This is a genomic window from Arthrobacter sp. AFG20 (assembly GCF_002892795.1).
Lineage (GTDB): Bacteria > Actinomycetota > Actinomycetes > Actinomycetales > Micrococcaceae > Arthrobacter.
In genome coordinates, this window is the sequence record NZ_PJMC01000025.1 from 1 (window position 1) to 51184 (window position 51184).

At 67.4% G+C, this 51184-nt stretch carries 51 protein-coding genes; 28 read left to right on the forward strand and 23 right to left on the reverse strand.

The annotated features are described in order from the left end of the window. Positions 1–219, forward strand: a 219-nt coding sequence (locus CXZ05_RS23290; protein ID WP_219726576.1) for a hypothetical protein, incomplete at its 5' end; no start/stop codon positions are given. A gap of 244 nt (positions 220–463) precedes the next feature. On the opposite strand, the gene rpsN is transcribed toward CXZ05_RS23290, so the two are convergent. From rpsN to rpmB, 3 genes are read right to left on the reverse strand one after another with little or no spacing between them, the layout of a single operon-like run. Continuing rightward, positions 464–769 carry a 30S ribosomal protein S14 gene (gene rpsN / locus CXZ05_RS20800; RefSeq protein WP_003798555.1) on the reverse strand — a complete coding sequence of 102 codons (306 nt, stop codon included), beginning with the start codon at positions 767–769 and terminating at the stop codon, positions 464–466. Between the two features lie 4 nt (positions 770–773). Beyond that, complete coding sequence (gene rpmG / locus CXZ05_RS20805) at positions 774–941, reverse strand: 50S ribosomal protein L33 (RefSeq protein ID WP_003798558.1); 168 nt, start codon at positions 939–941, stop codon at positions 774–776. Next, positions 941–1177: a 50S ribosomal protein L28 gene (gene rpmB, locus CXZ05_RS20810; protein ID WP_050687447.1), complete on the reverse strand. Its 237-nt coding sequence runs from the start codon at positions 1175–1177 to the stop codon at positions 941–943. Before rpmB ends, rpmG begins: the two co-directional genes overlap by 1 nt. Before the next feature lie 508 nt (positions 1178–1685). Between rpmB and CXZ05_RS20815 the strand changes: the two genes are divergently transcribed. From CXZ05_RS20815 to CXZ05_RS20825, 3 genes are read left to right on the forward strand one after another with little or no spacing between them, the layout of a single operon-like run. Beyond that, positions 1686–3152: a ferric reductase-like transmembrane domain-containing protein gene (locus tag CXZ05_RS20815; protein WP_102974362.1), complete on the forward strand. Its 1467-nt coding sequence runs from the start codon at positions 1686–1688 to the stop codon at positions 3150–3152. After that, positions 3149–3694: an FMN-binding protein gene (locus CXZ05_RS20820; protein WP_180987481.1), complete on the forward strand. Its 546-nt coding sequence runs from the start codon at positions 3149–3151 to the stop codon at positions 3692–3694. Before CXZ05_RS20815 ends, CXZ05_RS20820 begins: the two co-directional genes overlap by 4 nt. Continuing rightward, positions 3678–4553 (forward strand): FAD:protein FMN transferase, encoded by an 876-nt coding sequence (locus tag CXZ05_RS20825; protein WP_258006673.1) that lies wholly within the window; start codon positions 3678–3680, stop codon positions 4551–4553. Before CXZ05_RS20820 ends, CXZ05_RS20825 begins: the two co-directional genes overlap by 17 nt. A 56-nt stretch (positions 4554–4609) precedes the next feature. Here CXZ05_RS20825 and CXZ05_RS20830 read toward each other — a convergent pair whose 3' ends face one another. Both CXZ05_RS20830 and CXZ05_RS20835 read right to left on the reverse strand, forming a co-directional pair. Continuing rightward, positions 4610–5371 carry an SGNH/GDSL hydrolase family protein gene (locus CXZ05_RS20830; RefSeq protein WP_102974364.1) on the reverse strand — a complete coding sequence of 254 codons (762 nt, stop codon included), beginning with the start codon at positions 5369–5371 and terminating at the stop codon, positions 4610–4612. An 84-nt stretch (positions 5372–5455) separates the two neighbouring features. Further along, entirely contained in the window at positions 5456–5941 is a 486-nt protein-coding gene (locus tag CXZ05_RS20835) for a MarR family winged helix-turn-helix transcriptional regulator (RefSeq protein WP_102974365.1), read from the reverse strand. 98 nt (positions 5942–6039) lie between these two features. On the opposite strand from CXZ05_RS20835, the gene CXZ05_RS20840 reads away from it, so the two are divergent. After that, on the forward strand, positions 6040–6324 hold the full coding sequence (locus tag CXZ05_RS20840; protein ID WP_102974366.1) for a YciI family protein: 285 nt from the start codon (positions 6040–6042) through the stop codon (positions 6322–6324). Here the strand turns inward: CXZ05_RS20840 and CXZ05_RS20845 are convergent. The 6 genes from CXZ05_RS20845 to CXZ05_RS20870 all read right to left on the reverse strand — a co-directional run bounded on the left by CXZ05_RS20845 (position 6321) and on the right by CXZ05_RS20870 (position 12655). Continuing rightward, positions 6321–7166, reverse strand: coding sequence for an SGNH/GDSL hydrolase family protein (locus tag CXZ05_RS20845; protein WP_258006674.1), 846 nt, complete (start codon positions 7164–7166; stop codon positions 6321–6323). The genes CXZ05_RS20840 and CXZ05_RS20845 overlap by 4 nt on opposite strands. 201 nt (positions 7167–7367) lie before the next feature. Beyond that, the gene (locus tag CXZ05_RS20850; RefSeq protein ID WP_374754681.1) at positions 7368–8441 is read right to left on the reverse strand and encodes a siderophore-interacting protein; all 1074 of its coding nucleotides are present in this window, start codon (positions 8439–8441) and stop codon (positions 7368–7370) included. Next, positions 8438–9265 (reverse strand): ABC transporter ATP-binding protein, encoded by an 828-nt coding sequence (locus CXZ05_RS20855; protein WP_102974368.1) that lies wholly within the window; start codon positions 9263–9265, stop codon positions 8438–8440. Before CXZ05_RS20855 ends, CXZ05_RS20850 begins: the two co-directional genes overlap by 4 nt. Next, positions 9265–10389 carry a FecCD family ABC transporter permease gene (locus CXZ05_RS20860; RefSeq protein ID WP_374754682.1) on the reverse strand — a complete coding sequence of 375 codons (1125 nt, stop codon included), beginning with the start codon at positions 10387–10389 and terminating at the stop codon, positions 9265–9267. Before CXZ05_RS20860 ends, CXZ05_RS20855 begins: the two co-directional genes overlap by 1 nt. Before the next feature lie 20 nt (positions 10390–10409). After that, positions 10410–11519 (reverse strand): iron ABC transporter permease, encoded by a 1110-nt coding sequence (locus CXZ05_RS20865; protein WP_102974369.1) that lies wholly within the window; start codon positions 11517–11519, stop codon positions 10410–10412. Positions 11520–11533: 14 nt separating this feature from the next. After that, positions 11534–12655: an iron-siderophore ABC transporter substrate-binding protein gene (locus tag CXZ05_RS20870; RefSeq protein WP_102974370.1), complete on the reverse strand. Its 1122-nt coding sequence runs from the start codon at positions 12653–12655 to the stop codon at positions 11534–11536. Positions 12656–12863: 208 nt separating this feature from the next. Between CXZ05_RS20870 and CXZ05_RS20875 the strand changes: the two genes are divergently transcribed. Both CXZ05_RS20875 and CXZ05_RS20880 read left to right on the forward strand, forming a co-directional pair. Further along, positions 12864–14855 (forward strand): MFS transporter, encoded by a 1992-nt coding sequence (locus CXZ05_RS20875; RefSeq protein ID WP_102974371.1) that lies wholly within the window; start codon positions 12864–12866, stop codon positions 14853–14855. Continuing rightward, a complete protein-coding gene (locus tag CXZ05_RS20880) occupies positions 14852–15400 on the forward strand; it encodes a TetR/AcrR family transcriptional regulator (RefSeq protein WP_102974372.1) in 549 nt (182 codons plus the stop codon). The genes CXZ05_RS20875 and CXZ05_RS20880 overlap by 4 nt, the downstream gene beginning before the upstream one ends. 54 nt (positions 15401–15454) lie before the next feature. Here the strand turns inward: CXZ05_RS20880 and CXZ05_RS20885 are convergent, their stop codons facing one another. The 4 genes from CXZ05_RS20885 to CXZ05_RS20900 all read right to left on the reverse strand — a co-directional run bounded on the left by CXZ05_RS20885 (position 15455) and on the right by CXZ05_RS20900 (position 22119). Next, a complete protein-coding gene (locus CXZ05_RS20885; RefSeq protein WP_258006675.1) occupies positions 15455–16246 on the reverse strand; it encodes a hypothetical protein in 792 nt (263 codons plus the stop codon). Positions 16247–16370: 124 nt separating this feature from the next. Further along, a complete protein-coding gene (locus CXZ05_RS20890; RefSeq protein WP_102974373.1) occupies positions 16371–19835 on the reverse strand; it encodes an ATP-binding protein in 3465 nt (1154 codons plus the stop codon). Next, entirely contained in the window at positions 19832–20668 is an 837-nt protein-coding gene (locus CXZ05_RS20895; RefSeq protein ID WP_102974374.1) for a DUF4194 domain-containing protein, read from the reverse strand. The genes CXZ05_RS20890 and CXZ05_RS20895 overlap by 4 nt, the downstream gene beginning before the upstream one ends. 2 nt (positions 20669–20670) lie before the next feature. Next, the gene (locus CXZ05_RS20900) at positions 20671–22119 is read right to left on the reverse strand and encodes a DUF3375 family protein (protein ID WP_102974375.1); all 1449 of its coding nucleotides are present in this window, start codon (positions 22117–22119) and stop codon (positions 20671–20673) included. Between the two features lie 320 nt (positions 22120–22439). On the opposite strand from CXZ05_RS20900, the gene CXZ05_RS20905 reads away from it, so the two are divergent. From CXZ05_RS20905 to CXZ05_RS20915, 3 genes are all read left to right on the forward strand, one after another. After that, on the forward strand, positions 22440–22742 hold the full coding sequence (locus CXZ05_RS20905) for a hypothetical protein (protein ID WP_102974376.1): 303 nt from the start codon (positions 22440–22442) through the stop codon (positions 22740–22742). Positions 22743–22920: 178 nt separating this feature from the next. Beyond that, on the forward strand, positions 22921–24894 hold the full coding sequence (locus CXZ05_RS20910) for an acyl-CoA dehydrogenase family protein (protein ID WP_102974405.1): 1974 nt from the start codon (positions 22921–22923) through the stop codon (positions 24892–24894). Between the two features lie 195 nt (positions 24895–25089). Then, the gene (locus CXZ05_RS20915; RefSeq protein ID WP_102974377.1) at positions 25090–26046 is read left to right on the forward strand and encodes a YrzE family protein; all 957 of its coding nucleotides are present in this window, start codon (positions 25090–25092) and stop codon (positions 26044–26046) included. 44 nt (positions 26047–26090) lie between these two features. On the opposite strand, the gene CXZ05_RS20920 is transcribed toward CXZ05_RS20915, so the two are convergent. Then, the gene (locus CXZ05_RS20920; RefSeq protein WP_102974378.1) at positions 26091–26495 is read right to left on the reverse strand and encodes a YchJ family protein; all 405 of its coding nucleotides are present in this window, start codon (positions 26493–26495) and stop codon (positions 26091–26093) included. 217 nt (positions 26496–26712) lie between these two features. Here CXZ05_RS20920 and CXZ05_RS20925 point away from each other — a divergent pair, with 217 nt between their 5' ends. From CXZ05_RS20925 to CXZ05_RS20940, 4 genes are all read left to right on the forward strand, one after another. Next, positions 26713–27504, forward strand: coding sequence for a hypothetical protein (locus CXZ05_RS20925; RefSeq protein WP_102974379.1), 792 nt, complete (start codon positions 26713–26715; stop codon positions 27502–27504). 61 nt (positions 27505–27565) lie between these two features. Continuing rightward, positions 27566–28570 carry an aldo/keto reductase family protein gene (locus CXZ05_RS20930; RefSeq protein ID WP_102974380.1) on the forward strand — a complete coding sequence of 335 codons (1005 nt, stop codon included), beginning with the start codon at positions 27566–27568 and terminating at the stop codon, positions 28568–28570. Between the two features lie 8 nt (positions 28571–28578). Beyond that, a complete protein-coding gene (locus CXZ05_RS20935; RefSeq protein ID WP_102974381.1) occupies positions 28579–29430 on the forward strand; it encodes an SDR family oxidoreductase in 852 nt (283 codons plus the stop codon). Positions 29431–29587: 157 nt separating this feature from the next. Beyond that, positions 29588–30712 carry a sulfite oxidase gene (locus CXZ05_RS20940; RefSeq protein ID WP_102974382.1) on the forward strand — a complete coding sequence of 375 codons (1125 nt, stop codon included), beginning with the start codon at positions 29588–29590 and terminating at the stop codon, positions 30710–30712. 73 nt (positions 30713–30785) lie between these two features. Here CXZ05_RS20940 and CXZ05_RS20945 read toward each other — a convergent pair whose 3' ends face one another. Beyond that, on the reverse strand, positions 30786–31559 hold the full coding sequence (locus CXZ05_RS20945; protein WP_102974383.1) for an SDR family NAD(P)-dependent oxidoreductase: 774 nt from the start codon (positions 31557–31559) through the stop codon (positions 30786–30788). 30 nt (positions 31560–31589) lie between these two features. Beyond that, on the reverse strand, positions 31590–32414 hold the full coding sequence (locus CXZ05_RS20950) for a sugar phosphate isomerase/epimerase (RefSeq protein ID WP_102974384.1): 825 nt from the start codon (positions 32412–32414) through the stop codon (positions 31590–31592). Between the two features lie 190 nt (positions 32415–32604). On the opposite strand from CXZ05_RS20950, the gene CXZ05_RS20955 reads away from it, so the two are divergent. The 7 genes from CXZ05_RS20955 (at position 32605) to CXZ05_RS20985 (ending at position 38429) form a co-directional block, all read left to right on the forward strand. After that, positions 32605–33942: an MFS transporter gene (locus tag CXZ05_RS20955; protein WP_102974385.1), complete on the forward strand. Its 1338-nt coding sequence runs from the start codon at positions 32605–32607 to the stop codon at positions 33940–33942. Positions 33943–34007: 65 nt separating this feature from the next. Beyond that, on the forward strand, positions 34008–34874 hold the full coding sequence (locus tag CXZ05_RS20960; RefSeq protein WP_102974406.1) for a transketolase: 867 nt from the start codon (positions 34008–34010) through the stop codon (positions 34872–34874). Continuing rightward, entirely contained in the window at positions 34871–35890 is a 1020-nt protein-coding gene (locus CXZ05_RS20965) for a transketolase family protein (RefSeq protein WP_102974386.1), read from the forward strand. The genes CXZ05_RS20960 and CXZ05_RS20965 overlap by 4 nt, the downstream gene beginning before the upstream one ends. 133 nt (positions 35891–36023) lie before the next feature. Further along, positions 36024–36680: a GntR family transcriptional regulator gene (locus CXZ05_RS20970; RefSeq protein WP_102974387.1), complete on the forward strand. Its 657-nt coding sequence runs from the start codon at positions 36024–36026 to the stop codon at positions 36678–36680. Positions 36681–36903: 223 nt separating this feature from the next. Continuing rightward, positions 36904–37800 (forward strand): glycosyltransferase family 2 protein, encoded by an 897-nt coding sequence (locus CXZ05_RS20975; RefSeq protein ID WP_102974407.1) that lies wholly within the window; start codon positions 36904–36906, stop codon positions 37798–37800. 1 nt (position 37801) lies between these two features. After that, the gene (locus tag CXZ05_RS20980; RefSeq protein WP_102974388.1) at positions 37802–37996 is read left to right on the forward strand and encodes a DUF2795 domain-containing protein; all 195 of its coding nucleotides are present in this window, start codon (positions 37802–37804) and stop codon (positions 37994–37996) included. 34 nt (positions 37997–38030) lie between these two features. Then, on the forward strand, positions 38031–38429 hold the full coding sequence (locus CXZ05_RS20985; protein WP_102974389.1) for an RNA-binding S4 domain-containing protein: 399 nt from the start codon (positions 38031–38033) through the stop codon (positions 38427–38429). Between the two features lie 87 nt (positions 38430–38516). Here the strand turns inward: CXZ05_RS20985 and CXZ05_RS20990 are convergent, their stop codons facing one another. The 3 genes from CXZ05_RS20990 to CXZ05_RS21000 are packed head-to-tail and all read right to left on the reverse strand — an operon-like array spanning position 38517 to position 41304. Next, a complete protein-coding gene (locus CXZ05_RS20990) occupies positions 38517–39167 on the reverse strand; it encodes a dihydrofolate reductase family protein (protein ID WP_102974390.1) in 651 nt (216 codons plus the stop codon). Next, positions 39164–40816 carry a DUF4389 domain-containing protein gene (locus CXZ05_RS20995; RefSeq protein WP_102974391.1) on the reverse strand — a complete coding sequence of 551 codons (1653 nt, stop codon included), beginning with the start codon at positions 40814–40816 and terminating at the stop codon, positions 39164–39166. The genes CXZ05_RS20990 and CXZ05_RS20995 overlap by 4 nt, the downstream gene beginning before the upstream one ends. Continuing rightward, on the reverse strand, positions 40813–41304 hold the full coding sequence (locus CXZ05_RS21000) for a hypothetical protein (RefSeq protein ID WP_102974392.1): 492 nt from the start codon (positions 41302–41304) through the stop codon (positions 40813–40815). The genes CXZ05_RS20995 and CXZ05_RS21000 overlap by 4 nt, the downstream gene beginning before the upstream one ends. A gap of 229 nt (positions 41305–41533) precedes the next feature. On the opposite strand from CXZ05_RS21000, the gene CXZ05_RS21005 reads away from it, so the two are divergent. The 3 genes from CXZ05_RS21005 to CXZ05_RS21015 all read left to right on the forward strand — a co-directional run bounded on the left by CXZ05_RS21005 (position 41534) and on the right by CXZ05_RS21015 (position 44805). Further along, on the forward strand, positions 41534–43081 hold the full coding sequence (locus CXZ05_RS21005; protein WP_102974393.1) for an amidohydrolase: 1548 nt from the start codon (positions 41534–41536) through the stop codon (positions 43079–43081). Positions 43082–43188: 107 nt separating this feature from the next. Next, positions 43189–43806 carry a uracil-DNA glycosylase gene (locus tag CXZ05_RS21010; RefSeq protein ID WP_102974394.1) on the forward strand — a complete coding sequence of 206 codons (618 nt, stop codon included), beginning with the start codon at positions 43189–43191 and terminating at the stop codon, positions 43804–43806. Between the two features lie 27 nt (positions 43807–43833). After that, positions 43834–44805 (forward strand): hypothetical protein, encoded by a 972-nt coding sequence (locus CXZ05_RS21015; protein WP_102974395.1) that lies wholly within the window; start codon positions 43834–43836, stop codon positions 44803–44805. Here the strand turns inward: CXZ05_RS21015 and CXZ05_RS21020 are convergent. Both CXZ05_RS21020 and CXZ05_RS21025 read right to left on the reverse strand, forming a co-directional pair. Then, complete coding sequence (locus tag CXZ05_RS21020) at positions 44774–46069, reverse strand: type II toxin-antitoxin system HipA family toxin (RefSeq protein ID WP_102974396.1); 1296 nt, start codon at positions 46067–46069, stop codon at positions 44774–44776. The genes CXZ05_RS21015 and CXZ05_RS21020 overlap by 32 nt on opposite strands. Next, positions 46066–46395, reverse strand: a complete 330-nt coding sequence (locus CXZ05_RS21025) for a type II toxin-antitoxin system Y4mF family antitoxin (protein WP_102974397.1) — start codon at positions 46393–46395, stop codon at positions 46066–46068. Before CXZ05_RS21025 ends, CXZ05_RS21020 begins: the two co-directional genes overlap by 4 nt. Positions 46396–46600: 205 nt before the next feature. Here CXZ05_RS21025 and CXZ05_RS21030 point away from each other — a divergent pair, with 205 nt between their 5' ends. The 4 genes from CXZ05_RS21030 to CXZ05_RS21045 form a co-directional block, all read left to right on the forward strand. Next, complete coding sequence (locus CXZ05_RS21030) at positions 46601–47317, forward strand: FadR/GntR family transcriptional regulator (RefSeq protein WP_102974408.1); 717 nt, start codon at positions 46601–46603, stop codon at positions 47315–47317. 68 nt (positions 47318–47385) lie between these two features. Continuing rightward, positions 47386–48447, forward strand: a complete 1062-nt coding sequence (locus CXZ05_RS21035; RefSeq protein WP_102974398.1) for an asparaginase — start codon at positions 47386–47388, stop codon at positions 48445–48447. Between the two features lie 9 nt (positions 48448–48456). Continuing rightward, on the forward strand, positions 48457–49890 hold the full coding sequence (locus CXZ05_RS21040) for an aspartate ammonia-lyase (RefSeq protein WP_102974399.1): 1434 nt from the start codon (positions 48457–48459) through the stop codon (positions 49888–49890). A gap of 46 nt (positions 49891–49936) precedes the next feature. Further along, positions 49937–51184, forward strand: a 1248-nt coding sequence (locus CXZ05_RS21045) for an amino acid permease (RefSeq protein WP_102974400.1), incomplete at its 3' end; no start/stop codon positions are given.

Sequence of the window (51184 nt, forward strand, 5' to 3'; positions counted from 1 at the left end):
ACCACCCAAACCAACGTTCAGGATCGCTCCGGAGCAACTTTTCAAACTTACCCGGCTTCACTCCCCGATGCAAATCCGTGTTTCAGGATCCTCACCGGCAGGAAAACCAGCCCCACCACACTCAAGCGACCTCAAAAGTCACCAGATCATGGTCTTGATTTCGGGGATTTGGCCGCCCGCGGTTACCAGCTCTTCGCTGTCTCCCTCGCGGCGACTTAGAAAACAATACACCCGCTGCCGCCGCACCGCAAACCGCCCTCCCAAGAGCATGGGATCCCCGCGTTTCCGCGGCGGAATGGTGCGCGAGGGCACCTTGGTGAGCCTCCGGCGTCGTCATTCCGTTCTGTGTGGTGCGTCACCCACACCCAGCTATTGCCGTAAACGAGCCCGGTTAACGCAAAAGAGGGCCGGCAACCATGTGGTTGCCGGCCCTCCTCAAGCAGCTGGAATCAGCGGTGCTGAATTACCAGGAAGACTTGGTGATGCCCGGGAGCTCACCGCGGTGAGCCATGTCGCGGAAGCGAACACGGGAGATACCGAACTTCTGGAAGGTACCGCGCGGACGGCCGTCGATGATGTCGCGGTTACGCAGACGGATCGGGGAGGCGTTGCGGGGCAGCTTCTGCAGGCCGAGGCGTGCAGCTTCGCGTGCTTCGTCAGTCGCGTTCGGATCAACCAGGGTCTTCTTCAGCTCGAGGCGCTTTGCAGCGTAACGCTCAACGATGACCTTGCGCTGCTCGTTGCGAGCAATCTTGGACTTCTTAGCCATGTGTTTAGCGCTCCTCTCGGAATTCGACGTGCTGGCGGATCTTGGGGTCGTACTTCTTCAGGACCAAACGGTCCGGATCGTTACGACGGTTCTTACGGGTTACGTAGGTGTAACCCGTGCCCGCGGTCGACTTGAGCTTGATGATCGGACGTACGTCCTTGTCCTTTGCCACTAGAGCTTCACTCCTCGTGCCAGGATGGCGGCGACGACAACGTCGATGCCGCGTACGTCGATGGTCTTAATGCCCTTTGCAGAGACCTGCAGAGTGACATTACGGCGCAGGGACGGAACCCAGTAGCGCTTCTTCTGGATGTTCGGGTCGAACCGGCGCTTGTTGCGGCGGTGCGAGTGCGAAATGCTGTGTCCAAAGCCCGGCTCGGCTCCGGTCACCTGGCAGTGTGCTGCCATGACGACTCTCCTCTGAAAATGAATGAAACGGCTGGCAGAGTTCTGCTTCACCGTGCGGCAGGCGGCGTCCGCATCCAGCCTCACGCGCCCGCACGTTTCAACACCGGCGAACCGGGTTTACTGCGGCGGAATACGATGAACCACGAACACCTGGCAATGGAAGCCACTGCGAAGTGCCGGGATACTGGGCGAATACAGGAATGCACGCAACTTGAGCCCCTAACTACCGGCCTCCAGGACTGTGAATACTGCCAACAGCCACCGCAAGCCGGAGCAATTGCACACGCTCCGCGCCACCTAGCGCCAACCAAGTCTACGAGACACCCGAATTAAAGACCAATCCGGGGGAAACGGTGCTATAAGGCAGCCCCGGGCCTCCGGGACCGGCGGCCCTCCGACCGCCCGTCGTCGCCAGGGCCGCCCCGCCGTCGAGGGCCTTCTTCCAAGACATATCCGGAAAGAAGGCTCTTCACAGCAAAGTCAAAGGGTCGCGGCGGAATCTTGAGCCATGAACACACAACTCCTGCCCTCCCCCGGGACCGGCACCCCGATGCGCCCGGCCCACGGGCCTGCTCCGGTTCGGGAGGCCGGCCGTTTCGCCAGCCAGCACCGGCGCAGGCTCCTCCGCGCCGATGTCCTGACGGTGACGGCCTGGTCCTCGTTGGCCGCTGCGGTCGCTCTCTGGCTTGCCGACGGGGGCCTGACGGCGGCGTCTTCGCCGGCGGGCATGATCACGGCGCTGGGCATTGTCGCGGGCCTTGCCGGCATGGACCTGGTACTGCTCATGCTGCTGCTGGCCGCCAGGATTCCCTTCATTGACGGCGCGGTAGGGCATGACCGGGCGCTGGAGTTTCACCGGAAGCTAGGGAAACCCTCGCTGTACCTGCTGCTGGCCCACGGACTCCTCATCGCGGTGGGCTACGGCATGGCAGAAGGGCTCGACCCGGTCAGTGAAGCCGTGGCGCTCTGGGTGCTGATTCCCGACATGTGGCTCGCCTTCATCTCCCTGGCCCTCTTCATCGCGGTTGTGGTCACCTCCCTGGTGGCGGTCCGCAGGCGGTTCCCGTATGAATTCTGGTACGCCGTGCATCTGCTCACCTATGGTGCCGTGCTCACCTCGCTGCCGCACCAGTTCAGCGTGGGCGGTCTGTTCGCCGTCGGAACCTGGCAGCGCTGGTACTGGCTCGGCATCTGCATCGCCACCGGGGCCGCCCTGCTTTACTACCGGGTCATCCAGCCTGTGCGGGCAACCTTCAGGCACCAGCTCACGGTTGAGCGCGTCACCTCTGTGGCCCCCGGGGTGGTCAACATCGAAATGAGCGGCCTGCAGGTCGGCTCGCTGGCCGGCAACGGCGGGCGGTTCTTCATCTGGCGCTTCCTCGCCCCCGGGCTGTGGTGGCATACGCACCCCTTCAGCCTGTCAGCAGAGCCGGTGCGGAAAGGACCTGATGGGCACGGGCGGCTGCGGATCACGGTTCGTGATCTCGGCCGGGGCTCCGCGCAACTGCTAAGGCTGCGACGCGGAACGAAGGTGGCCGTCGAGGGGCCCTACGGACTTTTCAGCTCCGCAGCTCGCAGCAGGGACCGCGTGGTCATGATCGGCGCCGGAATCGGCATTACGCCATTCCGGGCCCTCCTGGAGACCACCCCTTTCGCCCCAGGCCAGGCCACGGTCCTGCTCCGCGGGCACAGCAACCAGGAGCTCTACCTGGGCGAGGAAATCCTCGAACTGTGCCGGCAGCGCGGCGCCACCCTGTTCCACCTGACCGGCGGACGCGATCCCGCCTCACCCGACAGCTGGCTTCCGGCCTCCGAGCACCGGGCCGGGTACGCGCTGGCGGACTACGTTCCGGAAATCGCCCACGCCGACGTCTATGTATGCGGGCCCTCCCGGTGGGCAGGCAACGTCCTGAACGCCGCCCGCGCCTCCGGCGTCAAGGAAGGTCAACTCCATCACGAAAGGTTCGACTGGTGAGAATCAGAGCAGCAGTTTCAGCAGCCCTGGCTTCGGCCGGCATCCTCCTGGTCGGCTGGCAATCAGGTGTCCATGGGGCCGATACCCGCAGCGCGATCGCGGCCGCAGCAACGGGAAATCAGGCTTCGGGGACGGGAACCACTGGCAGCAGCGGTGCGGCGTCGTCCGAATCCGCGGCGTCGTCCGCGACGACCGGCGGTTCCGGGACGACGGGCAACTCGGGAGCGACGGGCGCATCCGGAGCCGCCGGTGCGGCGGCGAAGGCCGGCGGCACGTACGACGGCGATGTGGTCCAGACCCGCTTCGGCACCGTGCAGGTCCAGATCACAGTGAAGGCCGGGCAGGTCACCGACGTCACGGCCCTGAAACTCACCGACGCCGAGGGCCGGTCCGTGCAGATCAGCAACTATGCCGCCCCGGTTCTTCGCGACGAGGTGCTTCAGGCACAGTCCGCCGACGTGCAGACCGTGGGCGGCGCCACCGTGACCAGCGACGCTTACCTCACCTCCCTCCAGGCGGCCCTCGATGCAGCAAACCTCTGAGACCCCGCACCGGCTCCGTGCCCGGACCTTCACCTGCATGGGAACTGTCATCAGCCTGACTGTCCCGACGGACGCACACAAAGCACCCCAGGCGGCGGCGGATGAGCTGGAAGCGGCGACCGCCGTCGTCGAACGCCTGTTCACGGACCTGGACAGCATCTTCAGCCTCTACCGCCCCGATTCGGAGGCGAGCCGGCTGGTGCGCGACGAACTCGCGCTGCCGGAGGCGTCGGCAGAAATGCGGGCGCGGTATGAGGAGGCAGCCGAGTGGAGGCTCCTCACCGAGGGGGCGTTCACGGCGGAACGCCCGGACGGGGCGCTGGATCTCTCCGGAATCGTTAAGGGGCACGCCATCCGGGAAGCCGGCATGTCGCTGCTGGCGCTCGGCATGGCCAACTGGTGCCTGAACGCCGGCGGGGACGTGCTGGTCAGCGGCTCCCCCAATCCCGGCACCGATGTGCCCTGGCGGGCGGGAATCGTTGACCCGGCGGACCGGAGGACCCTGCTCGCCGGATTCCCGCTGGGCGGGGCGGCACTGGGTTCGCCTCCGCAGAGTTTGTCTCCATCCGGTCCGGCTCCGCTGGGTGAAATGACGGCCGACGGCGGGACCCGGGCGGCGCTGGCCACCTCCGGTTCCGCTGAGCGCGGGGACCACATCTGGAGTGTCACGGCCGGGGCCGCGGAATTCCGGCAGGTTTCCGTCGCCGCAGCGGACGTGGTCATGGCCGATGTGCTGGCAACCGCGATCGTGGCGGGCGGGGTTCCCATGCTCAACCGCGCCACCGCCATGTGGGACATCGAGGCGCTGGCCGTCCGCGCAAATGGTGAGCTGCTGGCGACGGGCGGGTTCCGGCGGTAGTTTCGGCTCGAACCGGGACCGAACCGGGCGGCGGGCCCTGCCCGCTTAGAACTGGTCTAGAGCCGGGTGAGCTGCGCGTACCTGGGGTGGAGATTGTCACCGGAGGACTTACCCGTGACCCGCCGGACCACCCACGGTGCGGCGAATTCCCGGACCCAACGGGCGTTAGCCCGCAGCGCCTCCGCCTTGCTGAGCTCCGGGACGGGGGTCATCGGCGGGACCTCGATGGAGTGCTCGTGCTCGAGGACCGTCAGGACACGCTTGGCCATGTTCGCGTGCCCGGCGGCGGACATGTGCATCCGGTCCTTGGCCCACATGCCCCAGTCGTAGTACTCGTTGAAGCGCCAGTAGTCCACCAGCAGGGCGCCGTGGTCCCCGGCTATGCCCCGCACGAGTTCGTTGTAGATGGCCGTACGCCCCCGCATGGTGCCGAAGACCTTCGAGCCCCGCGCGTCGAAGCCCGTGAACAGCACCACGGTGGCACCCGTGGCTGCGAGCTTCCCGACGGCTTTTTCGTAGTCCGCGAGCAGGTCGTCGATGTCGATCTTGGGCCGGAGAATGTCGTTGGCACCGGCGTAAAGGGTCACCAGTGTGGGATTGAGCGCGATGGCGGCGTCCACCTGCTCGGCCAGGATCTGCCGCAGCTTGCGGCCGCGGATGGCAAGGTTGGCATAGCCGAAGCCGGGGTCAGCCACGGCCAGTTGCTCCGCCACCCGGTCAGCCCAGCCACGGAGCCCGTTGGGCCGCGCCGGGTCGTCGTCGCCGACGCCCTCCGTGAACGAATCTCCGAGGGCAACATAGCGGGCCGTGAAATCCATGGGAGCAAGTCTGCCACCCGTTGCCGGGAGCAACCAAGACGGGTCCGTGTGCACAGCTGCTGCCGGGTGACTGCCTGGGTGCTGCTACTGCTGCCGCTCGCGGAGGATCCAGTGATTGCTGTCCAGGCGGGCCACAATCTTTTCGCCGATGCGGGCGAGGTCCGCAACATCACGCTCAGTCAGGGCGTCGAGGAACAGCGAGCGCACGGATTCGACGTGTCCCGGGGCCAGTTCAACGATGGTGGCGATGCCCTGTTCGGTGAGGTGCGCGGTGGTGACGCGTGCGTCGCCGGGATGCGGCCGGCGTTCCACCCAGCCGCGGTTCTGGAGTTTGGTAACCACATGGGAGAGCCGGGAGAGGGAGGCGCTGGTCCGCGCCGCCAGCTCGCTCATCGGCAGGAAGCGCCCCTCGGCCTCGGAAAGCATCGCCAGCACGTTGTAGTCGAACAGCGACACTTTGCCGGCAGCATGCAGCTGGGTATCGAGCGACGCGGGCAGCATGGTGTTGATGCTCAGCAGGGCAAGCCATGCCCGGCGTTCATTGGCGTTGAGCCAGCGCGGTTCGGTCATTACTCCATCCTAGGAGAACTGACGCTTGACGGTTCAAGGCTGGTTCCGGCGGCGGCGAGTCGCCGGGCGGCCAAGGCTCTGGCGGTAGGCTGGCGGTCATGTACGTAGTTTCCCTGACCTACAAAGTTGCCCAAGAGATCGTGGACCAGCACCTGGATGCCCACGTGGACTGGCTGAAGGCTGCCTTCGACGAGGGCGTCTTCATCGCCGCCGGGCGCAAGGTACCGCGCACGGGAGGCGTGCTGCTCTCCAGGGCAGACCGTCCAACGCTCGACGGGTCCTTGGCCAAGGACCCGTTCAATGTGCACGGCGTCGCCGACTTCGAGGTCATGGAATTCGCCGCAAACCGCACTGCGCCCGGGTTCGAGAACCTGCTGGACTAGCCTGCGCGTCCGCGACCGTCCGGCTCCATCAGCTTTTTCAGGCCGCCTTTCCGCGGAACCTTTACCGGCTGCGGCCACCGGGGGCTAAGGTTGTCGCCCAGTGTGACGCCACGCAGCTTCCGGCCAAACAGCGGCAGCACCCAGTCATTCATCCAGCGCCGCTGCCGGCGCTCCCAGTCGCGGAGAGTCACCTTGGCTGGTGGCTCCCATTCCTTGAGGGTGATCTTGTGCGGCACGCCGAGGTGGTCGAGGACCTGGGCCGCGAGGTACTTGTGCCCGGCCTTGGACATGTGCAGCCGGTCGGTGTCCCACATCCTGTGGTCGTGGAAGGCTTCGAAACACCAGTAGTCCACGAGGACAGCCCCGTATTTGGCGGCGAGCTCCCGGACTCGCCGGTTGTACAGGGTGTTGCGCTTCTTCAGCGGCTCGAGCACCGCGGACACTTTGACGTCGAACCCCGTGAACAGGACCAGTGTGGCGCCGGTGGCCGTCAGCCGGGCCACCAGTTCCTCGTACTGGGCCAGGAGCTGGTCCATGTCCGTGCCGAAGTCCAGGATGTCGTTGCCGCCGGCATAGAGGGTGATGAGTGTGGGCTCCATGGCGATCGCCTGCTCCAGTTGCTCATCCACGATGTGGCGCAGCCGCTTGCTCCTGATGGCCAGGTTGGCGTAATGCCAGCCGGGTTCTGCCTTGGCCAGCTTCTCCGCCACACGGTCCGCCCAGCCCCGCACCCCGTTCGGCAGCCTGGAACTCCGGTCGCCCACGCCCTCGGTGAACGAGTCCCCCAGGGCAACGAACACCCGCCGCCTGCCCCGGTCCGGAAGCAAAGGAGAGTCACCCACCCGGACAAGGTACACACGCGGAGCAACACCTGGGGAAACACCAGATGAACGTCGCCGCCCCGACATTGCAACTGAGGAAGCGTCCGGGTCCAAGCGACAAAACCTGAGGAAGCGTCCGGATCCAAGCGACGAAACCTGAGGAAGCATCCGGGAGGGTCGGCGGTGGCGGCGGAGGCGGACCGCACGACGGCGCAGATAAGGTCAGAGCTCGGCCTTGCCCTGCCGCCAGTACCCCATGAACGCCACCTGCTTCCGGTCGATCCCGACGTCGCGGACCAGGTAGCGCCGCATCTCCTTGATAACCCCGGCTTCCCCGGCGATCCATGCGTAGAACGGCAGGGCGCCGGCAGGCTTGTCGGGGTTCTTCGTGGCGCTGACCGCGGCGGCACCGAGACGGGCCGGGGTTTCCCAGAGGATCTCCTGGTCAACGTTCACGTCGTCGGGCTCCGGGCCGGCGGCGTCAGCGGACTTGATGCCCACCCAGCCCGGCACGGGGACAGCCGCGCGCACCGCCTCCTGCAGGAGCTCGCCGTGCGGCCGGGATCTGCCGATCGAGGCGCCGCGTGCCAGCCAGGTGATTTCGACGTCGGCCGCCGTTTCCAGGTCCAGGAAGTCACCGGCCTCCGGCACTTCCAGGAAGGCATGCCCGGTCATGTAGCCGGGCAGGCTTTCGAGAATGGCGCTGATCGCTGGGACAGCCGTCTCGTCGCCGGCCAGGAGCACATGCCCGGCCAGGCCCGGCCGCCATTCGATGCCCGAATACGTCTCTGCGGTGACGCAGTGCGCCGCCCGGTTGTTCGGCCCGATCAGGGCGAGGGCGTCGCCCGGCTTGGCCGTGAGCGCCCAGTTCGCCGCGGGACCGCCGTTGCCATCGGCGTCGAAATGCATCACGAAGTCGACGTCGATCTCCGGGTAGACGGCGTCCAGCCGGGCCTGCCGGACGGTGTAGGTGCGCATGGAGCCGCGGGTGGCCGGATCCATGGCCAGCCACTCCTGGTACCAACCGCTCTCCTCCATCCGGAACTTTGGCAGCGGAAGCCGGCTGCCGTCCGGCGCCAGCGACGGGATCATGAGTTTGATGCGCAGGTCCAGGCTGTCCCCGTGGACACCGAAGTCGCGCAGCGAGTAGCCGCCGAACGTCACGCGCCGGAAGTTCGGGCTCAGCTCCTGCACGGCCGAGACGGTGACATCAAACGCGAGGGTCATCGGCTCGGTGGCGAGGCCGGGACGGTCCGCGATGGAGGTGCGGGCGGAACCATTCTGTTTTGCACTCATGAGGCCATCTCCAGGGTCGGGGTCGGAACTTTTGGGTCGGCGTGGTGCCTGCCGAGGGGGATGACCAGCGGAGTGCCGGACACCGGGTCCGGCACCACCCGGGAGTCCAGCCCGAAGACGTTCCGCACCAGCTCCTCGGTAATCACGCTGGACGCTGCGCCCTCGGCGACGATCTGCCCGGCCTTCAGGGCGATGACATGGTCGGCGTACCGCGCCGCGAGGTTGAGGTCGTGCAGCACAATCGCCACGGTCGTGCCGCGCTGGCGGTTGAGGTCGGTGACCAGGTCCAGCACCTCAACCTGGTGCGCCAGGTCCAGGTAAGTGGTGGGCTCGTCGAGCAGCAGCACGTCCGTTTCCTGGGCGAGCGCCATGGCAATCCACACCCGCTGGCGCTGTCCGCCGGAGAGTTCGTCGACGTTCCGCCCGGCGAGCTCCAGCGTTTCGGTGGCTTCCAGCGCGCGCTGCACGGCGGCGTCGTCCCTCTCCGACCAGCTGCGGAAGAAGCCTTGGTGCGGGTACCGCCCGCGCCCCACCAGGTCTCGCACGGTGATGCCGTCCGGCGCCGTCGGGTGCTGCGGGAGCAGGCCAAGGGTGCGTGCCAGTTCGCGCGCCGGGCGGGTGTGGATGTCCTTGCCGTCGAGGGTGACCGTGCCGCCGGCCGGCTTCAGGAGCCGGGACAGCCCCCGCAGCAGCGTGGATTTTCCGCAGGCATTGGCGCCCACGATCATGGTCACCCTACCCTCGGGAATCTCCGCCGTGAGGTTTTCCACGACCCGGCGCTGGTCGTACTGCAGGGTGAGGTCCCGGGCATGCAGAACAGCCATCAGGCATCCTTTCGGTTGGACGTGACCAGGAGCCACAGCAGGAACGGGGCCCCGAGGGCGCCGGTGACGACGCCGACCGGCAGGACGGTGCCGTCCAGCAGCAGCGGGGCGATATTGGCGGCGAAATAGTCCGCCGCCAGGACGATCAGGGCGCCCACCAGGGCCGACGCCGGGAGGCTGGCGCGGCCGGTGAAGCGGCGCGCGATGGGGCCGGCCAGAAAGGCGACGAACGCCACCGGCCCGGCGGCCGCCGTCGCCACTGCGGCGAGCGCGACGGCGGTGAGCACCAGACCCAGCCGGGTCGCGGCCACGCGGATGCCGAGTCCCGCGGCGGCGTCGTCCCCCAATTCGAGGATGCGCAGCGGTCCGGCCAGCAGTGCGGCGACCGGGACCAGGACCACCAGCGTCAGGGCCAGCACGCCCGCACGGTCCCAGCTGGCGGAGTTAAGCGAGCCGTTGATCCAAATCAGCGCCTCCGCGGCGGTGCGGATGTCGGCCCGGGTCATGAGGAAGCTGACCATGGCGTGCAGCGCGGCGGCGATGCCCACGCCGGCAAGGACGAGGCGGTTGCCGGCCGCGTTCCCGCGGTTGCCGCCGCCGAGACCCAGGGAACCGGTGCGGGAGATGCCGTAAATCAGCGCTGCCACGGCCATCCCACCGCCGAGCGCAGACCCGGACACCACGGCACCGGAGGCCCCGAACACCACGATGGCCAGTACCGCTGCAGCGCTGGCGCCATAGCTGATGCCGATCACGTCCGGGCTGGCCAGCGGGTTGCGGAGCATGGTCTGGAACAGCGCGCCCGAGAGCCCGAAGGCCACCCCGATCAGCGTGCCGATGACTGCCCGTGGCAGCTTGGCCTCCATCACGATGAAGCTGGCGCCGGGGATCTTCTCGCCGCCGGTGAAGTGGGTGGCGAGGATTTTGAAGAAGTCGGGGATGGTCACGGTGTAGCTGCCCAGCAGGATGCTGGCGGCCAACAGAAGCACGACGCCGGCGGCCAGTACCGCCGTCCGGTTCAGCAGGCACCGGCTCAGCAGGCTCCGCCCCCGGTTCGAAGCGCGAACGGGCAGATAAGGCCCTGTTTCAGCGGTTTTGAGGGCATTATCTGCCCGTTCCCGCATCCTGGTGTTCACGTCGAAGGTCACAGGCCTGCCGCCTTGCCGCGGCGGACCAGCCAAACGAAGACGGGCGCGCCGACCAGGGCGGTCATGATGCCGGCCGGAACCTCGCCGGGAAGCAGGACTACGCGGCCCACGATGTCTGCCACCAGCAGCAGCACGGGTGCGAGCACGGCGGAGAACGGCAAAATCCAGCGGTAGTCGGGGCCGGTCAGGGAGCGGACGGCGTGCGGAACAACGAGGCCCACGAATCCGATGGGGCCTGCCAGCGCGGTCGCCGAACCGCACAGCAGGACGATGCCCAGCGCGGTGACCGCCCGCGCCAGGCCGACATTTTGGCCCAGGCCGCGGGCGACGTCCTCGCCGAGCGCCAGGCTGTTGAGGACCCTTCCGGCCACAAGCACGATCAGTGCCCCCACGACGAGGAACGGCAGCCCGGGCAGCACCACGGACCAGTCGCGCCCCGCAATGCCACCCACCTGCCAGAAGCGGAAACGGTCCAGGGTGTCCTGGCTGGATACCAGGATGACGTTCATCAGCGAGAACAGCCCCGCGCTCAGTGCGGCGCCCGCCAGGGCGAGCTTGACCGGCGTCGCACCGTCCCGGCCCATGGACGCGATGAGGTAAACGACGACGGCGGCAGCGGCCGCGCCGATGAACGCGAACCAGATGTAGCCGGTCAGGGAGGAGACGCCGAAGACGTAGATCCCGGTGACCACGGCAAGCGCGGCACCGGCGTTGACGCCGATGATGCCCGGGTCGGCCAGCGGGTTGCGGGCGACGCCCTGCATGGCTGCGCCCGCCAGGCCCAGCGCTGCACCGGCGAGCAGGCCGAGGACGGTCCGCGGGATCCGGGCGTGCACCACGGCATGGTCGCCGTCCGCCGGGTTGAACCGGATCAGGGCCTCCGAGACGGTTTCCAGGGGCAGGCCGCGGGCGCCGACGGCAAGTGAGGCGCAACAGACAACAACGAGCACGACGACGGCGGCCAGCAGCCAGGCGGCGCGCGGCCCGGGGACCTTGCGCGCGGGCTGGGCGCGAACGGACAGTTGTGCCCCCTCAGCTGCGGCCGCAGGCGCCCCAAGTGTACGTTCGCGCCGGGTGGTGGGCGCCGGCGCCGTGCTCGGTGTCATGGGAAGTTGCCTGTCTAGACCGCGTCGGCGGCCTTCGCCAGCTGCGGCAGGAACGTGTCCAGCGACCACGGCAGGCTCAGCGGCGAGGAGGCCGAGATGGACAGGGTGAGCGTGTTGTCCGAGTCGGCGACCATGGCACCGTTCTTGACGGCCGGGATCTGGCCCAGCAGCGGGTCCGACTTGATGGAATCGGTGGTCTTGGCGTCCGGAACCCAGGTCACGAAAATGTCGGACTCGAGTTCGTTGGCCTTCTCCGCCGACCACTCGATGAAGAATTCCTTGGATCCCTTCGAGTTCTCCTCCACCACCGGGGCAAGCTTCATGCCGATCTCGCTGAGGAAGCGCGGACGGTTGTCGTTGGCGGTGTACACGTTCACGCCGTCGCTCTTGGCCGGCTCGAGGTTTCCGTAGATGAAGCTCTTTCCCGCGAGCTGCGGGTAGGCAGCGACCTTGTCCTTGACGGTGGCCTCGGTGTCGGCGATCAGCTTCGTGGCTTCGGCTTCCTTGCCCAGCGCCTTGCCGATGATGCTCGTGGAGTCCTGCCAGGAGGTGCCGTAGGCCAGCTCGGGATGCGCAACCACGGGGGCGATTTCGCTGAGCTTCTTGTAGTCCTCTTCCGTCAGGCCGGAGTAGGCACCCAGGATGACGTCCGGATTGAGCTTGGCGATCTCAGTGAAGTTGATGCCGTCGGCCTCGGAGAACTGGACCGGCGCCTTGTCCGACCCGAAGCCGGCGCCGAGCTCCTCCAGCGCGGCGTCCTTCCACGGCGTCGAGCCCTTGGCGTTGCCGCCCCACTCGTTCTTGGGCACGCCCACCGGAACCACGCCCAGCGCGATGGCAACGTCGTCGTTGACCCAGGAGACCGTGACGACGCGCTTGGGCTGCTCCTTGATGGTGGTTTCGCCAAAGACGTGCTTGATGGTGACCGGGAACTGCGCACTGGCGGATGAAGTGGCGCTGGCTTCCGAAGCAGAAGAAGCGGCCGGCCCGGTGGAGCATGCGGCCAGGGAGAGCGCCGCGGCGGCGAGGACGGCGGTGGCCTTGCCGGCGGTCTTGAGGAGGGAGCGGCGTGTGGTGCCAGCGGCAGCGGTGCCGCCGGTAACGGCGGACCAGCCGGGGAAGAGGGGGGAAGTCACGGAACTCCTTAGGTGAATGAAGCGAACCTAAGTAAGGCTAGCCTATCCTTTCGTGCATTACGAAAGGTTTGCGTCACGTAATTGCCCCGAGTGGCCAGAGTTACTGTAAACGGCCTTGCCAGCAAAGGGTGAACAATGGTTCACTTGAAGGAGTAAACGCCCGTTCACCCGCTCGGGCACATACCCTCCACAAAGGCCTGCCGCGCACATGACAGCACCCCCTTCCCCTGCACTCTCTGCCCCGAAGCCGACCCGCAGCCCGTCCGCCATCACCACCGTCCTTGCGCTCAGCGGCACGCTCGTGGCACTCATGCAGACCCTGGTGGTGCCGCTGCTGCCCGACTTTCCGCGGATCCTGTCGGTCACTCCAGACGACGCGTCCTGGCTGGTGACCGCCACGCTCCTGGCCAGCGCCGTCGCCACTCCGATCGTGTCCCGCAGCGCCGACATGTACGGCAAGCGGAAGATGATGGTTATCTGCCTGGCCATCATGGTGGCCGGTTCGGTCATGGCCGCCCTGGGCGGGACCTTCCTGTGGCTGATTATCGGGCGGGCGCTTCAGGGGTTCTCCGCGTCACTGATCCCGGCGGGCATCAGCATCATGCGCGATGAACTGCCCAAGGAAAAGATGGGCTCCGCGGTGGCACTCATGAGCGCCACCCTTGGCATCGGCAGCGCCATGGGCCTGCCGCTCGCCGGCCTGCTCTATGAAAGCCTCGGCTGGACGTCAATTTTCTGGGTCTCCGCGGCCGCCGGCGCGCTGCTGCTGCTGGCGGTTGTGCTCGTGGTTCCGGAGTCCAAGGTGCGCACTCCCGGCCGCTTCGACTACGCGGGCGCGCTGGTGCTCTCCGCCGCGCTGGGATCACTGCTGCTGGCCATTTCCAAGGGCGGCGCCTGGGGCTGGGGCTCGGAACCCGTGCTGCTGCTGTTCCTCGCGGCGGCGCTGCTGCTGGCCGCCTGGATTCCCTACGAGCTCAGGGTGGGCCAGCCCATGGTGGACCTTCGCACCACGGCGCGGAGGCCTGTCCTGATGACCAACCTCGCGTCGCTGCTGATCGGTTTCGCGATGTTCGCCAACATGCTCCTCACCACCCAGCAGCTCCAGCTCCCCGCCGCCACTGGCTACGGGTTTGAACTGAGCGTCATCACGGCAGGCCTGTGTATGGTGCCCTCCGGGCTGGCCATGGTGGTGTTCGCCCCGGTGTCCGGCGGCATCATCCGACGCTTCGGCGGCAGGTCCGCCCTGATGACGGGAGCGGCCGTGATGATCGTCGGGTACGTGGGCCGGGTCTTCTTTTACGACTCCATCACCTGGGTAATCATTGGTTCCACCGTGGTGAGCGTCGGCACGGCCATTGCCTATGCCGCCATGCCGACGCTGATCATGGGCGCCGTCCCGATCACGGAGACCGCCTCCGCCAACGGCCTCAACAGCCTGGTCCGCTCTATTGGCACGTCGACCTCCAGCGCCGCCGTCGCCGCAGTACTGACCTCGGTCACCATTCCGCTCGGCGCCGCCCGGTTGCCCTCGTTCGATGCGTTCCGGGATGTGTTCTGGATGGCCGCGCTGGCTTCCGCCGCCTCCGTTCTCGCCGCCATTTTCATTCCGCGCATCACCAGCCACCGCCCCGCCGCGCCGGCAGCAGCAGAACTGGTGGTGCAGGGGCGCGTCCTGGCACCCGACCACCGCCCGCTCACTCCCGCCGTCGTCACCGTCCTCCAGACGAAGGGCGAGCCGGTCGACTGGAGCCGGGTGGACACTGACGGCAACTATTCGGTGGCGCTGCCTGGCGCCGGGAAGTACCTCGTGGTGGCCAACGCGGCGGGCTGGGCGCCGATGGCCGAGGTCTTCGATTTCGACGGGCGCACGCTGAGGCAGAACTTCCTCCTGCAGGAGCGGCTGGAAATCAGGGGCCGGGCGGCCATCGGCCGCGAGCCCGTGACCGGCGCCGTCGTGACGCTGCTGCACGCCACCGGGGAGCATGTGGACACCGCAAGGACGGACGACGACGGCGTGTACACGCTTCCGCTGCCCGCCGCCGGACGCTACATAGTGGCTATGCTTCATCCCGTGACTCATCAAGCCGTGGCGCGGAAGCTCGCCGTCGACAACCGGTCCGTGACCGTGGACCTAGCCGCTGAACGCGTCCCTCAAGTGAACAGCGCAGAAGGGATCGGCGGGGAGCCGGTGCGCGCATGAGCAGCCCCAGCCAGGAAACCATCCTCACCGCGGCCGGGCGACTGTTCGGCGAACGCGGCTACCGGGCCGTGACCGTCCGCGACATCGCCGCGGAGGCCGGGGTTTCGGCGGCCCTGGTGATGAAACTGTTCATCTCCAAGGCCAAGCTGTTCGCGGCGGTGCAGCCGGACGAGTCGCTGCTCACCGAACTGACCGTGCCGGCCTCCGAGCTCGGCGGCGCCCTGGTCTTCCGCGTGCTGATGCGGCGGGAACGCGGCATGCACGAGCCGTGGGCCATTATTCCGATAAATGTTCACGATGCCCCGGATCCCGAAGCGGCGCGGAACGAGCTGCGCGAACGCTACGTCGGCAGCATCGCACAGCTGATCGGGGATACGACGCCGGACCGCCGCTACGCGTCGACTGTCACCGCGCTGATGACCGGCTTCGGCGAAACCGTGCGGACCCTGGGACTCTTCGACGGCTGGGACTTTGACGAGCTGGTGGCCTACTACGGCGGGATCGTGCAGGCGCCGATCGACGCCTGCACGGCCGCACATTCCTAACGCCCCCTGAACGCGGACCCCCTGGTTCAGCCCAGCTCAACCAGCGGAGGTTAGCTAGCTGTACGAGATGCTCAGCAGCAGCGCCTTGAGGGCCTGCCCCTCGGCGCCTGCCAGCCAGGACTTGGCCGCGGCGTCATTGGTGAAGGGCTTCTCGATGAACTTCACATCAGCCAGGATGACGCCGTCCCCGGCGCGGATGATGCCGTCGAGGGCCGATCCCTGCCCCGGCTGGGGCACCCCTGCCGCCAGGTGCATCCGGTAGGTCGCGTTGCCGTCCATCCGGTCCACGTAGAACCCGTAGTGGGCGGCCGGGGCGGGTTGCGCCGCGAGTCCCGGAACCGGCGCGGACTCGTAGACTGTGCGGGTCACCGGGTGGGAGACGCCGTCGGCGACCCGTCCGGAGTACACGGTGGCCTGCTCGGTGCCGCTCGTGTCGACAACTGTGGCCGTGGCCGAGTCCGTCGGTGACCCGGCACCGGTGAAGAGCTCAACCTTCCAGTCGGCCGGGTACTTGAAGGACACATGGCCGTTCGGGAACGTGTACGTCTTCAGCTCGGCAGGTGCCGGAGCTGACGACGGCGTGGTCCCCGGCGTCGCCGCACCGCCGGGGCCGGCAGCGGCGGAGACTGAAGGGCTCGGTGACGCCGGTGCCGTCGCGAAAGCTGCCGCGGACGATGAAGACGGGGCCGCCGACACCACGGCCCCGCAGCCAGCCAGGGAGAGGGCGGCGGCAGCAGCAAGGACAGAGACGAGGGGGGCGCGGGACGCAGGGCGCATGAGGGTGCCTTTCATGATGACGCCGCCAAGCTCACAGGGCTGCTCTGCCCGCCGCATGGGAGTGTCCATGACCCTGTGGAGCGTTTAGCGAAGACTGGTGGAGTCACCACAGTGGCACGCCAAAACGGTACGCCACTAGGGCCAGCCCAATAAATCCATCGATTTGTTATAAACCACGCGAAAGCGTTATGGACTAGCGCAGCACGATATCGACGGGATTGGCCTCGGACCGCCACTGCCCTTCTGTACCCGGTTTCGGGGTGATAACGGGGGCGGTGAGCACGCCGGAGCGGTTGGTGCGCCTGTCCCGCAGAATCTCCGTGACCGAGCCAAGGTGCCGGGACAGGTCGATGACGTTCTCCGGTGCCGCTAGGAGCAGCTGGAAGCCAAACTCGTGCAGCGCCTTGATGCCCGCCCCGGCGAATTCCTCGGAGGCCAGCACGAAGGCCTCGTCCATCATCACTGTGCCGTACGTGGTGAAGCCCTGCTCGGCGATGCCCAGCTGGTAACTCAGCGCCGCGGCCATGATGAACGCGGTGAACCGCTGTCGTTCACCGCCGGACATGGAGCCGGTGTCGGCGTGCATGAACACGTCTGTGCGCTTGCCGCCCTTCTTCCCGGGGGCGTCCACTTCGCGGTGCTCCTTGCACTGGATGAAGAGGTGGCCTCGCACATCCAGCACCTCGGCCCGCCAGCGCCGGTCCTCGGGAGTCTGCGACCCCAGCCGCTTCACCAGCGTCTCCAGTGACTTGTATCGGGCGGTCAGTTCGGCGTCGTCGTTCTGGCCGGTGTGGGCGGTGTCCGTCCTGCCGTGCCGGGTGTGCCGGGTCTTCAGCGCGTTCTGGATGGCGTCCTTGAACTGCTTGGCCGTGGCCGGCAAGGTTTGCTTGATGTCGAGTTCCAGGTAGCTGCCCTCGTGGAAATTCACCTCGGACAGGATCCCGTTCAGCGGCAGGATCCTGCTGGTGATGGAACGTCGCTCCTCATCCAGCAGGTGGAGCAGGGTGCTGAACGACTCGTGCGTGCGCTGGTTGAAGAACTGCCGGAACTCGGCCTCCTGCGCGGGAAGCCCGTCATTGATGATTGCGTGATACCGGGCCTCGAACTCGCCGACGGCACCGATGGACGTGCCATGGTCGGCCGAAATGGCGGTGCCCCAGTCGCGGACGAAGCCTTCGAAGATCCGCGTGAGCCGCTCCGACGTGGCTTGGGCGCGGGACTCTGCACCGTGCAGGTCGCCGAGCAGCTGGGTCCGCACCCGGCCGGCGAGGTTGTCCAGTTCGTGCATTTCCGTGACGTCGCCGAATTCGTCGAAGTAGGGCGCCAGCGCTGCGGCGGTGGAGTCCGACGGCGGAGCCTGGTTCAGGCGGATGCGTGCGCCTTCCAGCAGTGAATCGGAGGCGGTGAGCTGCTGGTCAAGCGCCCTGTATTCGCTCTGCAGCACCGCGGCGGCCTCGGTGCTGGACTGGTGTTTCTGGCGCGCCGCTTCGATGTTGGCGCGAAGCGGTTCGAGGTCAGCCTGGGCGGCGAGGGCGTCCTTGAGCCGCTGTTCAATCCTGCCGAGCTCGTCTGCAGCAACCGCTGCCGAGACCTGCTCCCACGGGCGGTGGTCCTCGGCAACCCTGCGCAGGGCCTCGAGCTGCCGGGACATGCCCTGGTGTGATTCCTCGCGGCTTTGGGCCAGCTGCGCCGCCTTGGCCAGTTCCTGGCGAAGGTCCTCCACCTGCCCGGCCACGAGCTCCAGCTTGGACGCGTTGTCGAACCCGAGGACGTAGTCCTGCCGGCTGGTGAACCGGTCGTCCTTCTCCACGGTGTGCCGGTTGCGTTTGACCACGCCGCCGAGGCTCAGGCCCTTGTCCAGGGCCGCCAGTTCGTCGGGGTTCTCCACGCACGGGTACGCGAAGTCGAGGGCGATCCGCTCACGGACCCACACGCTTGCCTGTGCGGCGGAACCGCCCTTTGTCCCGGTGGTGAGGATGTCCAGCTTGCTCAGCAGGTCGCCGTCGGCCACGTCCTCCACCGCCAGCGCCGCCCCGGCGAGCGGTTTGGAGACGTCCACCGCGCGCAGGGCGCCGCGCACGGTATGGCCGTTCAGGTAGCGGGTGACCGCGGCGAAATGCTCACCCGGAACAAGCAGCGTGGTGGCCAGGCTCCGCAGGGCACGTTCAGCGGCGGGCCGCCACTGTTCCTGGCCCTCGGCGAGGTCGATCAGCTCGCCGCCGAACGGCATCTGCTCCTCGGGAACGCCGGTGGCCGCCGCAATCGCGGCCCGGTTTTCAATGCTCGACGGCGGCAGCAGGGACTTGCGCGTTTTCAGCGACACAAGCTCCTGCTCGGCCGCGGCAAGCTCGCGCTTCTTCGTGGCGTGGGCGTCGAAGGCCTCGAAGCGAAGCTCCTGCAGTGCCGCGGAGTCGTCCTTCAGCTCAGCCGAGCGGGTGGCCGCCTGTTCGTGCGCCTGCTCCCATCCCTCAGCCGTCCACTCCAGATCCAGGCCCGCGTCGGTCAGCGCCTGCCGGGCCGCCTCTTCCACCTGCTGGCGGAGCTTCAGCCCCACCCGGGCGTTCTCGAGGGACTGCTCGATCGAGGAGATGGCGTTGCCGCCCTGGTTGTTGTAGTCCGCCTCGAGCTGCCGGAGCTCCTTGGCCAGCCCGTCCCGCACGCCGCGTTCCGCTGCGAGCTCCCTGGCCTTCGCCTGGGCCAGCGCCTTGAAGCGGGCGAGCGTTTTCTCGTGCACGGTGACGGCAAGCTGCTGCCGGTAGGCCTCAAACTCCTCGCCCGCGAGCTCGCGAAGCCGGTTCGCGTCCAGCAGCGACTGGGCGTACTCCCTGTTCAGGCCCGGGACGGGGGCCAGCTGGTCGCGCTGCTGCCGGACATCCTCCAGGCGCTGCCGGATGGACATGAGGTTGCTGAATTCCTCGACGACGTCGTCGGCCGCGGCCAGGGTGGCGGGGGCGTCCAGCACCTGGTCCCGGAAGAACGTGTTCACGCTGCCGCCCAGGCCCTTTCCGGCCTGGATGACGCGGAGCAGGGGCAGCGCCTGGTCCGAGTTGATGCCCAGGAGCCGGCGGAACCGCTCCGCGAACGCCTTGTGGACGTCAAAGACCTGGGCGTCCGGGAAGATGTTCTCCAGCGCAGCCCTGGTGAAGCGCTTCTCGGCGATGTCCTCGATCGCGCCGAGGTCCAGCGGACTGTTGTCGATCAGGTAGTACCGGCCGACGCTCGACTCCGTGCCGTTCTTGGGCAGGTCAAACAGCGCCGACACCGTCACCTTGGTGCCCGCCGCGTTGTCGAATGTCAGGGCGACGGCGGACCAGGTGGCACCGGGACGCTGGAACGCGCTGGCCGATCCCTCCCCGACGGCTTTGTCTCCCACCTTGCCGCGCATGTACGTGAACGTGGTCCGCTTGTCCTCCACCGCGCCCGAGCGCTGCGCGGCGGCTTCGTTGGAGCGCGGCCGGGCGTCGAACACCCGCAGCATGGCGTCGAACAGGGTCGACTTCCCCACGCCCGAGTTGCCGGTGAGCAGGGTGCCATTGCGGTCGACGTGCATCGTGTGGGCGCCGTGGAACGTGCCCCAGTTGACCACCTGCACCAGGGCCAGGCGCATCTGCCCCGGGTTAACGACGTCGCCCAGCGGCAGCATGCTCGCAATGCTCACTTGGCTGCCTCCGCTACGTCTGCCGTGGTTACCTTTGACTCCGCATCGGCGTCGTCGTCAGTGTCGTCATCTGAGCGAATGGAACTGTCGCCGTCGAGCTCTATCAGGGCTTCGGTGCCTGTGGGGTCAGCCGTTGCGGCTATCAGGGCTTCGATTTGGGCGGGGATGTCGCCTATGTTGTCGAAGGGGAGGGCCAAGGGCAGGGCGTTCGAGATCGTGTAGACGTCGTCCAGGCCGGTGGTGAGCAAGAGCTGGCGGGCGAGGAGCTTGGTGATCGCGCGGTTCACGACGTCCGAGTCGCGCAGTGCGTCCTGCTGGCCGGCCGGCTGGTAGTGCGCCACGAGTTCGGCGATTTCTTCGCGGGTGATGGTGGGGTCCGTCTGCGCCGTGACGTGGCGGTCCAGCAGGAGCCGGAGGCGCAGCAGCACGATGGTTTCCACACGGCTCAGGGCGCGCTGCTGGCGCAGGATGCTGGAGCGGGCGCTGCCGCCGATTGCCTCCGGGTCGACGGGACGCAGCACCGCGATTTTGCGCTCGTGGTCCAGCTGCAGCGTGAGGAACAGCTCGGAGAGCCGGCTGCGCAGGATCAGCTGGTTATCCAGCAACGTTGTCCACAGTTTCTCGTCCCGGCCGCCGTCGACGTACGGGCCCTTCAACAGCTTCACCAGGGCCTGACGCACCTTCATGGGAAGCACACCCGTGTCACCGGGGAAGAGAGCGGCGCCATCCACAAACGTGTCGCGGGGGCTCACTGAGCTTGTCGAAATCGTGGGGGTTTCGGTGGGATCGGCCACCCGCGTCCCGGCGTCCGCCGTCGTAATCTCATCAGTCATCGCTAATCCTTCTCGAGCGTTACCACCGGCAGGTATGCCTTGCGGGTGGTGCCGTCTATCTGTTCGAAGTCGAGGGCCTCCCACGCCAGCTGGTCAAAGCCGGCGCCGGTATGGAGTGCGTGCGAGAGGAGCGCCCGGATGGAGTTGATGTGCTGTTCCTCCGGCGGAAGCTGCTCCCACGCCTCGGCGAGGGTGGAGGCGCCGGCAGCCGCGGCGCGGATCGCCTCCGGCCTGGCCTTGGCGGTCCGGGGCGAGCGGACCCGGTCCGAGTCGCTGAAGGCGATGGGGTCGGCGAGCCTGGGCGGGGCAGCAAACTCATCCGGGTCGAAAAGCTTGACCATGGCGAGGGATTCGAATCCTGCGTTGAACAGCACGGGGCCGCGGACCAGGCCCGGCCGTTCGCGTTCGTAGGGCATGGACCGGATGGCCTGTTCCGCCTCGCGCAGCACCTTGCGGAGCCGCACCGACTGACGGAAATCGTCACTCTGGACGTAGGTGTTCAGGCTCTCGCTCAGCTTGCCGTAAATGCGCTGGATCTGGCTGTGCTGCTGCCGGAGCTCCGCCACCAGGTTTTTCAGGGTTTCCCGGTCCTCCTGCGACAGGTCGTCCGCGAACTGGCGGCTGAGCACTTCGCCGATCGCGGAGCGGAAGCGCAGCTGCTGCTGGGGGTCCTCGAGGAAGGCGGTGAAGGAGCGGAAAGTCCTGCCCTCCGGGCTTTGGCGCAGCCGCTTGTCCGCTTCAAGAACCTGGGCCATCGTGGCGCCCTTGGTCAGGGATTCCTCAATGATCTGGTTCCGGAGCTCGCCCACGAGCTCCTCGATCCGGTCACGCATCTTCTTGTAGTCCGCGGGCAGGCTGGCGGCGAGGTCCAGGATGTTGCCGGCTGCTTCCACAGCCTGGTCGTCGTCGAGGAGGCCGTCGAAGTCGCCGGAGCTGATGTCCTCGATCAGCTGCTGCCGCTCCCCGATCTCCTCCTCCAGCGCTTCCAGCCGGGCGCTCTGGTCCGGGTTGGTCTCGTTGGCGAGCTTCTCCACGTCGCCCAGCAGCGTTCCCAGCCGGGACCCGTTGAGCGTGGACCTTTCGCTGGAGAGGCTGTCCAGGAACGCCAGCACGCGGGCGGCCGGCTCGGTGACCTCGTACACGATCTGCCCCGACTGGTTCCGGCGCGTCAGGAACTGCTTGCGGGTCCACTCATCGCCGAAGGACTTCCCGTTGGCATGTCCGCCCAGCCCCGGGTCATGGCGGCGCAACTGCTCAAGGAAGGAGTCGACGTCGGCATGGAATTCTTCCAGCGGAAGCTGCGGCCGGGTGCGGGTGAAGGATGCCTGCAGGACAGCGATCACCCACGGGGCGGAACGGGTGAGGGCCCATGCCGGCCCCTTGGTGAGGAGCTCAAGGTCCCTGAGCCTGGCGCTGATCGCGTCAGCGGAGGACGTAGCGGACCGGGGCACACACTCTCCTTCGGCAGCTTGGGGATGGTCTGGGCAGCGGAAACCCGAAAACTGCCAACTACAAGGTTAACGCAGAGCCCCGGGCGGCCCGCGCCGCGGTTACCCCCAACCCCGGAGACGGCTCCGCGTGCCCGTCAGGCAACGTTACGCGTGTGACAGATGAGGTTTTCGCAATCACTCCGTGACCTACGGGGCAGTATTGTCTCGATCCCGTATCAACGCGGCCACAGGATGGCCGGGACGCTGGAGGAAGCTTCGCCCATGGCCCTAGTCTCGAGCTACTGATCTGATCCATCCGCAGCAACGGCGCAGGGGGAAGCATGCAGTTCGACTTGAGTGCAGTGGAGACAGGCACCTTGGTGTTCATCGGAACGCTGATGGTTGCCTTGGCACTTGTCCTCTTCGTGGCGGTGGCGGCATTCGCCGCGCTCGTCCTGGTGGGCATGGGCAGGCTGGCCTGGCTGGCCATTGCCGCGGCGCTGCTCCGGACCGTCCACGGGATCAACCATGCCTGGGACAGCCTGGTGCACCACGCCTCCGCAGTCGAGTTTCCCGCGGAGTTTCAGGGGCAGCCGTCCCCTAGCACCGGAACCTACCCGCGGGTAGCATTGAGGGACAGCTGAAGGGTTCTCCACCCGCGGCGGACCCAGGGCTTTGAACCGGTCATCCGGTCAGAGGAGATGCCCCGTGAGCTCCGCCACTGACAGCCAGGCAACTGAACGCCAGGCCCCCGACAGCAGGGCTGGTCACAGCACAGCTACCGCCACCACGGCTGCCGACGGCACTGGCGCCGTCCCGCCCGTGGATAGTCCTGCGTCCGAAACACCCGTCGCTCCGGAGAAGATCGGCGCAGGTGCGTCCGCAGAGGACGCACGCGCCATTGCCGAGGCAGCGCGCGAAACCGAGTGGGCCAGGCCCAGCTTCGCCAAGGGCCTGTATCTCGGCAGCTTTGACCTGGGCCTCATCCATCCCTGGCCCGCCGCCAAACCCGATGACGTGGAACGCGGCGAGGCCTTCATGGCACAGCTGACGGAGTTCTGCCGCACCATGTCCGGACGGATCATCGAGCGCGACGCGAAAATTCCCGACGAGTACCTCGTCGGGATGGCAGAGCTGGGCGTGTTCGGCATGAAAATTCCGCAGGAGTACGGCGGCCTGGGCCTGTCCCTGGTGTACTACGGCCGGGCGCTGGCGCTGCTGGGATCGGTGCACCCGAGCCTGGGCGCCCTGCTCTCGGCCCACCAGTCCATCGGCGTGCCGGAACCGGTGAAGGTATTCGGCACCCCCGAGCAGAAACGCAAGTACCTGCCACGCTGTGCGGAGGGGGCGGTTACCGCGTTCCTGCTGACCGAGCCCGACGTCGGCAGCGACCCCGCGCGGATGGGCAGCACCGCTGTCCCCAGCGCCGACGGCGGGTCTTACGTTCTGGACGGCGTCAAACTCTGGACCACCAACGGCGTGATCGCCGAGCTCGTGGTGGTGATGGCAGTGGTGCCGCAGCATACCGACACGGACGGCGCGGTCCACAAGGGCGGCATTACCGCCTTCGTGGTCGAAATGGACTCCCCGGGAATCACGGTGGAGAACCGCAACACCTTCATGGGCCTGCGCGGCATCGAGAACGGCGTGACCCGGTTCCACCAGGTCCGTGTACCGGCCGCCAATCGGCTGGGCCGTGAAGGCCAGGGCCTGAAGATTGCGCTGACTACACTGAACACCGGCAGGCTCTCGCTGCCCGCGCTCTGCGTGGCAACGGGCCGCTGGAGCCTCAAGATCGCGCGGGAATGGTCCAATGCCCGCACGCAGTGGGGCCGCCCGGTGGGCAAGCATGAAGCAGTCAGCAAGAAAATTGCGTTCATCGCAGCCACGGCGTTCGCCCTTGACGCCGTGTTCGAGCTGTCCGCGGAAATGGCCGACGCCGGGCAGAAGGACGTCCGCATCGAGGCGGCGCTGGCCAAGCTGTGGTCCACCGAGATCAGCTGCCGGATCGCGGACGAACTTGTGCAGATCCGCGGCGGCCGCGGCTTCGAGACGGCCGAGTCGCTTGAGGCCCGCGGCGAGCGGGCCGTCCCCGCGGAGCAGCAGCTGCGCGACCTGCGGATCAACCGCATCTTCGAGGGCTCGTCCGAGATCATGCGTTTGCTGATCGCCCGCGAGGCCGTGGATGCGCACCTCGCCGCAGCCGGGGACCTGGCCTCTGCGGAGGCGAGCCTTTCGGACAAGGCGCGGGCCGCCGTCGGCGCCTCCGGCTTCTACGCAAAATGGCTGCCCAAACTGGTGGCGGGCGCCGGCATGGATCCGCGGTCCTACAGCGATTTCGGGCGGCTGGCAAAGCACCTGCGTTTCGTGGAGCGGTCCTCGCGGCGGCTCGCCCGGCAGACCTTCTACGGCATGGGCCGCTGGCAGGCCAGGCTGGAACACAAACAGGCATTCCTGGGCCGGATCGTGGACATCGGGGCGGAGCTGTTCGCCATGGCGGCCTGCTGCTCCCGCGCCGAGATGCTGCTCCGCACAGCACCTGACCGCGGCGCCACCGCCTTTGAGCTGGCCGACGCCTTCTGCGAGCAGGCACGCGTACGGGTGGACGAATATTTCGACCAGCTGTGGCGCAACACCGACGACGGCGACCGCGACCTCGCGCGCAAGGTGCTGGCCGGCGACTACACGTGGCTGGAGGCCGGCGTGCTGGACCAGTCCGAAGGGACCGGCCCGTGGATCGCCGATGCCTCGGCCCGCGCGTCGACCAAGGAAAACCTGCACCGGACCTACCGCTGACCGCAGACAACCCCGCCCTGACCACGGAGATGCCCTCTGACAAGCGAAGACGCGCCGAATCAAGATACTAAGCATCCTTGCTAATGCCCATTGAACGGAGTTAGCTAGAAACTGAGGCCAGTGCCTTGGCCTCAGCATTGCGTTGCCCGGCTTAGACCCCTGAGCCCGGGTCCGTTCAATGAAAGCGAGTCGCTGATGAGCAGCCCAATCGGCTCCGGGGACAGACGCCCCCGGCGCACTTCCTCTGAATCAGGCACGTCCGAACCCATCGCGTCCGACCGCCACAGGCCCGAACACAGCACGGCAGAGCCCAACCCTGCCAACTACAGCACTCCGGAGCGCAGTTCAGCAGACGCCCCCACGGAGGCCACTCCTGTTTACGATGCCACCCAGTCCCGGCGCACGGCCGCTGGCTCCGGCGCCACCGGCACGGGCGGCACGACGGACACGCACACCCGGGCGCTCAACACCACGGGCGCGGACACGCCGCACGCAGAGCGCGACTACAGACCCGACAATGAACGGGACGGAGGTACCGACACCACACGGCCCGACGACCCGGCCTTTGCCACCCGGGAGATGGCCGCGGCCCGCGAAAGGGAGGCCTTCGGCGGTATTAAGATCGGCTCGGCGTTCTTTGGCTGGCTGGCCGCCACGGGCATGGCCGTGCTGCTGACCGCCCTGGTCGCCGCGGCCGGGACCGCCGTGGGACTTGCCACGAACACCGACGTGAACACCGCCGTGGGCCGGGCCGCCTCGAACCAGACAGTGGGAATCGCGGGCATCATCGTCCTGCTGGTCATCCTCTTCGCTTCCTACTACAGCGGCGGTTACGTCGCCGGCAGGATGGCCCGGTTCAATGGCGCGAAGCAGGGGTTCGCGGTGTGGATCTGGGCCCTGATCGCGGCTGTCCTGGTGGCCGTGCTGGGCATGATCGCCGGCGAGCAGTTCAATATCCTGGCACAGCTGAACAGCTTCCCGCGGATTCCCGTCAACGAAGGTCAGGTGACCACCACCGGCATCATCGCCGCCGTCGTGGTTGCCCTGGTGGCGCTGGTGGGCGCCGTCCTGGGCGGCATGGCCGGCATGCACTTCCACCGAAAGGTGGACCGCGCCGGTTTCACTCCCACGGCGGATTACGAGGAGCACTGAATCAGGAGGACCAGTGACTGGCGGCAGGGCGGCCCCAGCTTCCGTTACCGGTAGAGCGCGACGGCGTTTAAGTAGTACCAGCGCCGGTCCACCCTGAGGAAGCGGCTGGTTTCGTGGTGGACGCCGCGTTCGCCGTCCTGACGGAAGTGCGCCTTGAACTCCACGGCGCCTTCGGTGTCGAGCGGACCGCCCCGTTCGACGGACAGGATGTCCAGCCGCCGCCATTCCAGGCCCGGATCAAAGTCCAGCCCTGAAGGCCGGGTGCTGGGATGCCATGTTTTCAGGAGGTAATCGGCATGCAGCAGGACGAAGGCGGAGTAACGGGAACGCATCAGCTGCTCGGCGGTGGCTGCGTCTGCCGAACCGGTGTGGAACCGGGCGCAGCAGTCGGTGTACTGCTCGCCGGACAGGCACGGGCAGTTGCCGGAAAAGGGTTCTGGCTCGGTCATGGCATCCCTGGGAACGTAGCGGTCGCTTGCGGCATCAGCCTATCGGCGCCTGCGGCGGGCCGGGTCCTATAACAGCTTTAAAACAACAGTTGCCGGTACTTGCCCTGCGGGCATGTCGGCAGTAAATAGTCCGTATGGTGGTTAGGGGCTGTTTTCCGGCGTAATCACCGGCTCGATTTCTGGGGACGAGCCGGGCGCCGATGGTAAGGAGGGTGAAGTGGAAGATCCGACAACGATTGCACTGAACCTGACATTTTTTGGCACCCTGGGTGTTGCCTTCCTCATGTTTGTCGGCCTGTGCATCAGCGTCATGCTCACCCTGGTGATTGCAGGGCTCGGACGCCTTGTAGCGCTGATCGTGATGGCGCTGATCGGCCGCCTCCCCAAAAACGAAACCATCGAGATCGTGCGGCTCGCCGCGGACGGCAGCCCGTTGCCCGCCGAGGCGGAAACGGTGCCGGCAAAAGCCAAGGCGAAAAAGGCCCCCAAGCCCCCCCGACCGGTCCGCGAGCCCCGCGCACCGATCGACTGGAAGAAACTGCGGACCCGCGCCGGCCTTCAGGAGGCGCTCCGCAGCGCCGTCATCCACCATCCCCTGGTGATTGCTGCCCGGCCGGTGCCGCCCGTCCTCGCGAAGGACTGGGCCGACGCCGTAGCTGCCGCCGACGCCCGCGCAGTGGCGCGTGCGCGGGCCGCCACGCCGGAAGTCAAGGTCACCGTGCGGGACCTGCCCCCGCCCGACGTCGCCGCGGCCAGCGTGACCGAGGTGGCTCCGCTCGTGGAGTCGGCCCTGCGCCACGATGCCGTGCCGGCCAAACCTGCCACCAACAAGAGCGCCAGCAGCAAGAGTGCCACCAGCAAGGGCGAAACGGTCCGGTCCGCCTTGGCGCTGTCCGCCCAGCCGCCACGGCCTGCGCGGAAACCGGCCGTAGCCGGACATGCCACGGTCCTGGACACCGGTTCCATGACGTCGCTCGCGCAGCACCCGGACGCCCGCACCCGCGCCTGACCGCGAGATAAGCCGCCGGCATCCCTTACCCTGAGCAACCATGTCCGCTAGCGTGAAGCCCATGGAATTCAGATACCTCGGAAACAGCGGCTTCAAGATTTCGGAAATCACGTTCGGCAACTGGCTCACGCATGGCTCCCAGGTGGAGAACGACGTCGCCACCCAGTGCGTGCGGGCGGCGCTGGACGCCGGCATCAGCACCTTCGACACCGCGGACGTCTACGCCAACACCGCGGCGGAAACCGTCTTGGGCGAAGCGCTCAAGGGTGAACGCCGGCAGTCCATTGAGATATTCACGAAGGTGTTCGGTCCCACCGGCCCCAAGGGCAAGAACGACCTCGGCCTCTCCCGCAAGCACATCATGGAATCCATCGACGGGTCCCTCAGCCGGCTGCAGACGGACTACGTGGACCTGTACCAGGCGCACCGTTACGACTTTGAAACGCCGCTCGAGGAAACGATGCAGGCGTTCGCGGACATCGTCCGGCACGGAAAGGCCCTGTACATCGGGGTCAGCGAGTGGACCGCTGAACAGCTCCGCAACGGCCACGCCCTGGCCAGGGAACTGGGCTTCCAGCTGATCTCCAACCAGCCGCAGTACTCCATGCTGTGGCGGGTCATCGAGGAAGAAGTGGTTCCGGCGTCGGAGGAACTGGGCGTCTCGCAGATCGTCTGGTCACCCATGGCGCAGGGGGTGTTGAGCGGCAAGTACCTGCCCGGCCAGCCGCTCCCGCAGGGCAGCCGCGCCACCGACGACAAGGGCGGTGCCAGGATGATCCAGCGCTGGATGCGGGACGACGTCCTGGCCGCCGTGCAGGAGCTGCGTCCGGTCGCCGAGGAAGCCGGGCTGACCATGCCCCAGCTGGCGGTGGCCTGGGTACTGCAGAATCCGAACGTCGCCTCCGCCATCGTGGGCGCCTCCCGGCCGGACCAGGTGGCCGACAGCGCCGCGGCCGCCGGCGTGCGCCTTGAGCCGGACGTCCTGAAGAAGATCGACGCCGCCGTCGGCTCCCTCGCCGAGCGGGACCCGGCCCAGACAAAGTCCCCTGCAACCCGCGAGGCCTAGGAGCACCCATGACGGATCTTCCAGACCTTGCGGTCACCGGCGCCACGGGGGTCCTCGGCGGCATGGTGGCCGGCCAATTGTCCGACGCCGGGTTCTCCCAGCGCCTGCTGGTGCGCGACCCCCGGCGGGCGCCGGACCTGAAGGACGCCCCGGCGGTGGTGGTCAGCTACGGGGACCCCAAGCTGTCCCGCCCGGCCCTGGAAGGGGTCAAAGTCCTGTTCATGGTGTCGGCGGCAGAGGCGGAGGACCGGCTGCAGCAGCATTACGCCTTCGTGGACGCCGCCGCGGAGGCCGGCGTGCAGCACATTGTCTACACGTCCTTCTTCGGGGCAGCGCCGGACTGCACCTTCACACTGGGCCGCGACCACTACGCCACCGAGGAGCGGATCAGGGCGTCCGGGATGGCATTCACGTTCCTGCGGGACAACTTCTACCTGGATTTCCTGCCCATGCTGGCCGGGGAGGACGGCGTTATCCGGGGCCCGGCGGGCGACGGCGTGATGGCCGCCGTCGCCCGGGAGGACATTGCCCGGTCCGCCGTGGCGGTACTTCGTGACCCGGCGGTCCACGCCGGGGCAACCTACGACCTGACCGGCCCGGAGGACATCTCGCTGTCGCACGCCGCCGAGGTACTTACGCGTTCCACGGGCAGGACCGTCACATATCACCACGAAACCGTGGAGGAGGCATTCGCCTCCCGCGCCTCCTACGGCGCCCCGGCGTGGCAGGTCGAGGCCTGGGTCAGCACGTACACGGCGATCGCCGCCGGCGAGCTGGCCGGGGCGACCTCGGACGTGCACGGCCTCACCGGCCAGGACCCGATGGCACTCGAGGAACTGGTGAAGCTGCCGCAGCTGTAGGGGGTGGCGGCGCGGGGATGTTGACGGTGTCGGGCTGTTGACGGCGTGTGTTGACCGTCCTGCGGACACGGCGTAAACCTGTGAGGAGGAGCACGCCTATCAGCAGCTGCACCCCGCAGCCCCGAGAAACCGCAGCACCGAGCAGAATCGCAAGGCCATGTCCAAGCTGATCTACCGCCGCCGACCGTCCGCCCGCCCCGCACCCCATTCCGGTGTAGCAGCACATTCCGGTGAACCCACGCATGGCCCGCTCACCCGGGAAGAGCTGGAGCTCGCCGTGCGAAACCACTCGATGCCGCTCGAGGCCCTGCGCGAGGACGTGACTCCGCCAGGGCTGCATTACGTGCTGACGCATTTCGACATTCCGCAGGTCAGCGGCGCTTGGCACCTGCGGATCGGCGGGGCCGTGGAGCGGGCAACGGAACTGAGCCTTGCGGCACTGAAGCGGGATCCGGCCATCAGTGTCCAGGTGACCATGGAATGCGCCGGCAACGGGCGATCGCTGCTGAGGCCGCGGCCGCTCAGCCAGCCCTGGACTCTGGAAGGCGTGGGAACGGCGGTGTGGACCGGTGTTCCGCTGGCGTACCTGCTTGCCCAGGCCGGCGTCGAGCCCGAGGCCGCCGAGGTGGTGTTCACCGGGCTGGACACCGGGATCCAGGGTGGCGTGAGGCAGCAGTACGCCCGGAGCCTGCCGATTGCGGAAGCGTCCCGGGCCGACGTCGTCCTTGCCTACAAAATGAACGGCACCGAGCTGCCGCCCCAGCACGGCTACCCGCTGCGGCTCGTCGTCCCCGGTTGGTACGGCATGGCCAGCGTCAAGTGGCTGCAGTCGATCCAGGTGGTCACGACGCCGTTCACCGGGTTCCAGCAGTCGGTCGCCTACCGCTACCAGCACAACGCGGACGACGCCGGCACCCCGGTTTCCCGGATCAGGGTCCGGTCCCTGATGGTTCCGCCGGGCATTCCTGACTTCTTCACCCGCCGCCGGTACCTGCCGCGCGGGCCCGTCATGCTCCAGGGCCGGGCGTGGTCCGGTGAAGGCGCCGTGACGAAGGTGGAGGTCGGCATCGACGGCAAGTGGGTTCCGGCGCAGCTGGACAAGCCTGCCGGCGCCTATGCATGGCGCGGCTGGAACCTGCCATGGGTGGCCGACCCCGGCCACCACGAACTGGCGTGCCGGGCCACGGACGCGACCGGCTCCACCCAGCCGCTGGAGCAGCACTGGAATTACCAGGGCCTGGGCAACAACACGGTGCAGCGAGTGCGGGTCATCGTCGAATAGGTGTCGTTGCGGGATGGGCCCGGCGCTGAGGGGCGGCGTGCTGGGCCGGGTGCGGTTCGGGTGGTCCGCGTTCTTAGTGCATGTGGCTTCCGCCGTTGATGTCGATGGTGGTGCCGGTCAGGTAGGCGGACTCCTCGGAGGACAGGAAGGTGATGACGGCGGCGATTTCCTCGGTGGTGGCGTTGCGGCCCAGCGGGATGCCGGCGTTGATGGCCGCTTCCTGCTCCTCCGTGCTGCCGACGCGGATGTTGGTGTCCACGGCGCCCGGGGTGATGGCATTGACGGTCACGCCGGAGTCGCCGAGTTCGCGGGCGAGGGCCTTGGTGAAGCCGAGGATGGCGGCCTTGGCTGCCGAGTAGGGGACCTTGCCGAAGACGCCGCCGCCGCGCTGTGCGGACACGGAGGACATGTTGACGATCCGGCCCCAGCCGTTGTCGATCATGTCCGGCAGGAAGGCCTTCGTGACGAGGTAGGTGCCGGTGGCGTTGACGTCCATGACCTTGTTCCAGAGGTCGAGTGTGGTTTCCAGGAAAGGCACCGGCGAGGTGATGCCGGCGATGTTGGCCAGCGCGCCGACAGCCGGAAGGGCGCCGCTCGTGACCTCGGCTGAAACTGCCTTGTACGCGGCGCTGACGGAGTCCTCGTTGGCGACGTCAATTTCGTAGCCGAACGCCGGGACGTTGAATTCGTTGCCGATTTCGGTGGCGACCTTCGCGGACTTCTCGCCGTCGAGGTCGAGGATCACCACGCCCCAGCCCTGGCTGGCGTAGCGGCGGGCGGTGGTGATGCCGATGCCCCGTTCCGAGGTGGCTCCGGTGAGGACGGCGGTGCGCTGAATGGCGGTCATGATTCTCCTTGGTGGTTTTTGTGGGGTTGTTCAGATGAGGTCGGTGATGAAGCTGGCTGCCTTGGCGGCGGCCGCCGGGCGTTCGTCGTGGGTGATGTCCCGGGTTTCGAGTTCCAGGCTGAAGTGCCCGGCGTAGCCCTGTTCGGCAAGGCCCCGCAGCCCGGCGGCGAAATCAGCCCGGCCGTTGCCGATGCTGAGGTTGATGTTGCCGGGCACGGCATCGCGCAGGTGCACGTGGGCTATCCGGCCCTCGTGGCGTGCCAGGTACTCCAGCGGATCCTCGCCGGCGGCGACGATATGGCTGAAGTCCATGACAATCCCGACGCCGGAGCCCGCCAACCGGCGGGCCAGCAGTTCCGCGCGTTCCAGGTTCCAGCAGAACCGCAGGAAGTGCAGCGACTCCGTCCAGAGCTCGACGCCGAACTCCGCCGCGCGCTCCCCGGCCCGGATCAGCTGGGCGGCGACGGTGTCCAGATCCTCCTCGAGGCTCCGCACCGGCTCGTGGCTCAGCGCACCGCAGGGAAGGACCAGTGCCTTGGCTCCGGTTTTCGCGGTGAGGGTGAGCAGGGCATCAAGGTGACGGTCCCGCTCAGCCTGCCGGCCGGCGTCGAGCACTGCATTAAGGTCCCCGATATCCCCGTTGACGGAACGCACCCGCAGGCCGGATGCGGCCACGTCACTGGCCACGGCTGAGACGGCTTCTGCGTCGAGTTCGTACGGAACGTGGTCACAGACGCCGGGGAGGGCGCCCAGGTCTATCTCAGTGAAGCCGAGCCCGGCCATGGTTCGCAGGGCTGTCGGCAGGTCCTGGTGGCGGAAGCTGATGGATGAGCACCCGAGACGGGAATGGAACATCGTCGTTGATCCTCTGGTCGTGCCCGGCAGGCGGTAGTGATAGACACCACACTAGTTCGGGCGACTGTTAACAGTCAACTCCTGACGGCGACTGTTGACAGTCAGCATGACGTCGGTCACACTGGGACACATCTTGTTAACAGTCGACAGCGCTGGACCTTCTTCAGCCGCTCTTCGAAAGGGAACCACCATGAGCAACGAAGCTCTGACCATGCGGGGGCCGGTCCACGGCACCAAGGACGCCCGGCGGGTCGCCATCGGCTCGGGCGTCGGCGCCGTGATCGAGACCTACGACTTCATCGGCTTCGGCACTGCGGCCGCCCTCTACTTCGGAACTGCGTTCTTCCCCACCGGTGACCCGGTGACGGGAACGCTGGCCGCCTTCGCCACGCTCGGCGTCGGCTTCGCCGCCAGGCCGCTGGGGGGCATCATCGGCGGCCACTTGGGCGACAAGGTGGGACGCAAGCCCGTCCTGGTCACGTCCCTGATCCTCATGGGCATCGCTACCTTCTTCATAGGCCTGCTGCCCACCTACAGCCAGGTTGGCCTGCTGGCTCCGGCGCTGCTGGTGTTCGTTCGCATCGTCCAAGGCCTGGCCTTCGGCGCCGAATGGGGCGGCGCCATCCTGATGAGCTACGAGCACGCGCCGTGGAAGTCCAAGGGCAAGTACACGGGCATCGTCCAGGCCGGCTTCCCCGTGGGCCTGCTGCTGGCCAACCTGGTGTTCCTGGTCAGCGTGAACCTCGGCGGCGAGCTCGCCTGGCGCATCCCCTTCCTTGCCAGCATCGTGCTGGTGGTTGTCGGCCTGATCATCCGCTCCAAGGTCCCCGAGTCCCCCGTCTTCGACGAGGTCAAGGGCCACGGCGAGATCGTCAAGTCCCCCATCGTCGAGGTCATCAAGACCGACTGGCGCAACATCGTCAAGGGCATCGGCCTCCGCATTGCCGAGACCGCCGGCTACGCCGTGTCCATCACCTACATGATTTCGTACCTCAACAGCCAGCACCTGGCCGACAAGACCCAGACCCTGGTGGCGCTGTGCATCGCGTCCGCGATCGGCATCTTTGCCACCCAGGCCTGGGCGCGCCTGACGGACAGGATCGGCCGCCGCCCGCTCTACGTCTGGTCCACCGCCTTCGCCGTCCTGTTCGCGGTCCCCATGTTCCTGCTGGTCAACACCGGTATGGTCATCTTCATCATCGCCACCCTCGTGATCTCCTACGCGGTCTGCCAGAACTCGCTCGCCGGCGCCCAGGGCGCCTGGTTCCCGGAACTGTTCCAGGCCAAGACCCGGGCCTCCGGCGCCTCGCTGGCCTACCAGATCTCCGCCATGGTCTCCGGCTTCACCCCCTTCATCACCACCCTGCTATTCGTCAGCTTCGGCTGGATGGGCCCGGCCCTGCTCTTCGGCACCTACGCCCTCATCGGCCTCTGGGCAGCCCTCGCCACCCGGGAAACCTGGGGAAAGCGGGAGAGGCAGCTGGCCGATGAAATCACCAAAAGCACCCCCCAGTCGGTGAACGTCTGATGACCACCCTCAACGAAACCGCACCGCAGGAACTGCACACCCAACCACTCCCCCAGAAGGAACGAATGACCCAGGAAACTGCAGCAGAACGACTCGAACGGGTCAGCGCCGCCGCCTACCGGATCCGGCATCACGCCCTGAACATGGGCGAGGTCCAGGGCCAGGGTTACGTGGGGCAGGCGCTGGGCGCGGCGGACATGCTCGCCGCCGTGTACGCCGACCAGCTCCGGTACCGCGCCGAGGACCCGCACTGGGAGCAGCGCGACCGGTTCCTGCTCTCCACCGGGCATTACGCCATCGGACACTACGCCGCCCTCGCCGAGGCCGGCATCGTCCCGGTCGAGGAACTCGAAACCTACGGCTCCGACGATTCCCGGCTCCCCATGTCCGGCATGTCCACCTACACCCCCGGCATGGAAATCTCCGGCGGTTCCCTGGGCCACGGACTGACCATCGCCGTCGGCATGGCCCTGGGCCTGCGCTACCAGGGCTCCGGCGCCAGGATCTACAACTTCCTCTCCGACGGTGAACTGGACGAAGGCTCCACCTGGGAAGCCGCCATGGGCGCCCACCACCACCAGCTGGGCAACCTGACCGCCATGGTGGACATCAACGCCCTGCAGGCGGACGGCAAGACCGACACCGTGCTCCGCACCGAACCGATCACCGAAAAATGGGAAGCCGCCGGCTGGTACACCCAGCGGGTGGACGGCAACGACATGGCCGCGCTGCTCACCGCGTTCGACAACGCCGCAGCCCAGGCCACCACCAGCGGACGCCCCTCGGTGATCCTCTGCGACACGAAGGTGGGCCGCGGCGTGCCGCTGCTGGAGGAACGCGAGAAGGCGCACTTCATGCGCATTGAAGAACACGAATGGCAGACCTGCCGCGAACAGCTGACCGCAGGATACGAAGGAAAGGCCGCCCGATGAGCGCCACAACCGAGGCCCCCGACACTACCGCCGTCACCAAGCCGAAGCTGAAGACCTCGGCCATGATCGCGTCCTTCGCCGACCCTGGCCAGAAAACCGCCTCCGCGCCGTTCGGGCATGCACTGGTCAAGGCCGCGCAGGAAAACGACAGGATCGTCGGCCTCACCGCGGACCTGGGCAAGTACACGGACATGCACATCTTCGCCCAGGCCTTCCCGGAACGGTTCTTCCAGATGGGCATGGCCGAGCAGCTCCTCTTCGGGGCTGCAGCAGGCCTCGCCGAAACCGGGCTGGTGCCGTTCGCCTCCACGTACTCCGTGTTCGCCGCCCGCCGCGCCTACGACTTCCTCTGCCTGGACGCTGCCGAGCCGAACCTGAACGTCAACATCGTGGGCGGCCTCCCCGGGCTCACCACCGGCTACGGCCCCAGCCACCAGGCCACCGAGGACATGGCGATCTTCCGCGGCATGCCCAACCTGACCATCGTGGACCCGTGCGACTCCCTCGACATCGAACAGGCCGTCCCGCAGCTCGCAGCCAGCGAAGGACCCACCTACCTGCGCCTGCTGCGCGGCAACGTGCCCACGGTCCTGGACGAGTACGACTACACCTTCGAACTCGGCAAGGCGAAGGTGCTGCGCGGGGGCAACGACGTCGTCTTCGTCTCCAGCGGCCTCATGACCATGCGCGCCCTCCAGGCGGCCAAGGCGCTGGCGGAACACAACGTGGATGTCGCCGTCGTGCACACGCCCACCATCAAACCGTTCGACGCCGAGACCGTCCTGGCTGAGATCAACACCGACCGGCTGGCCGTGACCCTGGAGAACCACTCCGTGGTGGGCGGGCTGTTCGAAACCGTCGCCTCGGCCGTAGTCACCGCAGGACTCGGCAAGCGCGTGGTGCCGGTGGCGCTGCCGGACGAATTCCTCGACGCCGGCGCCCTGCCCACGCTGCATGAACGCTACGGCCTGTCCGTCCAGCGGATCGTGGCGAAGGTGCTCGCCGAGCTCGGCTAAACCCGGCTTCGGCTCCGCTGGAGCGCAGCCACGGCAGGAGTGCGGGGACACCACCCGGCGCCGCACTCCTGCCGTGGCATCATTGTTAACACGGCGACTGTAAACAGTCGACCTCTGACCTTGGGAGAATCCGATGGCCGCGACAGCAACCCTGCTGGGACTGGAAAAGAAAAGCCTCCGCGAGCAGGCGCTGGCCGCGCTGCGCACCGCCATCACCAGCGGCGCGCTCGAGCCCGGCCGCCACTTGGTGGAAACCGAGCTGTCCGAGATGCTGCAGATCAGCCGTGGAACGCTCCGGGAGGCCCTGCGGCAGCTCGAGCAGGAAGGCCTGGTGTCCGCGGGTACCCGCGGCAGGCTCTCTGTTCGCCACCTGGATGCCAAGGAAATCCGCGACATCTACTCCGTCCGGGCGGCCCTGGAATCTCTGGCTGCCCGCACACTGTGCGAACTGCCGGACCGCCAGCACGTCATCGGGTCGCTCCGCGCAGCCATCCAGGCCATGGAAGCGTCCACCCACGGCACGCTGGAGGAGCGGGTCGAATCCGATCTCGACTTCCACCGCACCATGTGCCGCCTCACCGGCAACGAGACCCTGCTCCACTCGTGGGAATCCCTGGAAGGCTCCATCCGGATGTCCATCATGTTCGCGGGGCTCGAAAAGGGCGTGCGGAACATGAGCGTGGACCGGCACAACGACATCGTCGCCGCCATCGAGACCGGCGACGCCTCTCTCGCCCGCGACACCATCCGCGAACACATGGACTCCGCCGCCGCCGTGCTCGTCGCGTAGAGGGACCCACCCCCCGAGCGCGCCGCCCCGCCGCGTTCCGGCCCGCTAACCGCCGGTAGTCCGCTTTCCAAACGGGCACCGGAGGCCTTGAAGAACAGCCCGGCGTGTCCGGTCCGACACGCCCGAAGCGCGTTTAGCCTGCAAAAGCGGTGGGTATCTGGACCAGTGCACCGTAGGACTATTGGTCTCGACCGGCCTTTTTGGCCTCGGAAAGGCGGTGATCATGGATCGCCACACATCTGCCACCTGGGCCTCGGGCGCGACAGCCCGGGACGCTGCCCTCGACGTCCTTATCCCCACCTGCAACCGGCCGGCGGAAGTGGCCGTCACGCTGGCCGGCCTCGCAGCGCAGAGCGGGCCGGTCTTCCGGCTGGTGGTCAGTGACCAATCGGACGGACCGCCGGCCTGGGAGCATCCACCGGTGGCCAGCCTGCTCCGGGTCCTCCGTGCGCAGGGGACGGCAGTTGAGCTGCACCGCCACCTGCCGCGCCGCGGCCTTGCCGAACACCGCCAGTTTGCACTGGAGCAGGCCCGGGCGGACAAAGTGTTGTTCCTCGATGACGATGTCTGGCTGGAGCCGGGCGCGCTGGCCAGGATGAGTGATGCCCTCGATGCCCTGGACTGCGGCTTTGTGGGCATGGCCCCTCAGGGCCTCTCCCATTTGAACGACCGCCGTCCCGAGCAGACCCGCACCTTCGCCCCGTGGCAGGGGCCCGTGACCCCGGAGCGCATCCGTCCCGGTGAGGAGGGCTTCCAGCGCTGGCCCCTGCACAGCGCAGCAAACCTGACACACCTGAGTGCGGAGCTGGGGCTGGGGCCGGAGCAGTGGATCCCGTACAAGGTGGCCTGGCTGGGCGGGTGCACCATGTTCCGCCGCCAGGCCCTGGAGGAAGTCGGCGGTTTCCGGTTCTGGACCCAGCTGCCACCCGAGCACTGCGGCGAGGACGTCGTGGCCCAGTGGCGGGTCATGGAGAGGTTCGGTGGCGCGGGCGTCCTTCCGTCGGGCGCCGTCCACTTGGAGTCCCCCACCACCGTTACGGACCGCCGGGTGGAGGCCTTCGACGTCGTACTGGCGGACAACCCAAACGATGCACAGCAACGACTAGCGGAAAGTTACTGACGTGGCCGAAACACCAAACCCCGTCCAGATCCAAAAGTTCCTGGGCGGGATCGACTATCCCGCCAACCGGGACGCCCTCATCTCCCGCGCCAAGGAGTCGGGTGCCGACAGCAATGTTCTGGATGCCCTCCAGAGCATTCCCGACCAGGAATATGACAGTCCGACGGCGGTAAGTTCCGCGGTCTCGGACGTCTAGGTCCGCGGCGGCCGGGCTATACTCGGCTGCAGTCATGAGCAGCCTTCGCCCAGCAAACCTTCCCTCCGCCCCCAGCACCGTCCGCATCGACGCCTGGCTGTGGGCCATCCGGGCCTACAAGACACGGTCTGCCGCAACCGCCGCATGCCGCGCCGGGCATGTCCGCATTAACGGGAATCCGGCCAAGGCCTCGCAGTCACTGGTGCCCGGCGACACCGTTCGCGTCCGCCAGCCCGGCTTCGAACGGATCCTCGAGGTGCGCCGGCTTATCGCCAAGCGCGTGGGCGCGGAGGCGGCCTCGCACTGCTTCACAGACCATACGCCTCCCCGGCCGGTGGCTCCGGCGCTTGGGCTGCCGCAGCGTGACCGCGGGGCGGGCCGGCCCACTAAGAAGGACCGCCGCGAAATGGAGCGCCTGCGCGGCTTGGGCTGAAGCCAACGCGGGGTCAGATACGGCCCAATCCGCCGCGGATATTGGGCCGTATCTGACCCCGCGTTGCATTTTGACGGCGCCGGCGCCTCAGTCCTTGACCTGCTCGCGGCCTTCCCGCACCTCGAACTCCCCCACCTCCAGGTCAGCGGCACCGAAGGCGGCGGGCAGCAGGGTCAGGTGGACCGCACCTGACGACGTCGCCTTGCTCCCGGCCAGGGTGAATGCCGACGGCGTGACGCCGGGTTCGAAGAGCCGCTTGCCCTGGCCCAGGACCACCGGGAAGACGATCAGCCGGTATTCGTCCACGAGGCCGGCATCGTGCAGGGCGCGGACCAGCCTGTAGCTGCCGTGGACCTGGAGCTCCCTGCCGGGGGCTGTTTTGAGGTCGTCAACGGCCTCGAGGAAGTTCGCGGGGAGGATGGTGGTGTTGTTCCACGTCGCTTCGGTAAGCGTTGAGGACACCACGTACTTGGGCAGGCTGTTGAGCGTCTTGGCTACGGCGTCGTCCGGGTCAGTGACCTGCTCCCAGTACGGCTGGAACATCTGGTAGGTTGTGCGGCCCAGAAGGATGGCGTCGGCTTCGGCGAACCAACCATTCACGATCCTGCCCATGTCCTCGTCGAAGAGCGGCACCACCCAGCCGCCGAATTCGAAGCCCCCGCTGGTGTCCTCGTCCCTCCCGCCTGGGCCCTGCATGACGCCGTCGAGACTCACGAAGGTGTGGACGGTGAGTTTCATGATGGCCCTCCCGGTGGAGTGGTTTGCGGACTGGCGGCCGGGGGCTCGCCCGGATCGACGGGGCCCATGTCGAGCCGGAACGGAGGATACTCGTCCCGCATCAGCGCGACGTATGCCAGGACGCGGTAAACCCAGCGGTTGAGGCCGATGAGCAGGTCGAACAGGCTCCGGAGGTATCTGCCGGTGAACAGCAGGATGACGCCGGCGATGAAGGCCAGCAGCGAGAGCAGGGAGATAGCGTTGCCTGCCGAGTAGCGGCCGGCACCTGCGAAGTCGTCATCCGACGCCGCCACCCAGGTACGTGTGGACCCCGCGAGCGCGCCCACAATCAGGAGGTGCGGGATGGCGAGCAGCCAGGACTTGACCAGCACCAGGCCGCGCGACAGATGGTCCGGATAGTCCACCTCAAAATCGGCCGGGTAGTCGGTGCGAGCCAGGGTGAAAGGCGGGTAGCGGTCCGTGCCGATCGCCGTGAAGGCGTAGAAGGACACCCGCCAGCTCCAGCGCAGCACGCCCACATTGAAGGTGAACAGTGAGTGCGGGTAGCGGGCGGTGAAGAGGATCGCGAACCACGCCACGATGCTGGTGATGATCAGTGCGAACCAGAGGAAGAACAGGACGATCAGGTGCGGGATGGCCAGGAACCATTTGACCAGCCACATCCACCGGGACAGGGCGGGGTCTACGTGTCCGGTCAGGCGGGCGGGGTACCTCGGGTTCTCAAACTGGTCGACGACGGCGGGAGGCGGCGGCGCGCCCGCGCCGCCACCCGGGGCGGGATAGCCAGGGGCCGGGTATCCCGCGGCCGGGTACGAAGCCGCGGGATAACTGGACCTCGGGTACGGACCCGGCTGTGTGCCCGGAGGAGGTCCCGCCGTCGGTGTTCCCAGTAGCGGGGCCTGGCCGGCAACTGGACGGCCCGGCGGGTAGTGTTCCGGGTGGTACTGGCCCGGGGGAAGGTGTGGCGGCGGGCCGTGCCGTCCGAGCCCCATGGCCCCTACAACGATCAGCGGCACACCGATGACCAGCAACACGATCCCGGCAATGAGCAGCCACAGGAACAGGGGCAAGAGCAGGTCCGAGCGCACGCCTGCCTGCAGGTCCACGGAAACCGGGGCGGTGGCGTCGGCATTCATGACCACCACCGTCCAGCTGCCGGGAACGATGTTCCATTTGAGTTCCTGCGTGCCGGTGCCTTCTGCGGATGTGACCCAGAAATTCTGGGCTCCGGGGCGGGGCGGCGTCCGCGTTCCCGGCACCTCGGTGTAATCGACCCTGAAGGGCCGCAGGTTCAATTCCCGGATTTCGGAGCGCTTCACTCCCTCGAGATAGCGCGCCGCATCCTGCTGCGGTGCGACACCGATGAAGATTCCTTTGCCCGGGCTGGCTCCCGATCCGCGGAGCAGGATGCTGCCGGCTGTGTCCGATGGAATGACGTCAGGCAGCCTGCCGCTGACCATGACGTCCAGCCCTGCCGTGGTGATGGCGGAGGACGCGGCGTCGAACCGGTGCGACTGCGTGGTGAAGTAGCCTTCGTCGCGCTGCTGGAAGTTGAGCCAGCCCACGCCGGCTGCGCCCGCCAGCAGCCCCAGCCCCAGGAGCGCGGCGATAGTACCGAGGACGAGCATCACCATGCGGCCAGGTTTCATGCCGGTTCCTTGTCTCGGGCTGATCGGTCGGCGGATGGTTCGGCGTTGCGTTCCCGGGTTCTGCTGGCTTTGTCGCTGTGCTTGCCGTCCGGATGTTTGTGGTCACCGCGCCCGTGAGTAAATGAGGGGTGCGCGTGGATGCCCGGCCGGGGGTCCAGAATGCTAAACCGGCACGGTTTCTCGGACGTGCCTTCGCCGCTGAGCTGGGTGAGCTGGGCGGGATCATGGAGCGCGGTGATGGTTTCCATGGCGGCACGGGCCATGGACAGGTCCAGAACGATTTCCTTGCCCGGCAGCAGAGTCCTGGCACGCCGCGCAACAACATAAAGCGCCCGGATGTTGGCCGGCGTCAGGGTTCCGCGGACCTCGATGCAGGCGCGCTCCATATTCGCGTCGATGTGGACCACGACCTTGAGGCGGTGATGGCTGGCAGTGATGTCCACAGCGCTCACGTCCCCCGGGCGGGGCGCCGCTGCCCAAGACGGCATGGTCCGAGCACTTGCAGGGACCGGATACTGAGGTTCATATGGCCAACGCCTCCCCGACTTCTTTGTCGGAACCGTGTAACGTCCAGAATGCACCCTGTTGCTGGCACTGGGAAGAGGCGTTCCGGCGGAGCTCGGACGGTGGCCAGGGAACAGCACACCAAGGAACGGTGCCAAAGGGATCGACACGGCGCGGATTGGTGCCGGTCGGAAACCTGCCTAGCCTGTTCCTATGCCTTCCAGCCAGGACCGTTCCAGCCATGACCAAGCAGTCCCGCGAGACCTGACGCCCACCGACATGGTGCTGGCCTCCGTGAGGCTGCCGGGCGCGACAGCATGCTGCGACGTCCATATCCGCGACGGCCACGTCTCGGCGATCACCACAGCCGGAGAACGCCCCGGAGTTGCCATGGCCGCGGATGCCCAGGTGCTGGATCTTGAGGGGCGGTTCGTCGTTCCCGGCCTGTGGGACGAGCACGTCCATATGACGCAGTGGGCGCTGGCCGCCAACCGGATCGACCTGTCCGGCGCCGCTTCGGCGCGCGCCGCCGTCGAGCTTGTCCGTAACGGGATTACCGCGGCGGGTCCCGGCGCGGACCGGACACTGACCGTGGTGGGCGCAGGCTTCCGGGACGCCGTATGGGACGACGTCCCGAGCGCCGAAATGCTCGACGACGCCACCCGGGGAGTGCCCACAGCCCTGATCAGCCATGACCTGCATTGTGTCTGGCTCAATTCAGCGGCCGCCCGGAGATACGGTGTCCAGCTCCCGGCAGACGGGCTGCTCCGCGAGGAGGCTGCATTCGCCGTCACACGAGAGCTCGGAAAGCTGCCCGATGACGTCGTCGACGGTTGGGTGCGCACGGCCGGCCAGGAAGCCGCCGCCCGCGGTGTTGTGGGCGTGGTGGACCTGGAGATGACGTGGAACCGCGACGTGTGGCTGCGCCGGATCGCCAGCGGGTTCAACTCGTTGCGCGTGGAGGCGGGCGTGTATCCGGAGGACCTGGAGCGGGCAGCCTCCGCGGGAATGCGGACGGGGCAAACGGTCGACGGCGGGGCGGGTCTTCTGCGCGTGGGTCCGCTCAAGGTGCTCATCGACGGCTCCCTCAACACGCGCACAGCCTTCTGCGTTGACCCGTACCCGCACGGCGGGCACGGCATCCTGACCGTGAGCGAACCCGAACTTGTTGCCTTGCTCGCCAGGGCCCGGGAGACGGCCTTCGTTCCGGCGGTCCATGCCATAGGCGACGGCGCCAACAAGGTTGCGCTGGATGCCTTCGCCGAGGTTGGGATCGGCGGCCGGATCGAGCACGCCCAGTTTGTACGACAGGAGGACTTCGCCCGGTTCGGTGAGCTTGGCCTGACAGCCAGCGTCCAGCCCGCCCATGCCCTCGACGACCGCGACGCCGCCGACGCCAACTGGCCCGGCCGCACTGACCGGGCCTTCCCGCTGCGTTCGCTGCTGGACGCCCGGGCTCGGCTGGCGCTGGGTTCCGATGCGCCGGTGGCGCCCCTGGACCCGTGGCTGGCGATGTCTGCCGCGACGGCCCGGGCGCGGAACGACGGCCGCGGCCCCTGGCACCCGGAGCAGGCACTGACCCGGGAGGAGGCGCTGCTCGCATCAACGCGGGGGCGGGGCCGGATCCGGGCCGGGGACGTGGCGGATATCGCCGTGCTCGATGCGGATCCCCTTGGCGCGTCCGATGCCGTGTTCGCCGGAATGCCCGTCGCGGCAACGCTCGTGGCGGGCCGGTTCACGTTCCGGGGTGCAGGGGTTTAGAAGACCTGTTGGGTCGGCGCGAACTCCCCCACGCACCCTTACCGTCAAAAGCGTAGAGTTGCCTAAGACGCCTGATTCTTGGACGCCATGCAGCTAAGGGAGAAATCGTGACGATTGACTGGGACGAAAAGAAAGCCCTGCTACAGGAACCGAATATCGCAGCAGTGACGCAACTGTGCGATGAACTCATGGAGAAGAAGCCGGGATCGACCGTTCCTTACATCGACCCCGTCCATGACGAGGACGAATGCCGGATTGTCAGCCTCCAGGTCAGCCCGGGCAAGGGAACCGAGTCCGGTTTCGTTTCCCATTTCAACGACGACGACGCCGCCCGGCGGGCCACCCAGATCTACGAGCTCGCCGAGCTTGATCCGCGCTACGTCATGCCCTGGAATGCCTACCCCTGGGTGCGCGATCCGGACATGCCCTCCGCCCTTAGTGTGCAGGAGAAGACCGACGGCCTGCGCCCCTTCCGGCAGTTCATGAAGATCAACAGGCGCGTCTCGGCCATCATCGCCCACGGGACCGACGCCGCCTCCTTCCTCACGCTCTTCGAGAAGACCTACCATTCCTCGCTGAAGAACAGCGGCATCAAGATCTACAAGGCCAGCGCGCTCGGCGGGCGGGCCTTTGCTGTTTCCGAGGCCAAGCAGGAAGAACTCCTGACCAAGAGCGTGGACGTCTACAAGGACGCCATGCAGCGCGCGGGCATCCAGCACCTTTAGCTCCCGGTTACCGGCCCGGTTAAAAGCGTGCTCGACTGGTTGCTCGATTCCGACCCCTCGATCCGGTGGCAGGTCCTGCGCGACCTGACGGATGCACCTGCCGAAGAGGTGCGTGCCGAACGTGCCCGCGTGGCCACCGAGGGCTGGGGTGCGCGTCTGCTCGCCCTCCAGGGCAGCGACGGCCAGTGGGACGGCGGCACCTTCTTCCCGGTGCCGTATGACGGCTCCGAGCCGGGCCAGCCCTGGACCGCCACGACCTACAGCCTGCTGCTCCTGCGGGACCTCGGACTTGATCCGGGCAGCGAAGGTGCCCGCGCCGCGGTCCGGAAAGTGCGGGAGAACAGCCGCTGGGAGGAGGGCGGCCAGCCGTTCTTCGACGGCGAGGTGGAGCCCTGCATCAACGGCAAGGCCGTCGCCCTCGGAGCCTACTTTGGCGAGCACGTCGACGGCATCGTCCGGCGGCTGCTCGGCGAGCAGCTCGCCGACGGCGGCTGGAACTGCGAGGCCGAGCGGGGGTCGGTGCGCTCGTCGTTCGCGACCACCATCAACGTGCTGGAAGGGCTGCTCGAACACGAGCGGGCCACGGGCGGAACTCCCGAGTCCATTGCTGCGCGGAAGCGGGGCGAGGAGTACCTGCTGGAGCGCGCCCTGCTGCGGCGCAAGAGCACGGGGGAGCTCGTGGACCCGGACTGGCTGCAGTTTTCCTACCCGACCCGCTGGTTCTATGACGTGCTTCGCGGCCTCGACTACTTCCGGGACGCGTACTCCCAGGACACGGGCGGACCGCCGGACACCCGCTTTGCCGAGGCCGTCGGGCTGCTCCGTTCAAAACGGCAGCCCGACGGAACCTGGCTGCTCGAGAACACCCACCCGGGACGCATCCACTTCGCCATGGAGGACGGCGACGGACACCCCAGCCGGTGGAACACGCTTCGCGCCCTGCGCGTGCTCAGGTGGTACGACGGCCTTACCCCTCCAGCAGCCGCCGCCGGTGCTTGAGCTCCTTGACCCATGCCCTGGTGACCATGTCCGGAAAAGGCGAGGCGCCGCCGTCGTCCGCTGAAACCGTGGCTGTCGGAACGGGGCCCGTTGCTGTCAACGCCGTTGAAGCGAAAGCCGTCCCGGCCTCCAGATCCGCCAGCAGCGGGCCGGCGGCCTTCAGGGCCAGGTCCACCGCCTGCACGGACGTGCGTTCGGGCAGACCGAGTCCCGTGGCCCAGGCCAGGAAGTGCTTGCGCGAGATACCGCTGCGCTTGCCGCCGAGCGTCAGGGCGAGCGTCTTGTCGCCGTAGACCACCGTGGACGGGATGTCGTAGACGGGCGCGATGGACCATTCCCCGTGCGGCTGCTGCACCATGGACACATTTTTTGCATGCAGGTCGCCGTTGCCGCTGAGCAGCGCGAAGGCGGCCTGGACGGCGAGGTTCCGCAGCGCCGGCAGTGGTGCCGCGCAGTAATCGGCAAGCGCATGGCACACAGTTCCGAACCCCACGTTGTACTTGTCCGCCGGGTACAGCTTCAGCACCTGCGCACCGTCCTCGACGGCGAGGCGCTGCACCGCGTCCGGCCCGCCGGCCGCACCGTGCGCCGTCTCGGCTTCCAGCGGCACGCGGTCGAACCGCTCCACCAGCAGCCCCGGCCGGCCGGCGACGTCGCGCATCAGCTGCACCCGGCTCAGCGGAATCCGCAGCTTTGCCGCGTAGCGGAACATGATGAACTCGTTCTCCACCACGTGCGGGAACTCGGGCGCATTGAGCTTGAGGATGAACCGTCGCCCCGCGCTGGCCACGGGCATGGAGATCATCCCGGCGGACAGCTTGTCCTGCACACCGGCGAGCGCCACGGGATCGATCAGGCCCGAGTCGCCCAGCAGCTCGTCAAAGTCCACGGGCCTGCGCGGGTCCACCTCGACGGCGTGCTCCTCCGGATCGAGCGGCTCCCCGTGGCCCACGATCTGAACGTCGCCCACGGGGTTGCCGCCGGCGGCGATGAGCAGCGAAAGGTCATCGTCCAGGCTGGTCTTGATGGTTCGGCGCAGCGCGTTCAGCCGCCGGCCCTCCGGGAGCAAACCGGTGAAGTACGGCGGCGCGGCCCCTGCTCCGGAGAGCACAGGTTCCGGTGACAGCGGAAGCGAACTGGCGACGGCGGGGCGGCCGCTTTTCAGGTAGGCGGGCAGATAGCTGAACCTGGTTCCGCCGTCGTGCCGTTCCAGCCGGGCGGCCAGGACGCCGCGCTTGTAGATGTCCGCGATGCGGTGCCTCACGGCCGGTTCTCCCCTTCGCCGGGTTCGTTGCCTTCCAGCGGGGCCGCCGACGGCGGGACGTCCGACGGCGGGACGTCCGACGGCGGCTGGGTCACCAGTGCGCGGGCGGCGGCGCTGGTCCGGGTGCCGAGCTGCAGCTCGAGGCCAAGCGTGTCCAGCAATGCCAGCAGGGTGTCCAGCCGGAGGCTCTCCTTGCCCTGTTCCACGAAGCGGACAAAGCGTTCGGAGACTCCCGCCATGTCGGCAAGGTCCTGCTGGCTCAGGCGGAGGTCGGCGCGCCGGGCGCGGACGGTCGCGGCGAGCTGAGGGGTGAAGCCGTTGGCCACCGCACCTCCTTTACGATTAGGAACGATCGTGCCGGTTTGCTGGTAGCTCCTACGCTACGCCTGGCCACCGCGAGTGCACAAGGCCTGGATCGGAACGAACGTACCGATGGACCACCGCACTTTCCCTGAACAACCGATCTTCACATCCGAAACCGTTCAAGTTTTCGGTTGACACCCGGCTGTGACCCGTGCCATATTCTTAATCGTGAACCTGTCAGACAGCCGGACAGCCGGACAGCAAAGCGAAGCGACCACCTTTCCGTTGGCCCGCCTCAGCGCAGCAGAAGCTGTCTTCAACGCTATCCGCTCCGACATCCGGAGCGGCGCGCTGGCCGTCGGTGCCAAACTCAGTTCGGAAGCCGCCCTGGCCTCGCAGTTCGGTGTCAGCCGCTCCGTCATCCGCGAGGCCCTGCGTTCCTGCACCGCCCTCGGCCTGACAGTAACCAAGACCGGACGCGGCACCTTCGTCGTCGCCGACCATGTGGCCAACGACCTCGTCCTGGGCCAGTTCTCCGCCCGGGACCTCACCGAGGCCCGGCCACACATCGAAGTCCCGGCAGCCGGGCTCGCCGCCGAGCGCCGTACCACCGAGGACCTGGAAATCCTCCGCGGCATGATGGCGTCCATGGCTGCGGAGACCGACCCGGAAGCCTGGGTCACCCTCGATTCCAGCTTCCATGCAGCCATCGCCCGCGCCAGCGGCAACAAGGTGTTCGAAAGCGTCGTGGCGGACATCCGCGACGCGCTCGCCCACCAGTCCGAAACCCTCAACATGGTGGCCGACCGCCAGCACGCCTCCGATGTCGAGCACCACCTCATCCTGGATGCCATTGAAGCGGGGTCCGCTGCAGACGCCAGCGCCGCCATGGCTGAGCACCTGCGCGCCGTCGGCGAAGCCCTCGATTCCATCCTCAACCAGTAACGGCCCCGGCCTTCCCTGGCACCAGCCACACCCAACTCAACACATCAACACCCAACGCAGAGGACACCATGCCTTCCCCCGCCATGCCGGCAAGCCACTCCCTTTCCGCGCCTCCCGCACCAGCAGCGATCCTGCCGCGGCACCAGCCCCTTGCCTTCCAGACCCGCGACGGGCTGGTCGAAAGCGTCCACTACGGCTCCCTGATCGCCACCGCGCCCGACGGCGGCACCCTGCTCTCCGCCGGCGAAACCCACGCCGCGTTCTACCCCCGGTCCTCGCTCAAGCCCCTGCAGGCCGTGGCCATGGTCCGGGCCGGGCTGGACCTGCCGGCCGACCTGCTGGCCCTCACCGCCGCGAGCCACTCCGGCGCAGCCCGGCACCTCGACGGCGCCAGCCGCATCCTGGAACTCCACGGGCTCACGCCCGCAGCACTCGAAAACAGCACCGACCTTCCCTACGGGGTCCGAGAGCGCGAGCAATGGCTGCGCGACGGCGGCCGGCCCACCCAGCTGGCCCAGAACTGCTCCGGCAAGCACGCCGCCATGGCCGCCACCTGCGTCATCAACGGCTGGCCGGTGCAGGGCTACCTCGACCCCTCCCACCCGCTACAGAAGCTCGTCGCCGAAACGGTCACCGACCTGACCGGCGAGGAACCCGCCGGCGTCAGCACCGACGGCTGCGGCACCCCGCTGTTCGCCCTCACCCTTGCCGGCATGGCCCGCGCCTTCGGCCGCCTCGCCTCGGCCGAACTGGCTGATGGTGCGTCCGCCCCCGAAAGCCCGGAAGCCGCCGTCGCGCATGCCATGCGCCGCCATCCGGAAATGGTGGCGGGCGAGGGCCGCGACGTCACGGAGCTCATGCGCCTCCTGCCCGGCGCCCTGGCGAAGGACGGCTTCGAAGGCATCCAGCTGGTGGGGCTGCCGGACGGACGCGCCGTCGCCGTCAAGATTTCCGACGGCGGTGACCGGGCCCGGATGCCCGTCACCGTCCGCGCGCTGGAAGCGCTCGACGTCGACACCTCCGCCCTTGCGGGCATCGCCACCGGTGCGGTCCTCGGCGGCGGCCGCCAAGTCGGCCTGCTGCAGGCCGCAGACTTTTCCTCCCTGTCCCCGACCGACGACGTTCTTTAAGGACTGCACATGACCGAAACCCAAACCCTGCCGGACGCCCACCCCCTGTCCGACGTCCGCTCCGAGCATGACCTGCTCGGCGACCGCAACATCCCCGCCGGTGCGTACTGGGGCGTCCACACGCTGCGCGCCGTGGAAAACTTTCCCATCACGGGTCAGCCGCTCTCCAGCAACATGCACCTGGTCCGCGGCCTCGCCGCCGTGAAACTCGCAGCCGCCCGCACCAACCTCGAACTCGGGCTACTGGACGCCGAACGCGCCGCGGCAATCGAACAGGCCTGCACCGATGTGATGAACGGCGAACTCAGCGGGCAGTTCATCGTCGACGTGATCCAGGGCGGCGCGGGAACGTCGTCGAACATGAACGCCAACGAGGTCATCGCCAACCGGGCGCTGGAAATCCTTGGCCACCCCAAGGGCGACTACGCGCGGCTGCACCCCAACGACCACGTGAACCTCAGCCAGTCCACCAACGACGTCTACCCCACCGCGGTAAAACTCGGCACCATCTTCGCCGCCCGCGAGCTGCTCTCCGCGCTGGCGGAACTCGAAGAGGCGTTCGCGGAAAAGGCCATGGAGTTCCGCACCATTGTGAAAATGGGCCGCACCCAGCTCCAGGACGCCGTACCCATGACCCTGGGCCAGGAATTCGGCACCTACGCCGTGACCATCGGCGAGGACCGGCAGCGGCTGGCCGAAGCGGACCTGCTCATCCACGAAATCAACCTCGGCGCCACCGCAATCGGCACCGGGCTGAACGCCCCCGCCGGTTACGCCGAGGCCGCCTGCCGGCACCTGGCCGAGATCACCAGCCTTCCCCTGGTCACCGCCGTCGACCTCATCGAAGCCACCCAGGACGTGGGCGCGTTCGTCCACCTCTCCGGCGTGCTCAAGCGCGTGGCCGTCAAACTGTCCAAGATCTGCAACGACCTCCGTCTGCTCTCTTCCGGACCACGCGCCGGCCTCGGCGAGATCAACCTGCCCGCCGTCCAGTCCGGATCCTCCATCATGCCCGGCAAGATCAACCCGGTGATCCCGGAAGTGGTCAGCCAGGTGGCCTACGAGGTCATCGGCAACGACGTCACCATCACCATGGCCGCCGAAGCCGGGCAGCTCCAGCTCAACGCCTTCGAACCCATCATTGTGCACAGCCTGCACAAGAGCATCTCGCACCTCGAAGCAGCCTGCCGCACGCTCACAGCCCGCTGCGTCCGCGGCATCACCGCCAACACCGAACACCTCCGCCTCACCGTGGAACAGTCCATCGGTCTGGTAACCGCCCTCAACCCGCACCTCGGGTACGCCACCGCCACCGCCATCGCCCAAGAAGCCCTGGCCACCGGCAAGGGCGTCGCCGAACTGGTCCTCGAACACGGCCTGCTCACCGAAACCCAACTGCAGGAGCTCCTCAGCCCCGAACGCCTGGCGAACCTCAGCAAGTAGTACCCGCAAGCTCGACTCCCCAAAACCGGTAACCAAAGGATCCCCCATGTCCAATTCCCCACAGGGCGCCGCCTCGAACACGGCAGTCACTGACCATACGGTCCCGGCCCAGGCACACGCCACCGAAAACCTTCTCCACGCTGAAGACAAGGGCTACCACAAGAGCCTGAAGCCGCGGCAGATCCAGATGATCGCCATCGGCGGCGCGATCGGCACCGGCCTGTTCCTCGGCGCCGGCGGCCGGCTCAACGCCGCCGGCCCGTCCCTGGTCATCGCCTACGCCGTCTGCGGCTTCTTCGCCTTCCTGATCCTGCGCGCCCTCGGCGAACTGGTCCTGCACCGGCCCTCCTCGGGCTCGTTCGTCTCCTACGCCCGCGAATTCTTCGGCGAAAAAGCAGCCTTCGTCTCCGGCTGGTTCTACTGGATCAACTGGGCCACCACCACCATCGTGGACATCACCGCCGCCGCCCTCTACATGAACTTCTTCGGCAACTACATCCCCTGGATGGCCGACGTCCCCCAATGGGCCTGGGCCCTGACCGCCCTCATCGTCGTCCTGGGCCTGAACCTCGTCTCCGTCAAGGTCTTCGGCGAAATGGAATTCTGGTTCGCCATCATCAAGGTCGCAGCCCTCGTGGCCTTCCTCCTCATCGGCACCTACTTCGTCATCTTCGGCACCCCGGTCCCCGGCCAGGAAACCGGCTTCAGCCTCATCACCGACAACGGCGGCATCTTCCCCAACGGCCTGCTGCCCATGATCATCCTCATGCAGGGCGTCCTCTTCGCCTACGCCTCCATCGAACTCGTCGGCACCGCCGCCGGCGAAACCGAAAACCCCGAAAAAATCATGCCCAAGGCCATCAACTCCGTGGTCTTCCGCATCGCCGTGTTCTACGTCGGCTCCGTCATCCTGCTCGCCCTGCTCCTGCCCTTCACCTCCTACCAAAAGGGCGTCAGCCCCTTCGTGACATTCTTCGGCTCCATCGGCATCCAGGGCGTGGACGTCATCATGAACCTCGTGGTCCTCACCGCCGCCCTGTCCTCCCTCAACGCCGGCCTCTACTCCACCGGCCGCATCCTGCGCTCCATGTCCGTCGCCGGCTCCGCCCCCAAATTCGCCCAACGCATGAACAAAGCCGGCGTCCCCTACGGCGGCATCGCCATCACCGCCGGCGTCTCCCTGCTCGGCGTCCCACTGAACTACCTCGTCCCGTCCCAAGCCTTCGAGATCGTCCTGAACATCGCCTCCGTAGGCATCATCGTCACCTGGGCCACCATCGTCCTGTGCCAGATC

Coding starts and splice junctions, on each gene's coding strand:
- rpsN (WP_003798555.1), bottom strand. CDS start 769: ATGGCTAAGAAGTCCAAGATTGCTCGCAACGAGCAGCGCAAGGTCATC.
- CXZ05_RS20840 (WP_102974366.1), top strand. CDS start 6,040: ATGTACGTAGTTTCCCTGACCTACAAAGTTGCCCAAGAGATCGTGGAC.
- CXZ05_RS20915 (WP_102974377.1), top strand. CDS start 25,090: ATGAGCAGCCCAATCGGCTCCGGGGACAGACGCCCCCGGCGCACTTCC.
- CXZ05_RS20905 (WP_102974376.1), top strand. CDS start 22,440: ATGCAGTTCGACTTGAGTGCAGTGGAGACAGGCACCTTGGTGTTCATC.
- CXZ05_RS20880 (WP_102974372.1), top strand. CDS start 14,852: ATGAGCAGCCCCAGCCAGGAAACCATCCTCACCGCGGCCGGGCGACTG.
- CXZ05_RS20920 (WP_102974378.1), bottom strand. CDS start 26,495: ATGACCGAGCCAGAACCCTTTTCCGGCAACTGCCCGTGCCTGTCCGGC.
- CXZ05_RS20960 (WP_102974406.1), top strand. CDS start 34,008: ATGACCCAGGAAACTGCAGCAGAACGACTCGAACGGGTCAGCGCCGCC.
- CXZ05_RS20935 (WP_102974381.1), top strand. CDS start 28,579: ATGACGGATCTTCCAGACCTTGCGGTCACCGGCGCCACGGGGGTCCTC.
- CXZ05_RS20930 (WP_102974380.1), top strand. CDS start 27,566: ATGGAATTCAGATACCTCGGAAACAGCGGCTTCAAGATTTCGGAAATC.
- CXZ05_RS20875 (WP_102974371.1), top strand. CDS start 12,864: ATGACAGCACCCCCTTCCCCTGCACTCTCTGCCCCGAAGCCGACCCGC.
- CXZ05_RS20830 (WP_102974364.1), bottom strand. CDS start 5,371: ATGGATTTCACGGCCCGCTATGTTGCCCTCGGAGATTCGTTCACGGAG.
- CXZ05_RS20990 (WP_102974390.1), bottom strand. CDS start 39,167: ATGAAACTCACCGTCCACACCTTCGTGAGTCTCGACGGCGTCATGCAG.
- CXZ05_RS21000 (WP_102974392.1), bottom strand. CDS start 41,304: ATGCCGTCTTGGGCAGCGGCGCCCCGCCCGGGGGACGTGAGCGCTGTG.
- CXZ05_RS21040 (WP_102974399.1), top strand. CDS start 48,457: ATGACCGAAACCCAAACCCTGCCGGACGCCCACCCCCTGTCCGACGTC.
- CXZ05_RS20885 (WP_258006675.1), bottom strand. CDS start 16,246: ATGGACACTCCCATGCGGCGGGCAGAGCAGCCCTGTGAGCTTGGCGGC.
- CXZ05_RS20940 (WP_102974382.1), top strand. CDS start 29,588: ATGTCCAAGCTGATCTACCGCCGCCGACCGTCCGCCCGCCCCGCACCC.
- CXZ05_RS20850 (WP_374754681.1), bottom strand. CDS start 8,441: ATGAGTGCAAAACAGAATGGTTCCGCCCGCACCTCCATCGCGGACCGT.
- CXZ05_RS20825 (WP_258006673.1), top strand. CDS start 3,678: ATGCAGCAAACCTCTGAGACCCCGCACCGGCTCCGTGCCCGGACCTTC.
- CXZ05_RS20970 (WP_102974387.1), top strand. CDS start 36,024: ATGGCCGCGACAGCAACCCTGCTGGGACTGGAAAAGAAAAGCCTCCGC.
- CXZ05_RS20860 (WP_374754682.1), bottom strand. CDS start 10,389: ATGCGGGAACGGGCAGATAATGCCCTCAAAACCGCTGAAACAGGGCCT.
- CXZ05_RS21035 (WP_102974398.1), top strand. CDS start 47,386: ATGCCTTCCCCCGCCATGCCGGCAAGCCACTCCCTTTCCGCGCCTCCC.
- CXZ05_RS20865 (WP_102974369.1), bottom strand. CDS start 11,519: ATGACACCGAGCACGGCGCCGGCGCCCACCACCCGGCGCGAACGTACA.
- CXZ05_RS20965 (WP_102974386.1), top strand. CDS start 34,871: ATGAGCGCCACAACCGAGGCCCCCGACACTACCGCCGTCACCAAGCCG.
- CXZ05_RS20945 (WP_102974383.1), bottom strand. CDS start 31,559: ATGACCGCCATTCAGCGCACCGCCGTCCTCACCGGAGCCACCTCGGAA.
- rpmB (WP_050687447.1), bottom strand. CDS start 1,177: ATGGCAGCACACTGCCAGGTGACCGGAGCCGAGCCGGGCTTTGGACAC.
- CXZ05_RS20995 (WP_102974391.1), bottom strand. CDS start 40,816: ATGAAACCTGGCCGCATGGTGATGCTCGTCCTCGGTACTATCGCCGCG.
- CXZ05_RS20815 (WP_102974362.1), top strand. CDS start 1,686: ATGAACACACAACTCCTGCCCTCCCCCGGGACCGGCACCCCGATGCGC.
- CXZ05_RS20855 (WP_102974368.1), bottom strand. CDS start 9,265: ATGGCTGTTCTGCATGCCCGGGACCTCACCCTGCAGTACGACCAGCGC.
- CXZ05_RS20895 (WP_102974374.1), bottom strand. CDS start 20,668: ATGACTGATGAGATTACGACGGCGGACGCCGGGACGCGGGTGGCCGAT.
- CXZ05_RS20955 (WP_102974385.1), top strand. CDS start 32,605: ATGAGCAACGAAGCTCTGACCATGCGGGGGCCGGTCCACGGCACCAAG.
- CXZ05_RS20835 (WP_102974365.1), bottom strand. CDS start 5,941: ATGACCGAACCGCGCTGGCTCAACGCCAATGAACGCCGGGCATGGCTT.
- CXZ05_RS21005 (WP_102974393.1), top strand. CDS start 41,534: ATGCCTTCCAGCCAGGACCGTTCCAGCCATGACCAAGCAGTCCCGCGA.
- CXZ05_RS20950 (WP_102974384.1), bottom strand. CDS start 32,414: ATGTTCCATTCCCGTCTCGGGTGCTCATCCATCAGCTTCCGCCACCAG.
- CXZ05_RS20985 (WP_102974389.1), top strand. CDS start 38,031: ATGAGCAGCCTTCGCCCAGCAAACCTTCCCTCCGCCCCCAGCACCGTC.
- CXZ05_RS20975 (WP_102974407.1), top strand. CDS start 36,904: ATGGATCGCCACACATCTGCCACCTGGGCCTCGGGCGCGACAGCCCGG.